The sequence below is a fragment of the Variovorax sp. VRV01 genome, assembly GCF_014852545.1.
Classification (GTDB): Bacteria; Pseudomonadota; Gammaproteobacteria; order Burkholderiales; family Burkholderiaceae_C; genus Variovorax; species Variovorax beijingensis_A.
Window position 1 is genome coordinate 1 of the sequence record NZ_JACVBS010000001.1, and the last position, 56,040, is coordinate 56,040.

The window sequence follows — 56,040 nt, forward strand, 5'->3', positions numbered from 1 at the left end:
GGCGCCGCCAGCGCGCCGGCCGCGCCGGCCAGGCCGAAGGCGCCCGCGGCCGCGCTGCCCAGATGGAAAGGCGCGCCGTGCAGCATCACGGCCAGCGTCGACCAGAAGGCGCTGAATCCCACCGCCAGCAGCGCCTGGGCCAGCGCGGCGCGGCGCAGTGCGCCGTGGCGCGACCACAGCGTGCCCAGCGAGCCCAGCAGCGCGGCATAGGCCAGGTGCGTGGTCGGCCGGAAGCGCGGCAGCCCGCGCCAGGCGGCCGCGCCGATGAGCGCGATGCTGGCCGCGGCCGCGATGAACATCGCGCGCCAGCCGAAGTGCTCGGCCACGAAGCCGCTCACCACGCGCGACAGCAGGATGCCCAGCAGCAGCCCCGTCATCACCGTGCCGACCGTGTTGCCGCGCGTGGCCTCGGGCGCCAGTGTGGCGGCCGCGGGCACGATGTCCTGCGCCATCGTGGCCGCCAGGCCGATGGCCAGGCTGGCCGCGAGCAGCACGCCGATCGACGGCGCGGCGCCGGCCACCAGCAGCGCGGCGCACAGCGCGGCCGCCTTGGCCAGCACGATGCGGCGCCGGTCGAAGCGGTCGCCCAGCGGCGCCAGCAGCAGGATGCCGAGCGCGTAGCCCAGCTGCGTGAGCGTGGGAACGAGTCCCACCGAGCGGGGGGAGGCGCCGATGTCGGCGCCCAGCACGCCGAGCATCGGCTGGGCGTAGTAGAGCGAGGCCGCCGACAGGCCCGCGCCCATGGCCAGCAGCAGGACCAGCGAGGCCGGCAGGCCGCGTCCCTCGGGCGCAGCGCCCGTCGCTGCATGCGTGATCTGAATGGAAGACATGGTGTTAACCCTTGAATATCGAGCGAGGGTTGAAATGTGCATCTGAGAAGCTTGGCTTGGTAGCTCCGCGGATCGCACAATGTACATACGCTACACGCATAAAGAAGGCCATGCCGACTCCCTCCCCCGCCGCCGACCGCATCGAGCTGATGCAGACCTTCGTCCACATCGTCGAGGCCGGCAGCCTCTCGGCCGCCGCGCTCCAGATGGGTGCGACGCAGCCCACCGTGAGCCGCCGCCTTCAGGCACTGGAGCGCTCGCTGGGCGTGCGGCTGCTGCGCCGGTCCACGCACGCCATGAAGCTCACCGAGGACGGCGAGCGCTGCTACGAGCGCGCCCGGGAGCTGCTCGCCGACTGGCACGCCTTCGAGGCCGACCTGCGCGGCGTAGGCGACGAGCCCGAGGGCACGCTGCGCGTGGTGGTGCCGCATGCAATGGGCCAGCTGATGCTGGTCGGGCCGCTGGCCGACTACCTTCGCGCCTATCCGCGGGTGGCCGTCGAATGGCTGCTGAACGACCGCCGGCCCGACTTCATTGCCGAAGGCGTCGACTGCGCCATCCAGGTCGGCGAAGTGACCGACACCATGGCGGTGGCCATCAAGCTGTCCGAAGTGCCGCGCGTGGTGGTCGCCGCGCCCTCGGTGCTGGCCGGACGGGCGCCGCCCGCGCATGCGTCGGAGCTGGCCGAACTGCCGTGGCTCGCACTGCGCACCTTCTATCGCAACGAGGTGCTGCTCACGCACCGGCCGAGCGGCGAGATCGCGCGGGTGCCGATCCGCCCGCGCATGAGCACCGACAGCCTCTATGCGCTGCAAAGCGCGGCCCGCATGGGCCTGGGCGCCTGCGCGGGCTCGGCCTGGCTCCTGAACGAGGACATTGCCGCCGGCCGGCTGGTGCAGCTCGTGCCGCAATGGCATGTGGCGCCGCTGCCGGTGTACCTGATCTATCCGCCGTCGCGCTTCCAGCCTGCGCGGCTGCGCCGCTTCATCGAGAGCATGCGGCTCGCGCTGGCCGACCCGGCGGGCCGCGCCTGGGAAGCGGGCGCGGCCTGAAAAAGGGCCGGGTGCGGCCTCAGCCGGCCCGCCGCGCCGCATGCGCGGCATCGGCGAACCACGACAGGAAGTGCAGCAGCCAGCTCGTCGCTTCGTCCAGGAAGCGCGGCGTGAGCCGCACCTGCGCGCGCCCCGCGTCATGCGCCAGGTGGCCCGCCTCCGTCGCCTCCTTCAGCAGGCCGCGCACGTGCGAGTGCGACAAGCCCAGTCCCTCGGCGAGTTCGCGGGCGCGCAGCGGGAAGGCCGCCGGGGGCGAGCCTGCCACCGGGTTGGCCTTGAAATGGTCGCGCAGCAGCAGCATCGCGACCCGGCCGCCCCCGTCGCGCTCGTCGAACCAGCTCCAGCCGCCGAAGCGGCCGCGGTGCAGCGCCACCTGGTCCAGGATGGTGCCGGCGCGGCTCACGAAGGCCGAGAAAAAGGCGTCGTCGTCCATGAGCCTGCCGGCATGGCCGGCGCCCAGCAGGCCGAGCGCCTCGCAGCAGCGCAGGTGGTGCGCGATCCAGGCGCGCAGGCCGGCAACCAGCCGCTCCTGCGGCACCAGGTAGCGCACGCGGCGGTCGGCGGGATCGGCCTCGGCCGTCACCATGCCCGTGAGCCGCAGCACGGCGACAAAGCTGGCCAGCGTGCGCGTGCCGCGGCTCGCGTGGCGCTGCAGCAGCGCCAGCGTGGGGCGCTCGGCGCCTTCTTCCTTCCAGCGGTAGTGCTGCACCACGATGCGGCCCGCGGCGTGCGACTGCATGGCGCGGCCGAAGATCTTGTTGATGAGCCGTTCGCCCCAGTGCATGCGCACGATCGCATCGCAATAGAGCGCCACGGCGTTGGCGCGGGCCTCGTAGGAGATCGGAATCGCCAGCTCGGGCGGCGGCAGGAAATCCATGCAATGTTTGGACTTTGTTGTTCTCGATACAGAGCGTAACAATTCGTGCGCCTGTGCGAAAGCCCCGGCCTTCCTGCCGGGCGACCGGCGAGCTCAACACCCACCAAGAACGGAGTTCCCCATGTGTGATTGCCTACCTTCCGCCGCGGTGCCGGCAACCTCGCGCCGCCGGCTGCTGGGCGGCGCGGCCGCTTTCGCCGCCCTGGCGTCCGGCGCCGATGCATTCGCGGCCGACACGCCGCTGCCCGACAACCGCATCGGCGGCGATGCCGCGCTCCAGCGGTTGGTGCAGGGCAATCTGCGCTATGCGCAGGGCCGGCAGACGCAGCGCGATTTCAGTGTCGGCCGCGTGGCGCGCACCTCGGGCCAGAAGCCGTTCGCCGCGATCCTCGCCTGCGCGGATTCGCGCGTGGCGCCGGAACTGGCCTTCGACCAGGGCCCGGGCGATCTCTTCGTGGTGCGGCTGGCCGGCAACTTCGTCAACGACGATGCCATCGCCAGCATGGAATACGCGGCCAAGTTCCTCGACGTGCCGCTCATCATGGTGCTCGGCCACAGCAACTGCGGCGCCATCTCGGCCACCATCAAGGTGCTGCAGGAAAACGCCGTGCTGCCGGGGCACCTGCCCGGGCTGGTGGCGTCGATCCGGCCCGCCGTGGAGGCCGCGTCGCGCCGCGAGCCCGCCTCGCTGCTGCAAGCGGCCACCGAGCAGAACGTGCGCCAGAGCGTGGCGCGCCTGGCCACGTCGGCGCCCGTCCTCGGGGGCATGGCCTCCAGCGGCGCGGTCAAGATCGTCGGCGGAATCTACGACCTGGCGACCGGCCGGGTCAGCATGATCTGATGAAGGCCTGCGGCGAGGCCGGGCTGCCGATGCCGCAGCCGGCCAGCACGAAGGCCACGAGCTCGCGCGCAATCGGCTCGCGGTCGATCGGCGCATCGGGCGGCAGGCCGAGCATCACGCGCGTCTGGATCGCGTAGTCGGCGTAGCTCTGGGTCATGGCCCAGATGTGCATCAGCAGCAGGCGCGCATCGAGCGGGCGCATCTGCCCGCGCGCGATCCAGCCGTTGATGATGTCGACCTTTTTCTGCGTCCAGGCCTGCGCGTTGGGCCAGTAGCGGTCGAGGTTGCGGCCGCCGTCGAGCACTTCGCGCGTGAAGATGCGCGAGATCTCGGGATTGTCGAAGGCGTGGTCGAGCTTCTTGCGGATGTAGTCGCCCAGCACGGTGGCCGGGTCGCTGGCGTCCTCGAACGAGAACACCACCTTCCAGGCATGCAGCACCTGCATCAGCAGCTCCTCGTAGAGCTCTTCCTTGCCGGCGATGTAGTAGTGCAGCTGGGGCTTGGTGAGGCCGGCGCGCGCGGCGATGGCCTGGGTGGAGGTGCCCTTCAGGCCATGCAGGCTGAACTCGGCCACGGCCGCGGTGCGGATCGCCGCCATGATGCGCTCGCGCCCCGGCCGCGCGCGCGACAGCGGGCCGTCGGGGGCGGGCATTTCCTGGGCGGTGCTTGGGGACAGGGCGGCGGGATCGGCGTTCATGGGATGGCGGGTTTTGCGGCGGTGCGCCCGGCGATGGTAATCCTTGGCGCATGGCCGCATGCCATGCCGGCATGGAAGCGCAGGGCATGCGGGCACGGTTCATGTATCTTCTCGCCGCTTCCAGAAATTCGCGTTCCAACAAAGGAGTTCCTTCATGTACCTTTCCCCCCGTTTCCGCGCCTTCGCGGCCGGCGCCGCGCTGCTCGCAGCCAGCGCCCTGGCGCAAGCCCAGCAGGCGCTGCCCAATGTGGTGATCCTGGCCACCGGCGGCACCATTGCGGGTGCCGGTGCCTCGGCCGTCAACAGCGCCACCTACGCGGCGGCCAAGGTCGGCGTCGAAAAGCTGATCGCCGGCCTGCCCGAGCTCTCCAAGATCGCCAACGTGCGCGGCGAGCAGGTGTTCCAGGTCGCTTCCGAAAGCCTCACCAACGACAACCTGCTGACGCTCGCCAAGCGCGTCTCGGCGCTGTCGAAGCAGGCGGACGTCGACGGCATCGTCATCACCCACGGCACCGACACGCTGGAAGAAACCGCCTACTTCCTGACGCTCACCGTGCACACCAGCAAGCCGATCGTCGTGGTCGGCTCGATGCGCCCGGGCACGGCCCTGTCGGCCGACGGCGCGCTCAACCTGTACGACGCCGTGAGCGTGGCCGGCAGCAAGGACGCGGCGGGCAAGGGCGTGCTCGTGACGATGAACGACAACATCGACAGCGGCCGCGACGTGAGCAAGAACGTCAACATCAAGACCAGTGCCTTCTCGAGCCAGTGGGGCCCGCTCGGCATGGTGGTCGAGGGCAAGAACTACTGGTTCCGCGCGCCGGTCAAGCGCCACACCATGAACTCGGAGTTCGACATCGACAGCATCAATGCGCTGCCGCCGGTGGAGATTGCGATGGGCTACGAGGGCGTTTCGTCCATCGCCATCGACGCACTGGCCAAGAGCGGCGTGAAGGCGATCATCCATGGCGGCACGGGCAACGGCTCGGTGGCCAACCGGATCGTGCCCAACCTGCAGAAGGCGCGCACCGACGGCGCAATCATCATCCGCAGCTCGCGCGTGCCCGACGGCTTCGTGATCCGCAATGCCGAGCAGCCCGACGACAAGTACGACTGGGTGGTGGCGCACGACCTGCGTCCGCAGAAGGCGCGCATCCTGGCGATGGTGGCCTTGACCAAGACCTCCGACACCAAGGAACTCCAGCGCATCTTCTGGGAGTATTGACGCACCCCCGATGCGGCTCACTTCGTGTAGCCGCCTCCCCCTCGAGGGGGCAACACCGGCGGCCCGGCAAAGCCGGTTCCACGGTGTTCTTGACCCACCCCCGATGCGGCTCACTTCGTGTAGCCGCTTCCCCCTCGAGGGGGCAACACCGGCGGCCCGGCAAAGCCGGTTCCACGGTGTTCCTGGCGAAGACTTCCTCGATCGATGCTTCTCAGGGGCGGACGCGCCGGCGCTTTCGGTGCCGCGCGTATTCGAGGCTGCTCACGCACACGAGCAGCCAGGCGAGGCCGGTCAGCAGGCCGGCCGCCACGTCGCTGGCGAAATGCACCTGCAGGAAGATGCGGCTGCACGCGATGGTGACGATGGCCGCCGCGGCCGCCATCGCCGCCGGCACGTGCCAGCGCGCCGGCAGCAGGCGCAGGGCCAAATACAACAGCATGCCGTAGCTCACAATCGCGCCCGCGCTGTGGCCGCTCGGGAAGCTGTAGCTCGTCTCCAGCGCCAGGCCGTGGTCGTGCAGCGGCCGCGCACGCGCGAAGATGCGTTTGAGAGCCGGGTTCAGCAGCACGATGCCGCCGAGCGCCATGACCCAGCCCAGTGCCAGGCCATGGTGGGCCTTGCGCCACAGCAGCAGGGCCACCACCAGGCACACCGGCGCCAGCAGTTCGGCATCGCCCAGGTGCGTGAGCCAGCTGAAAGCCACCAGCGCCGCCCACGGCAGGTGCTCGCCGATGGCATCGGCCAGCGCCTGGTCGGCCAGGCCCAGCAGGCGCCCGTCGCCGAGCTTCGATGCGAGATATGCCACCAGGCTGGCCGCCCCGAGGATCGACAGGAAGCCGATGGCCAGCCCGGCGGCCAGCCGCGGTTCGTCGGGCTCTTCGCTCGACGACCTTCTGATGCGCCGCCGCTGCAGCACCCGGCAGGTCGTGCCGGCGCCGAGCACCGAGACGGCGAAGGCGCCTGCGAACCAGGCCAGTGAATGCTCGCCCAGCTGGCGGGCGAGAAGAACGAGATCGGGGGCTTCCATCGGCATGCGGCGCACCCTAAGCGGGCGCCCCGGCGCTGGCAAGGGGAAGCTGCAAAACCTTGGCGCACACGAAGGACTTGTCGGCGGCCGAATGGTCCCAGCGCTCGGCCTGGCACGCGCGGCCATCTTCCGGCGCGCCCAGGCGCAGCACGTTCACCGAGTTGGGGTGGCCCGCGCGCACGCGCGACGACACGGCCGTGCCGGCCTGCACCGCCCATGCGGTGCGCGGGCAGCCGGCGTACGCGCCGTGCAGCGAACGCACGAACGGCAGGTGGATGTGGCCGCCCAGGATCAGGTCGGCGCCGGCCGCGCACCAGCGCGCGACGGCGGCTTCGCGCCCGTGCAGCCGGTTCGGCATGTCTTCCTGCCGCGTCACCATCACCGGCTGGTGCGTGACCACCACGCGCAATTGCGAAGGCGAGGCGCCCGCCAGCCGCGCCGCCACCCGCTCGATCTGGGCCGGCGAGACTTCGCCGTCCGCATGCCGCCACCAGCGCGTGGTGTTGACCGCCACCACCAGCCAGTCGGCGGATTCGAACACCGGCTCCAGGTCGGTGCCGAAGGCTTGGGCGTAGCGCGCATAAGGCGAGAACAGGCGCGCCCCCAGCTGGAACAGCGGAATGTCGTGGTTGCCCGGAATGGCCAGCACGGCCGGCGCGGCCAGTCGGTCGACGAAGGCGCGCGCCGCCGCGAACTGCTTGCGCGTGGCGCGCTGCGTGATGTCGCCCGAGAGCACCACCACCTGCGGCGCCAGGGCCCGCGCGAGCCGCTCGAGCGCGGCCATCACCTCGGGCTGCTCGGTGCCGAAATGCGTGTCGGAGATCTGCAGCAGGCAGCTCATTGCTTCGCGGCCTCCAGCTCGGGCGCGACGTCGGGCCGCACCAGCCACAGCGGCTCGGGCGAAACCCGGAACAGCAGCGGCATCTCGGCCCAGGCGATCTCGCCGTCGATGGCCACCTTCACGCGGCGCGGCGGATGCAGGCGGCCGGCCTTCACCGTCATCGACTCGAAGGGGAAGCTCAGCACCTCGTCGGCGCTGCCCAGCCGGCCGAGCGCGCCGCGCACCAGCAGGCCGGGCATGGCCAGCACGCCCACCGGTTTCAGCGCCACGGCGGCCAGCTGGCCGTTCTCGGGTGCATCGGCGTGCTCGATGCCCACCTGCAGCAGCTGCAGTGGGTTGTTGCCCACGAAAAGGGTCGTCGTGCGGATGTCGCGCTCCACCCCGTGCGAGGCGATGCGCAGGTTCCAGTGCCGGTGGCCGCGCATCACGGTGAGCAGGCCGGCGAAGAACGCGACCCAACGGCTGCGGCCATAGCGCACCTTGTAGCTCTCGCGTTCTTCCAGCAGTTCGGCATACAGGCCCATGCTGGCATTCACCAGGAAGATGCGGTCATTGACCAGCCCCACCTGCACCGGCCGCGGCTGCTCGGCCAAAAGCACCTGCAGCGCCTGCGCCGTATCGCGCGGAATGCCGTGGGCGCGGCTGAAATAGTTGAAGGTGCCCTGCGGCAGCACGCCGAAGGCCAGCCCGCTGCCGAGCGTGGCCCGCGCCACCGTGTTGATGGTGCCGTCGCCGCCCGCGGCCACCACCACGCCGTCCACGGCGCGGGCGCGCTCCACCGCCTCGCGCGCCAGCGCCTGCACCGTCGTGCGTTCGTCGACCAGGAAGATGCGCAGCCTGCGGCCCGCCGCGGCGCAGCCCTGCTCGATGATTTCGCGGGTTTCGGCGGCGTCCGCGCTGCCGGAGCCGGCGTTGAGAACGACGAACAAGGGGGAGCTCGGACCGAGGGGAGACGGCTGCATGTCGATGGAAACCGGAAAAAAGGAGGGGAAGAGCCCGGCGGGCTGCGAAAGTTCGGGCGCGGGAGGGTGGGAACGGCTGGGTAAAGCGCGGTGCGCGCCCCCGCCCTGCGGTTGTCGCACGGCCGGCCGGCCCGCGCAGGCGGCCGGCATCCCGGCTTGCTGTGGGAGAGCGGCCCTCCGCCCGTAAAATCGTCTGCTTTCGCGGTGCTTCATCGCGCTACCGTCCAACGCCCGGTCACGCCGGCCTGCTTCATGTTGACCTTCCAGCAAATCATTCTCAAACTGCAGTCGTACTGGGCCGACAAGGGCTGTGCGCTGCTGCAACCCTACGACATGGAAGTGGGGGCGGGCACTTCGCACACCGCCACCTTCCTGCGCGCGCTCGGTCCCGAGCCCTGGAAGGCCGCTTACGTGCAGCCCAGCCGCCGTCCCAAGGACGGCCGCTACGGCGAGAACCCCAACCGCCTGCAGCACTACTACCAGTACCAGGTGGTGCTCAAGCCGGCGCCCAGCAACATCCTGGAGCTCTACCTCGGCAGCCTCGAAGCGCTGGGCTTCGACCTCAAGAAGAACGACATCCGCTTCGTGGAAGACGACTGGGAGAACCCGACGCTCGGCGCCTGGGGACTGGGCTGGGAAGTCTGGCTCAACGGCATGGAGGTGACGCAGTTCACTTACTTCCAGCAGGTCGGCGGCATCGACTGCAAGCCGATCACCGGCGAGATCACCTACGGCCTGGAGCGGTTGGCCATGTACCTGCAGGGCGTGGACAACGTCTACAACCTGACCTGGACCGAGGGCCTGAGCTACGGCGACGTCTACAAGCAGAACGAGGTCGAGCAGTCGACCTACAACTTCGAGCACAGCGACGCCGAGTTCCTGTTCACCGCCTTCGCGGCGCACGAGAAGCAGGCCAGGCACCTCATGACCGAGCAGCTCGCGCTGCCGGCCTACGAGCAGGTGCTCAAGGCCGCGCACAGCTTCAACCTGCTCGACGCGCGCGGCGCCATCAGCGTGACCGAGCGCGCGGCCTACATCGGCCGCATCCGCAACCTCGCGCGCAGCGTGGCGCAGAGTTATTACGAGAGCCGCGAGCGGCTCGGTTTTCCGATGGCGCCTCGCGAGTGGGTTGCACAAATCACGAAGAAGGCGGCCTGAGCGATGACGAGCGTGCAAAAGAACCTGTTGGTCGAACTCTTCGTCGAAGAGCTGCCGCCCAAGGCGCTGAAGAAACTCGGCGACGCCTTCGCCGGCGTGCTGCGCGACCAGCTCGTGGCCCAGGGGCTTGCCGAGCCCGCCTCGGTGCTCACAGCCTATGCGTCGCCGCGCCGCCTGGCTGCGCACCTCACGCACGTGGCCGAGCGCGCCGCCGACAAGGCCGTGTCGCAAAAGCTCATGCCCGTGGCCGTGGGGCTCGACGCCTCGGGCCAGCCCACGCCCGCGCTGCTCAAGCGCCTGGCCGCGCTGGGCGCAGACGCCTCGGCCGTGCCCGGCCTCAAGCGCGCGATGGACGGCAAGGCCGAAGCGCTGTTCTACGAAAGCACCGCCAAGGGCGCAACGCTGGCCGAAGGCCTGCAGAAGGCGTTGGCCGAAGCCATTGCCAAGCTGCCGATTCCCAAGGTGATGAGCTACCAGCTCGAAAGCGGCTGCGAGCTGCCCGGCTGGAGCAGCGTGAGCTTCGTGCGCCCCGCGCATGGCCTGGTGGCGCTGCATGGCGACGCCGTGGTGCCGGTCGAGGCGCTCGGCCTGAAGGCCGGCCGCGAAACCCACGGCCACCGCTTCGAGGCGGCCGTCGATCCGGTCGTGCTGCGCGACGCCAACAGCTATGCGCTGCAGATGCAGGACGAGGGCGCGGTCATCGCGAGCTTCGAAGCGCGCCGCACCGAGATCGCGCGCCAGCTCGCGGCCGCGGCCGTGCAAGTCGGCGGCGCCGTGGTGCCGATCCACGACGACGCGCTGCTCGACGAAGTGACCGCGCTGGTCGAGCGGCCCAACGTGCTGGTCTGCAGCTTCGAGCGCGAATTCCTCGAAGTGCCGCAGGAGTGCCTGATCCTCACGATGAAGGCCAACCAGAAGTACTTTCCGCTGCTCGACGCCTCGAACCGGCTCACCAACAAGTTCCTGGTGGTCAGCAACATCAGCCCGGAAGACGCGAGCGCGGTGGTCGGCGGCAACGAGCGCGTGGTGCGCCCGCGCCTGGCCGACGCCAAGTTCTTCTTCGACCAGGACCGCAAGAAGTCGCTGGCCTCGCGCGTCGAGTCGCTGGGCAAGGTGGTCTACCACAACAAGCTCGGCACCCAGGGCGAGCGCGTCGAGCGCGTGATGCGCATTGCGCGCGGCATCGCCGAAAAGCTCGGCGGCGCCGCGCTCGTCGCGCATGCCGTGCAGGCCGCGCAACTGGCCAAGGCCGACCTCGTGACCGACATGGTCGGCGAGTTCCCGGAGCTGCAGGGCACCATGGGCCGCTACTACGCGCTGCACGACGGCCTCTCTGCCGAAGTGGCCGACGCGATCGAAGACCACTACAAGCCGCGCTTTGCCGGCGACGAGCTGCCGCGCAACAGCGTGGGGCAGGTGGTCGCGCTGGCCGACAAGCTCGAGACGCTGGTCGGCATGTTCGGCATCGGCAACCTGCCCACCGGCGACCGCGACCCCTTCGCGCTGCGCCGCCATGCGCTTGGCGTGATCCGCATGCTGATCGAAAAAGACCTGCCGCTGAAGCTCGACGCGCTGCTGCAGGACGCCGCCGCGCAGTTCAAGGACATCGAGGGCTTCGACACCGGCAAGGCCACGGCCGAGCTGCAGGACTTCATCCTCGACCGCCTGGCCGGCAGCCTGCGCGAGCAGGGCGCCAGCGCCCAGGAAGTCGACGCCGTGCTGGCGCCGCGGCCACAGCGCCTGGGCGAAGTGCCCAAGCTGCTGGCGGCGGTGCGCGCCTTTGCCGCGCTGCCCGCCGCCGCCGCGCTGGCCGCCGCCAACAAGCGCATCGGCAACATCCTCAAGAAGGCGCCCGAAGCCGACGCGCACGTCAGCGAGCTGTTGCTGAAGGAGCCTGCCGAGAAGGCGCTGCATGCCGCCATGGCCGAGGTCGTGCCAGCCGCCAATGCCCAGTTCGACGCCGGCGACTACACCGCTTCGCTGCAGACCCTGGCCGCGCTGCGCGAACCGGTCGATGCCTTCTTCGACGGCGTGATGGTCAATGCCGAACAGGCCGACCTGCGCCTCAACCGGCTCGGACTGCTGATGTCGCTGCACGCCGCGATGAACCGCGTGGCGCAGCTCGAGCGGCTGGCTGCCTGATCCCCCCGGCGACCTCACCATGGGCGGCACTTCCATGAAACTCGTCATCCTCGACCGCAACGGCACGATCAACGTGCACCGCGAAGACTTCGTCAAGAGCGACATCGAGTGGACGCCGCTGCCCGGTGCGCTCGAGGCCGTGGCCCGGCTCAACCATGCGGGCTGGCATGTGGTGATCGCGTCCAACCAGTCGGGCCTGGGCCGGGGCCTGTTCGACATGGCCTCGCTCAACGCCATGCACGCCAAGATGCACAAGATGCTTGCGGCCGTGGGCGGGCGGGTCGATGCGGTCTTCTATTGCCCGCACAGCCCCGACGAGGGTTGCGATTGCCGCAAGCCCGCGCCGGGCCTGTTCCGCCAGATTGCCGACCGCTACGGCATCGACCTGAAGGACGTGCCCACCGCGGGCGACAGCCTGCGCGACCTGCAGGCCGGCGCGGCCGCCGGCTGCGAGCCGCACCTGCTGCTCACCGGCATGGGCGCGGCCTGCCGCGGCGTCGATCCGCTGCCCCCCGAATATCCGGCGAACACCGTGGTTCACGAGAACCTCGCCGCCTTTGTCGACTTCCTGCTTGCGCGCGAAGCGCAGGCCGCACTGCAGGTGGCTGTCTGATGGCATTGATCCGTTCCGTTGTCCATGCCCTGTGGATGCTCGTCACCGTGGTGCCCTGGGGCATCATCATGTGCGTCAGTTCGCTCTGGAAGCGCGGCATCCCGCTCTACTGGATGGCCGTGCAGTGGCTCAACTGGGCCATCGGCGGCGCGCGCGTGCTGCTGGGCATCCAGACGCGCGTGACCGGCATGGAAAACCTGCCCGCCGACAAGCTGGCCGGCGCGGTCCTGCTGGTGAAGCACCAGTCGACCTTCGAGACCTTCCTGATGCCCACGCTGATGCCGCATCCGCTGGCCTTCGTGTTCAAGAAGGAATTGATCTACGTGCCCTTTTTCGGCTGGGCGATGGCGCGGCTCGACATGATCCACATCGACCGCAGCCAGCGCGCGCAAGCCTTCAACAAGGTCGTGAACCAGGGCCGCAAGCTGCTCGCGCAGGGCATCTGGATCATCATGTTTCCCGAAGGCACCCGCATTCCGCGCGGCCAGAAGGGCACCTACAAGAGCGGCGGCACGCGGCTCGCATGCGAGACCGGCGTGCCGGTGATTCCCATTGCCGTCACCTCGGCCAAGGTCTGGCCGCGCAAGGCGTTCATCAAGCGCCCCGGTGTGGTCGACGTGTCGATCGGCCCGGCCATTTCCAGCGTGGGCCGCAAGCCCGACGAGCTGATGCGCGAGGTCGAGGCCTGGATCGAATCCGAGATGCGCCGGCTCGACCCCGAGGCCTACCGCGACAGCCTGCCGCTGCCGCAGGCGCCGCAAGAGGCGTTGAAGTAGAAAAAAAGAAAGAGCCCGAGATGCGGGGACTGCTTCAGTTCACGATGGACCTGTTCGAAGGGCTGGGCAACGAGTTTGCGCCGGCCAAGCCGAGCGAGCCGCGCGGCAAGAAGGTCAGGAAAAAAGCGGCGCCGCCGGCCGTGCCTCAACTCCCGGTGGCCGATGCGCGGCAAGGCTGGGCCGGGGATGCCGGTCCCGCGCAGCCCGCCGTTCCGCTGCGCGACACGCTTGCGCTCGCGAGCTTCGTGCACCCGCAGGCCACGCGCGAAGCGGTGCTGGGATCGGCGCGCGTGGCCTACGAGTTCAAGCGCGGCAAGCGCAAGACCATCGGCTTCGTGGTGGGCGCCGAAGGCCTGTCGGTGCGCGCGCCGCGCTGGGTCACGCTGCGCGACGTCGACGCCGCCATCCAGGAGAAGGCCGGCTGGATCCTGCGCAAGCTGCTGGAGACGCAGCAGCGCCACGCACGCGTCGAGGCCACGCGCATCGACTGGAAGGATGGCGCGGAGTTTCCGTTCATGGGCGAGACGGTCGTGATCCGCCTCGATCCGAAGCACGGCTTTGCAAGCGTGGGCGGCACGCTCGATGCGAGCGATGACGGCGCCGGGCCGCGCACTTTGCGCCTGGCCGTGGCGCAGAACGCCGAGGCCTCGCAGATCCGCGATGCCGCCCAGGCCTGGCTCATGCGGCAGGCGCGCCGGCTCTTCATCGAACGGCTCGACCACTTCGCGCCTCGGCTCGGGGTGCGGTGGCAGAAGCTGTCGCTCTCGAATGCCGCAACGCGCTGGGGGAGCGCGAGCGCGGATGGGTCGATCCGGCTGAACTGGCGCTTGATCCACTTTCGCCTGCCGGTGATCGACTATGTGGTGGCGCACGAACTGGCGCATCTGCGGGTGATGGATCATTCGCAGCGGTTCTGGGATACGGTGGAGAGCGTGGTGCCGGACTATGACTTGCTCAGGCAGCAGCTTAAGGATGAGGCTGTGCCTCGGTGGTCTTGATTGCTTGCTTTCTTTTGTGTTTCGGGGCCGGGTCTCGCCCCGGCGGGCGACTCACTTTCTTTTGCTTCGCCAAAAGAAAGTAAGCAAAGAAAAGGCGACCCCACTGTCTGCGACCCTTCGCTTCGCTACGGGCAACCTGCGGTGCTCGCGTTTCGCGGGGTCTCGCCCAAACTCGCTTCGCTCAAACAAGGGCGAGCCCTGATCCGCGAAACGCTGCGCTCCTCGGCGCAGCCAGAGGGGAGGGCAAACCGACGGGCCTTTGCTTCGCTCGGCCACCAAGCCACCGCGGCGCGCAGCGCCTGCGGTGGTTGGTATTGGCTGTTGGGATCGGACTCGGCCGAGCGAAGCGATGGCCTGTCTTCTCCCCACCCCTTCTGGCTGCGCCGAGGAGCGCAGATGGAGGCGGGATCGGGGCCGCAGCTGTTTGAGCGAAGCGAGTTCTGCGGACCCCCGCCGTAATCGAGCACCGCAGGTTGCCCGCAGCGAAGCGAAGGGACGCAGACAGTAGGGTCGCCTTTTCTTTGGCTACTTTCTTTTGGCGAAGCAAAAGAAAGTAGCTCGCCCGCCGGGGCGAGACCCGGCCCCCGACCTCAAAAAACCCAAAAACTCACCGCGCGTGCGTAACCCCCCCATCCACCACCAACGTAGACCCCATCACATAGTCCCCCGCCCGGGAGGCGAGATAAATGGCCGCCCCCGCCATGTCCTCCGGCACCCCGATGCGCCCCGCGGGAATCCGCTCCTTCACCTCGTCGCCATGGTCGCGCGCCAGCTTGTTCATGTCCGAGGCAAACGCCCCGGGTGCAATCGCGCTCACCACGATCCGCTCCTGCGCGAGCCGCAGCGCCATGCGCCGCGTGAGCTGGATCAGGCCGGCCTTGCTCGCCGCGTAGGAGTACGTCTCCTGCGGATTCACCGAGATGCCGTCGATCGAAGCAATGTTGATCACCTTCGCGAGGTGGTCGGTCGCCGCCTTCTTGAGCATCGGCGTCAGTGCCTTCGTCAAGAAGAACGGCGTCTTCAGGTTCAGGTCCACCACCTTGTCCCAGCCGCTCTCGGGAAACTCGTCGTACGGTGCGCCCCAGGCTGCGCCGGCGTTGTTGACCAGGATGTCGAGCGCGTCTTCATGCTTTGCATAGGCATCGACCAGCGCCTGCGCGCCTTCCAGCGTGGACACGTCGGCCGGCAGCGACACGCAATGGCCGAAGGCCGAAAGCTCCTTGGCGGTCTGGTCGCAGGCCGCGGCCTTGCGCGCCGAGATGTACACGCGCGCGCCCTGGGCCAGGAAGCCCTCGGCAATCATGCGGCCGATGCCGCGCGAGCCGCCGGTGATCAAGGCGCTGCGGCCCTTCAGCGAGAAGAGTTGGGTGGTGTCCATGGTGCAGGTGTCTCCTGAATGAAAGTTCTCAGGAAACGAGCTTAGTGCGCGGCGTGCCCGCGGGGCGTCACCTTGGCGGCAGTGCCAGGCTGCGCGGGCTCGTGAAGCTGCGCAGTTCGCCGCTCACCGGGTCCTGGAAGGCCACCGACTTGGCCAGCAGCTGCAAAGGCTTGTCGAAATCGTCGCTGTCGGGCGGCAGCAGCGTGGGGTAGAACGGATCGTTGACGATCGGCATGCCCAGTGCCATGCAGTGCACCCGCAGCTGGTGCTTGCGGCCGGTCACCGGCGAGAGCCTGAGCAAGGCGTGGCCGCCCGCCGTCTGTTCCACGGCGATGCGCGTTTCGGAATTGGGTTCGCCGGCCTCTTCCTTCACGCGCATGAAGTGGTCGTCGTCCACCAGCCGGCTGCGGTAGGTGCCGGGCACCGACGAAATGCCCGGCTGCCACGGCACCACGGCCTCGTAGTGCTTGTCGATGCGGCGCTCGGGGAACATGGCCTGGTAGGCGCCGCGCGTTTCGGGGCGTACCGAGAACAGCACCAGCCCCGCCGTGCTGCGGTCGATGCGGTGCAGCGGCACCAGGTCGTCGAGCTTCAGCTTGCGCTTGAGCCGCACCAGCAGGCTCTCCTGCAGGTACTTGCCGGTGGGGGTCACGGGCAGGAACGGGGGCTTGTCCGCCACCACGAGCTGGTCGTCCTGGAACAGCACCTGCTCGTCGAAGGGAATGCGCACCTCGGCATCGAGCGTGCGGTAGTAGTACACGCGCAGGGGTGCCTGGTAGCGGCGCTGCGCGGTGACGGGCACGCCGTGCTCGTCGACCACGTCGCGGGCCTCCATGCGGGCCATCCAGGCTTCGCGCGTGATCGCGGGGAAGCGTTCGATCAGGAACTCGGCGATGGTGGGCCATGCGCCTTGCGGAAGGCCGACGCAACTCGGGCCGACGCCGTCGCGCGTGGGCAGGGGCAGGCGCTGGCCCGTCATGGCGAGAGCTCGCGCTCGAGCAGCGCCGCGGCCTCGGCGAACGAGGGCCGCACGTACACATCGGCCTGCATGCAGCGGTCCTTCAGCGCAACCATCGCCTGCGGCGGTGCATCGCTGCAGCGCTCGAGCAATTCTTCCAGCAGGCAGCCGAAGGCGCGCATCTCCAGCCGCTGCAGCGCCCGGGCCTGCGCCGCGTCGAGCGCGCCCGTCATCCAGGCCGCGCCGAAGTCGCCGAGCAGTCCGCCGCCCTGCGCATTCCAGAGGATGTTGTGCGCATAGAGGTCGCCGTGCAGGATGCCGCGCGCATGCAGGTGCTGCATGGCGGACGCGATGTCGCGGGCGATGCGCAACGCCACGCCGGAGGTCCACTGCGCATCGTCCGCATAGACGTCGCGCGTGCAGGATGCGAGGCTTGGCGGGCCGGCGAGCGTGCGGAAGGACGGATCCACCAGCGCCATGACCAGGCCCTGGGTGCCGTCCGGATGTCCGTCGATCCGGCCTTGCGCAGCGATCAGCGTCGGATGCGCGCCGGCCGCGATGCTGGCGGCCATCTCGCTGTGCGGCCAGCCGTCGCTGGTGACCGCGCCCTTGAACAGCTTGATGGCCACCGGCTGCGACGCGGGGCCCAGCACCGCCTCGTGGATGACCCCCGATGCGCCTTCGCCGAGCTTCTGTCCCAGCGCCAGGCCGCGCCAGTCGACGTGCGGCACCGACCGCGCGGCGATGGCCGCTTCCTCGGCCTGCATGTCGAACGGGTTGCCGGCGCCCGCGAGCCACGACAGGCGCGGCAGCGCAAGCAGCCATGGGGGCAGCGCCTCGAAGCGGTTGGCCGAAATGCGCAGCAGTTCGAGCCGGCCGCAGGCCGCCAGCGATTCCGGCAGCGCCCGCAGCCGGTTGCCGGCCAGCATGAGCTTCTGCATGGCGGTGCAACGGCCCAGCGCCTCGGGCATCGTCTCGATCTGGTTGTCGGTCAGGATCAGCCAGCGCAGCGCCGGCAGCTGCAACGCGGCGGCAGGCACGGTGCGGATGCGGTTGGCCTTGAACCCGACCATCTCCAGCGCCCGGCACTGGCCGATGGATTCGGGCAGCTGCGTGAAGCGGTTGTCGGAGCAGAACAGCACGCGCAGGCGATGCAGCCGGCCGAGGTCTGCGGGCAGCGCGTCGAGCGCATTGCCGGAGAGGTTCAGGGTCTCGAGCGAATCGGCCAAGTCGAATATTTCGCGCGGGAACTCGGTGAGTCCGCACGAGAGGTCGAGCCTGGTGGCGCCTGCCAGCCGGCCCGCGCGCAGCTCAGCCAGCGTGTCCATCCGCCGAGTCTAAAGTGCCCGGGCCGTGGCGCTGCGGGGTCCGAAGCGGTAGACGCCGTCCTCGCCCAGCTCGCGCCGGACCTGGCCCTCGAACCACAGCAGGTGCAGGTGGGCCACGGTCTCGCCCATCGCGAAGGTCATCTGGTGCAGGTCGAGTTCGCGCTTGAACAGGATCGGCAGGCCCTCGGCCGCGGTCAGCGGGCGCGCGGTGCAGGCTTCGAGCAGTTCGGCCAGGCGGTCGCGGTGGTGCGCCTGCAGCTGGTCGACGCGGCGGTGAATGCCCGTGAACGGCTTGCCGTGCGAGGGCAGGCCCAGCGTGTCGGCCGGCAGCGCCTTGAACTTGTCGATGCTGTCCAGGAAGAGCCGCAGCGAATTGGCTTCGGGCTCGCCCGCATGCACGCTCACGTTGGTCGAGATGCGCGGCAGCATCATGTCGCCGCCCAGCAGCAGCTTCAGTTCGTCGCAGTACAGCGCGATGTGCTCGGGCGCATGGCCGTAGCCGCTGATGCAGCGCCAGGCATGGCCGTTGATGGCCACGGTGTCGCCATCCATCATGCGCGTGAAGCGGTCGGGCACGGAGGGCACCATGTTGGCGTAGTAGTTGGTGCGCGCGCGGATCTTGGCGATCGCCCCGGGGTCGGTCAGGCCGTGCGAGGCAAAGAAGCGCGCCGCCGCGTCGCCGCCCGCCAGCGTGTCGCCGGCGGTGCTCAGCACGCGCGCCACGTGGTAGTCGGTCGAGCTGATCCACAGCGGCGCGTTCCAGCGCGTGCACAGCCACTCAGCCAGGCCGATGTGGTCGGGGTGCATGTGGGTGACGATCACGCGCAGGATCGGCAGGCCCTGCAGCTGCGTTTCGAACACCTGCTCCCACTGCGCGCGGGCTTCGTCGTGCGCGATGCAGCAGTCGACCACGGTCCAGCCCTCGACGCCGTCGAGGCTGTCGCGCAGCAGCCAGAGGTTGATGTGGTCGAGCGCGAACGGCAGCCGCATGCGGATCCATCGCACGCCGGGCGCGACTTCCAGTGCTTCGCCGGGAGCGGGCAGGGTGTCGCCCAGGGGGTAGTGGAGTTCGCGTTCGAGGAGGTTCATGTAAGATTGACGTTTACGTAAACGTCATGGGTTGAGGGCATCATTGTAGGCAGAGCGGGGCCATCCTGCTGTCGCCACCGCAACGCCCCTCCAGACGGCTTTTCGACAGATCCCAGTCCAATGTCCGCGCAAACCTTCACCATCAGCCAGCTCGCGAAGGAATTCGACCTCACGACGCGCGCCATCCGCTTCTATGAAGACATGGGGCTGCTGACGCCCGAGCGCGCCGGCCTGCAGCGCGTCTACAGCGCGCGCGACCGGGCCCGGCTCACGCTCACGCTGCGTGCCAAGCGCCTGGGCCTGAGCCTGACCGAGGCCAAGGACATTCTCGACATGTACGACAGCCCGCGCGACACCGTGCCGCAGCTGCAGAAGTTCCTTGGCGTGCTGGGCGCGCACCGCGCGCAGCTCGAATCGCAGCTGGCCGAGCTGCAGGCCAACCTGGCGGAAGTGCGCGAGCACGAGAAAAAGGGCCGCGCGGCCCTGGCCAGGGCGCAGAAAGCGGCCAGGACGGCCTGAGATCCCGACCGAACCACGACTCATCGACAATCACACCCATGTCCGACAATCTTGATGACCTGTTTGCCCACAACCGTGCCTGGTCCGCACAGATGGAACGCGACCGGCCCGGCTTCTTCACCAGCCTGGTGAAGCAGCAGACGCCGCGCTACATGTGGATCGGCTGCTCCGACAGCCGCGTGCCCGCCAACCAGATCACCGGCCTGGAGCCGGGCGAGGTGTTCGTGCACCGCAACGTCGCGAACATCGTGGTGCACTCCGACCTCAACGCGCTCTCGGCGATCCAGTTCGCGGTCGAGCACCTGAAGGTCGAGCACATCATGGTGGTGGGCCACTACGGCTGCGCCGGCGTGAAGGCGGCGCTCAGCGGCGCGCGCATCGGCCTGGCCGACAACTGGATCCGCCACATCCAGGACGTGCGCGACCGCCACAGCGTGATGCTCGAGAGCCTGCCCGAAGAAGTGCGCGTCGATGCGCTGTGCGAGCTCAACGTGGCCGAGCAGGTGGTCAACGTGGCCGTCAGCACCGTGATGGTCGATGCCTGGGGCCGCGGCCAGAAGGTGCAGATCCACGGCTGGACCTTCGGCGTGCACGACGGCCTGCTGCAGGACCTGGGCCTGAACGTCGACGGCGCGAAGCCGCTCGATGCGGTCTACAAGGCCGCGGTGCAGCGCATCCGCTACAAATGGAGCAAGCCGGGCGAGGTGATCCAGTCGCTGACGCTGCAGGGCGCGCAGGTGAACCAGTCGGTGCAGGAGGCGCAGGCCATGTCCCCGCAGCCCGAGGCCGACGGCGCGGCCGACCCTGCCGCGGCCTGACCGGCCGTTCAGCATCCGCACTCGCACTGCCATGTTCCCGCAGCGTCTCGATTCACCGCTGGCCTACGACATCGCCAAGGCGATGATCGACGGGTTCAATCGCCACTACACCCTGTTCCGTGCCGAGTCGGCGCGCGCCAAGCACCGCTTCGAAACGGCCGACTGGCACGGCCAGCAGCGCGCGCAGCGCGAGCGCATCGAGTTCTACGACTTGCGCGTGAACGAGGCCGTGGCCCGGCTCGAGAAGGAATTCAAGGCCGGCGACCAGCCGATGGAGGTGTGGCACCAGGTCAAGCTGCACTTCATCGGCCTGCTGGTGGACCACCACCAGCCCGAGCTGGCCGAGAGCTTCTTCAATTCGGTGACCACGAAGATCCTGCACCGGGCCTATTTCCAGAACGACTTCATCTTCGTTCGCCCGGCCATCAGCACCGAATACATCGAGCCGCGCGGTGCGCCCACGTACCGGCCCTACTACCCTTCGCATGCCACGCTGGCCGACACCATCGAGCAGATGCTGGACGACTACGGCCTGCAGGGCAGCTTTGCCAACAAGCGGCGCGACGCCGAGCGCGTGGCGCACGCCATCATGGGGCGCTTCCACCAGGTGAAGCTGCGCGCCAACTTCCAGCTGCAGGTGCTCTCGGGGCTGTTCTACCGCAACAAGGGCGCCTATGTGGTGGGCAAGATCATGAACGGCTTCGTCGAGCTCCCGTTCTCGCTGCCGATCCTGCACGACAGCCAGGGCAAGTTCTACGTGGACGCGGCGCTCTTCGGCGAGGACGACCTGCAGATGCTCTTCAGCTTTGCGCGCGCCTACTTCATGGTCGACATGGAGGTGCCCTCGGCCTGCGTGCAGTTCCTGCGCTCGCTCATGCCGCGCAAGCCGCGCGCCGAAATCTACAACGCGCTGGGCCTCGCCAAGCAGGGCAAGACGCTGTTCTACCGCGACTTCCTCTCGCACCTGAACTACTCGAGCGACCGCTTCCGCATTGCGCCCGGCATCAAGGGCATGGTCATGCTGGTGTTCGACCTGCCGTCGTTCCCGTTCGTGTTCAAGGTCATCAAGGACTTCTATCCGCCGCAGAAGGACACCACGCGCGAGCAGATCAAGGGCAAGTACATGCTCGTGAAGCAGCACGACCGCGTGGGCCGCATGGCCGACACGCTGGAGTACAGCGACGTGGGTTTTCCGCTCGACCGGTTCGAGCCCGAGCTGATCGAGGAAATCCGCAAGTTCGCCCCCAGCCAGCTCGAGATCGGCGACCGCGACGGCAACGGGGAGATGGAGCTCGTGCTCAAGCACGTCTACATCGAGCGCCGCATGATCCCGCTCAACATCTTCCTGCAGGAGGCCTTCGACACGCTGGCCAATCCGGAGAGCCCGGCGCATGCCAGGCGCGCGAAAGAGCAGCTCGAGCACGCGGTGGTCGAGTACGGCAACGCCATCAAGGACATGGTGGCGGCCAACATCTTTCCGGGCGACATGCTGTGGAAGAACTTCGGCGTCACGCGCGGCGGCAAGGTGGTCTTCTACGACTACGACGAGATCGAATACATCACCGACTGCCAGTTCCGCAAGGTGCCCGCGCCGCGCAACGAGGAAGACGAGATGAGCGGCGAAGTCTGGTATTCGGTGGGCCCGAAGGACGTGTTCCCCGAGACCTTCGGGCCTTTCCTGCTCGGCAACGACGCGGTGCGCGAAGCCTTCATGGCGCACCATGCCGACCTGCTCGACGCCGCCTTCTGGCAGCACCACAAGGAACGCATCCGGGCCGGCCAGATGCTGGATGTGTTCCCGTACGAAGAGTCGCAGCGCTTTCCGCACGAAGGCCATGCGACCCATTTCTGATTGAGCCCGCGGTCCGCGGCGACCGCTTTTTCTTCCAACTTTCCGAAGGAGACCACCATGCCTGAATCCATCGTCATCGTCGGCGCCGCCCGCACCCCCATGGGGAGCTTCCAGGGCGACTTCTCTTCCCTCTCGGCGCACGACCTCGGCGGCGCCGCCATCAAGGCCGCCGTGGAGCGCGCCGGCATTGCGCCCGACAGCGTGGGCGAGGTGCTGTTCGGCAACTGCCTGATGGCCGGCCAGGGCCAGGCGCCGGCGCGCCAGGCGGCCTACAAGGGCGGCCTGCCCGACAGCGCGGGCGCGGTCACGCTCAGCAAGATGTGCGGCTCGGCCATGAAGGCCGCAATGCTCGCGCACGACCTGCTCTTGGCCGGCACGCACGAGGTGATGGTGGCGGGCGGCATGGAAAGCATGACCAACGCGCCCTACCTCATGCTCAAGGGCCGCGGCGGCTACCGCATGGGCCACGACCGCATCTTCGACCACATGATGCTCGACGGCCTCGAAGACGCCTACCAGCCGGGCCGCTCCATGGGCACCTTCGGCGAAGACTGCGCCGCCAAGTACAAGTTCACGCGCGAGCAGCAGGACGCCTTCGCCATTGCGAGCGTGCAGCGCGCCAAGGCCGCCACCGAATCCGGCGCGTTCAAGGACGAGATCACGCCCGTCACCATCAAGGGCCGCGGAGGCGACACCGTCATCTCCATCGACGAAGGCCCGGGCAAGGTCAAGCTCGACAAGATCGCCACGCTCAAGCCCGCGTTCAAGAAGGAGAACGGCACCATCACCGCCGCGTCGAGCTCGTCGATCAACGACGGCGCCGCCGCGCTGGTGATGATGACCGAGTCGCACGCGAAGAAGATCGGCGCCAGGCCGATCGCACGCATCGTCGGCCATGCCACGCATGCGCAGCAGCCCGAGTGGTTCTCCACGGCCCCCGTGGGCGCCGTGGCCAAGCTGTTCAAGAAGACCGGCTGGACCGTCAAGGACGTGGACCTGTGGGAGGTGAACGAAGCCTTCGCCGTGGTGCCGATGGCGCTGATGCACGAGCTCGACGTGTCGCACGAGATCGTCAATGTGAACGGCGGCGCCTGCGCGCTGGGCCACCCGATCGGCGCCAGCGGCGCGCGCATCATGGTCACGCTGATCCATGCGCTGAAGGCGCGCGGCAAGAAGCGCGGCGTGGCCACGCTGTGCATCGGCGGGGGTGAAGGCACCGCCGTGGCACTCGAGTTGCTTTAACAAAAAACAACCGCCACAAGCGCCCCTTGCCGGGGCGCTTCGTGGTTTTTCTCTCTACGAATACTGCAGACGCCAGGAGATTCTTCATGCGCCCATTCCCTCAACGCACCCTGCTCGCAGCCCTGCTGGCCGCCGCCTTGCTGGCACCAGCCGCCGGCTGGGCGCAGAAGCGCGACAACGTGCTGTTCCAGGCCGCCACCGACGCGCAGCCCGCGGTGCTCAAGACGCTGGAGCAGCTGGTCAACATCGAAACCGGCACGGGCGATGCCGAGGGCATTGCAGCCGCCGGCAACTACCTCGAGGGCGAACTCAAGAATCTCGGTTTCACCGTCACGCGCAGCAAGTCCGCCGGGCTCGTGGTGGGCGACAACATCGTCGGCAAGCTCAAGGGCCGGGGCGGCAAGAACCTGCTGCTGATGTCCCACATGGACACCGTGTACCTCAAGGGCACGCTCGCCAAGGCGCCGTTCCGCATCGAAGGCAACAAGGCCTACGGCCCCGGCATTGCCGACGACAAGGGCGGCAACGCCGTCATCCTGCACACGCTGAAGCTGCTCAAGGACTACGGCGTGCGCGACTACGGCACCATCACCGTGCTGTTCAACACCGACGAGGAAAAAGGCTCCTTCGGCTCGCGCGACCTGATCCAGGAAGAAGCCAGGCAGGCCGACTACGTGCTCTCGTTCGAACCCACGAGCGCGGGCGACGAGAAGCTTTCGCTCGGCACTTCGGGCATTGCCTACGTGCAGGTCAACATCACCGGCAAGGCCTCGCATGCGGGCGCCGCGCCCGACCTGGGCGTGAATGCGCTGGTCGAGGCGTCCGACCTCGTGCTGCGCACCATGAGCATCGACGACAAGGCCAGGCACCTGCGCTTCAACTGGACCATGGCCAAGGCCGGCAACGTGTCGAACATCATTCCGGCCAGCGCCACGCTGAACGCCGACGTGCGCTACGCGCAGAACGAGGACTTCGAAGCCGCCATGAAGACGCTCGAAGAAAGGGCGCAGCAGAAGAAGCTGCCCGAATCCGATGTCAAGGTGGTGGTCACGCGCGGCCGTCCGGCCTTCAATGCGGGCGAAGGCGGCAGGAAGCTGGTCGACAAGGCCGTGGCCTACTACAAGGAGGCCGGCGGCACGCTGGGCGTGGAAGAGCGCACCGGCGGAGGCACCGACGCGGCCTACGCAGCGCTCTCGGGCAAGCCCGTGATCGAGAGCCTGGGCCTGCCGGGCTTCGGCTACCACAGCGACAAGGCCGAGTACGTCGACATCAGCGCCATTCCACGGCGCCTGTACATGGCGGCACGGCTCATCATGGACCTGGGCGCCGGCAAGTAAGCAGGCCCGCAAGAAAAAAGACAGGAGACAACGCCATGCTGCTCAGTGCCGACCAGGAAGCCATCCGCGACGCGGTGCGCGATTTTTCACAGGCCGAACTCTGGCCCAATGCCCCCCAGTGGGACCGCGAGCACAGCTTCCCGAAGGAGGCGCACCAGGGCCTCGCGGCGCTCGGCGCCTACGGCATCTGCGTGCCCGAGGAACACGGCGGCGCGGGCCTCGACTACCTCACGCTCGCGCTTGTGCTCGAGGAGATCGCGGCCGGCGACGGCGGCACCAGCACCGCCATCAGCGTGACCAACTGCCCGGTCAACGCCATCCTCATGCGCTACGGCAACGCGCAGCAGAAGAAGCAGTGGCTCGAGCCGCTGGCGCAGGGCCGGATGCTCGGCGCCTTCTGCCTCACCGAGCCGCAGGCCGGCAGCGACGCATCGAGCCTGCGCACCACGGCGCGCAAGGACGGCGACGGCTGGGTGATCGACGGCGTGAAGCAGTTCATCACCAGCGGCAAGAACGGCCAGGTCGCCATCGTCATCGCGGTGACCGACAAGGGCGCCGGCAAGCGCGGCATGAGCGCCTTCATCGTGCCCACCGACGCGCCCGGCTACAGCGTGGCGCGGCTCGAGGACAAGCTGGGCCAGCACAGCAGCGACACCGCGCAGATCAACTTCGACGGCTGCCGCATTCCGGCTGAAAACCTCATCGGCGCCGAGGGCGAGGGCTACAAGATCGCGCTGGGCGCGCTCGAGGGCGGCCGCATCGGCATTGCGGCGCAGAGCGTGGGCATGGCGCGCAGCGCCTTCGACGTGGCGCTGGCCTATGCCAAGGAGCGCCAGGCCTTCGGCGGGGCGATCTTCGAGCAGCAGGCCGTCGGTTTCAGGTTGGCCGAATGCGCCACGCAACTCGAAGCCGCCCGCCAGCTGATCTGGCATGCCGCGAGCCTGCGCGATGCGGGGCGGCCGTGCCTGAAGGAAGCCGCCATGGCCAAGCTGTTCGCGAGCGAAATGGCCGAGCGCGTGTGCAGTGCGGCTATCCAGACGCTGGGCGGCTATGGCTATGTGAACGACTTTCCGCTCGAACGCATTTACCGCGACGTGCGGGTGTGCCAGATCTACGAAGGCACCTCGGACATCCAGAAGCTGCTGATCCAGCGCGCGCTGGCCTGAACCGGGCGTTTCGCACGGCCGCCGGCCGGGCCCCGGGCTTGCCCCATCGGCGAAGGGCCCCGGAGGATGTTCCAATAGCGTTCTTCATGAGTGCCACCGATCCCACCACCGGACCTTGCCCCTGCGGCCGCACGGACCGCCGAGACAAGCCCATCGGCTATGCCCTGTGCTGCGGCCGCTACCTCGAGGATTTCGAGGGCACGCCCGCGCCCGACGCCGAATCGCTGATGCGCTCGCGCTATACCGCCTTCGTGCTGGAACGCGGCCCCTACCTGCTGGCCACCTGGCACGCGTCGACGCGTCCGGCGTCGATCGAGTTCGAACCCGGCGTGAAATGGCTCGGGCTCGACATCCGCTCGCGCTCGGTGCTCGACGCCGACCATGCCGAGGTCGAATTCGTCGCCCGCCAGCGCAGCAGCACCGGCGCCGCCACGCGCCTGCACGAGCGCAGCCGCTTCGTGCGCGAGGGGGAGCGCTGGTTCTACCTCGAAGGCGATCTGCAGACCCCCGGTTGACGCACCGGGCTTCGGCCCGCACAATCGATCCCGCTCCGGGGTGCACGCATGTGGCGTGCTGAGATGGCAAAGTGCCGACCCGCGAACTTGATCCGGGTCATACCGGCGTAAGAAGAGCTGCACTCCCCGACTCCGGTCCCGCCACCCACCCACCGTGGCGGCCCAAAGTCCTCAGAGCGATTGCGGAGCACCCTTTCCCTCAACAAGGAGTGCCCCGCATGAATGCCCCCGACAAGTTCACCTCCCTGCTCTCGCTCACGCGCGAGCCCTTTCCCGCATCGCACAAGTGCCTGATCCCGGGCAGCCGGCCCGACCTCAACGTGCCGGTGCGCGACGTGCTGCTGACCAACGGCGAGACCGTGTCGCTCTACGACACCTCGGGCCCCTACACCGATGCCAAGGTCGAGATCGACGTGCGCCGCGGCCTGCCGGGCGTGCGCGGCGCCTGGATCGCCGAGCGCAACGACACCGAAAGCTACGAAGGCCGCTCGCACCAGGCGCTCGACGAGGGCCTGAAGCACGCGCACGACCACGATGCCCAGCGCCTGGCCGAACTGCGCGCCGGCGCCTCGGCGCTGCAGCGCACGCCGCGCCGCGCGAAGGCCGGCGCCAACGTCACGCAGATGCACTACGCGCGCCGCGGCATCGTCACGCCCGAGATGGAATACGTGGCGCTGCGCGAGAACGGCAAGCGCGAGTGGATGGCCGAATACCTCGCCAACGAGGAGCGCGCGAAACGCGTGGCCGGCAACCCGATGGGCGCCAGCATTCCGCGCATCATCACGCCCGAGTTCGTGCGCGACGAAGTGGCGCGCGGCCGCGCCATCATTCCGGCCAACATCAACCACCCCGAAGTCGAGCCGATGGCCATCGGCCGCAACTTCAAGGTCAAGATCAACGCCAACATCGGCAACTCGGCCGTCACCTCGAGCATCGAGGAGGAAGTGGAAAAGCTCGTGTGGGCGATCCGCTGGGGCGCCGACAACGTGATGGATCTTTCCACCGGCAAGAACATCCACACCACGCGCGACTGGATCGTGCGCAACTCGCCGGTGCCCATCGGCACCGTGCCGATCTACCAGGCGCTCGAGAAGGTGGGCGGCGTGGCCGAGGACCTCACGTGGGAGATCTTCCGCGACACGCTGATCGAGCAGGCCGAGCAGGGCATCGACTACTTCACCATTCATGCCGGCGTGCGCCTGCCGTTCATCCACCTGACGGCCGACCGCATGACGGGCATCGTCTCGCGCGGCGGCTCGATCATGGCCAAGTGGTGCATCGCGCACCACAAGGAGAGCTTCCTGTACGAGCGCTTCGAGGACATCTGCGACATCATGAAGGCCTACGACGTGAGCTTCTCGCTCGGCGACGGCCTGCGCCCGGGCTCGGGTGCCGACGCGAATGACGAAGCCCAGTTCGCCGAGCTGCGCACCCTGGGCGAGCTCACGCAGATCGCGTGGAAGCACGACGTGCAGACCATGATCGAAGGGCCGGGCCACGTGCCGATGCACATGATCCAGGCCAACATGGACGAGCAGCTCAAGCACTGCCACGAGGCGCCGTTCTACACGCTCGGCCCGCTGACCATCGACATCGCGCCGGGCTACGACCACATCTCCAGCGCCATCGGCGCCGCGATGATCGGCTGGGCCGGCACCGCGATGCTCTGCTACGTGACGCCCAAGGAGCACCTGGGCCTGCCCGACCGCGACGACGTGAAGCAGGGGATCATTGCCTACAAGATCGCCGCGCACGCGGCCGACGTGGCCAAGGGGCACCCCGGAGCGCGCTCGCGCGACGATGCGCTCAGCAAGGCGCGCTTCGAGTTCCGCTGGCAGGACCAGTTCAACCTGGGCCTGGACCCCGACACGGCGCGCGAATTCCATGACGAGACGCTGCCCAAGGATTCGAGCAAGGTGGCGCACTTCTGCTCGATGTGCGGACCGAAGTTCTGCTCGATGAAGATCACGCAGGAAGTGCGCGAGTACGCGGCGAAGAAGGGCGTGGCCGAGGCGGAAGCCATGGCCGAAGGAATGGCCCAGAAGTCCAGGGAGTTCATGGCGGGCGGCGGCGAGATCTACATCCCGATCCAGCCCGCGTCCTGAGCCCGGCCCGGGGTCATTGCTACCATGGGGGAATTCCCCGAACCCCTGCAGCGCAATGACCCCATTCCCCTTCGACGCCGTACTCTTCGACTGCGACGGCGTCCTCGTCGATTCCGAACCCATCACCAACCGCGTGCTCGCCGAGATGCTCGGCGAACTCGGCTGGCACCTCACCACCGAAGAGTCGATGAACACCTTCACCGGCAAGGCCGTGAAGGACGAAGCCGCGCTCATCGAATCGAAGACCGGCGTCAGGATCACCGAAGACTGGCTCAAGGCCTTCAGGGCCCGCCGCAACGAAGCCCTCGAGCGCGACCTCGTGGCCATTGCGCACGCCCCCGCGGCCATCCGCGACATCCATGCGCGGCTCCGGGGCCGCATCGCCTGCGCCTCGGGTGCCGACCGCCATAAGGTCGAGCTGCAGCTGGCCAAGGTCGGCCTGCTCGATTGCTTCGAGGGCCGCATCTTCAGCGGCCACGAGATGCCGCGCTCCAAGCCCTATCCCGACGTATACCTTGCCGCCGCCGAGGCGCTGGGTGTCGATCCGAAGCGCTGCGCAGTGGTCGAGGACACTGTCACGGGCGCAATGGCCGGCGTGGCCGCGGGGGCCACGGTTTTCGGCTACAGCACCGGCGAATCGGGCCACAGCGGGCCCGAGGCGCTGCGCAGCGTCGGCGCGCTGCAGGTGTTCAGCGACATGCGGGAACTGCCTGCGCTGCTCGCTTCGCACGGCCTGCAGCCGGCCTGAAGACCAAGCCCCTGCCGCGAGCAAGCCCGCAGGGTTTCTGCTGCAATGGCATCAAGCAAGCCAGTCCACAAGGAGCCGGATCCCATGACTTCCGAATACAAGACCGAGCAGCCCGACCGCGCCGAGATCGATGCCCTGAAGGGCCCGGCCGTGGTCGAGTTCGGCACCAACTGGTGCGGCATCTGCAAGGCCGCGCAACCGAACATCGCCGAAGCCTTTGCCAAGTACCCGGACATCCCGCGCATCAAGGTCGAGGACGGCAGCGGGAGGCCGCTGGGCCGCTCGTTCAACGTGCGGCTGTGGCCCACGCTGGTGTTCATGCGCGACGGCCAGCAGGTTGCGAAGCTGGTGCGGCCCGAAGACAGCCAGTCGATCGCCGATGCGCTGGCGTTGATTGCGCAGCCGGGCTGAGCCTCGCGTTGGTGCCTTGTTCGGGGCGCCGCTGTTCAGTTCAGGGCGCTGCTGTCCGGGGCGCGATCACGCCGACGGGGTACCTTGCTCCGCGAATGTCCTCCGGCCTGCGGCCTCCCCCTTTATTTCGCTGCGCAAGGCACCCCATCAGCGTGATCGTTGTTCAGCGCGGCTGTTGATCAGCGGTTCACCAGCGGCGTGCCCGGTGCACAGGGCATCGGGTGCTCCCCGCAGCGAAATCAAGGAGGAGGCCGCAGGCCGGGGGACATTCGCGGAGGGGAGTACCCGGTGGCCTGTGCACGCGCCCTGAACAACAGCGCCCCGAACCGCTACAACCCCCGCAGCCGAAAGTCCCGCGGCGCATGCCCGGTCCACTGCAGGAACGCACGCGAAAAGCTCTTCTCGTTGCGAAAGCCCACCGCCAGTGCCACCTGCTTGATCGGCCGGTTGGTGCGGCGCAGCTGCTCCACCGCCATCTCGTGGCGCACTTCGTTCTTCAGCGCCTGCAGCGAGGTGCCTTCCTCGTGCAGCTGCCGGTGCAGCGTGCGGCCTGACACATTGAGCAGCGTGGCCAGCGCCTCCGCCGTCGTGGCCTCGGCGGCGCGCGAACGCAGCAGCTCGCGCACGCGCTGGCCCAGCAGGCGGTCGCGCCGGTACTGCAGCACCGTGAGCGGCAGCGCCCGCTTGAGCATGGTGCGCAGCGCACGCTCGTCGCGCTGCAGCGGCAGCGCGAGATAGCGCTCGTCGAAGCTGATGCTCGCCTCGGGCGCATCGAAGCGCACCTCGGGCGTGAACATCAGCGGATAGGCATCGCGGTGCGGCGGCGCGGCAAAGGGAAAGGTCGCGTCCCGCAGCGAGATGCGCGAATCGATGGCCCAGCAGACGTACCCGTGCAAAAAGCGCAGGCTCGTCACCAGGCAGAACTCGCGGAACGCCTCGTCCAGCGGGCGGTGCTCGGTGATGCGCAGCGTGGCGACGCCGCCCGACACCTCCAGCGCCAGCGTGATGTCCTCGGTCAGCAGGCGGTGATGGCGGCACCAGCGCTTGATGGCCACGCCCAGGTCGGGCGAGGTCAGCGAGGCGCGGCACAGCATGCCGTAGCTGCCCCAAGGCAGCCGCCGCGAGAACCAGCCGAGCGCCTCGTCGTCGAGCTCCTGCATCGCATGGCCCGACAGCGCCTCGAACTGCGCAGCCGTCACCCGCGCGCCCGGCCGGGCCAGCTCGCGCGGCGTGATCTGTGCCGCTTGCAGCGCCGCGGACGGATCGATGCCATAGCGCTCGTAGCCCTGCACGATGGCTCTCACGAAGGCCATCGGCGTGACGGCGCGGGCGGGTCGGAGGAAGGACGGGGACGACATGGTCAGGTGGTTCCAGCGTGGCGCAATTTGCAACCATTGTGGCGCCAATTGCGGCGCGGCGAGGCGTAAGCTGCATTCTTCCAAGCGCCCATCCGCGTGGGACAGCCTGCCTGCGCGCCGACCCTTCAGAGGAGACAACACACATGCACGATCCCGGCCTGAACTTCGACCTGGGCGACACCATCGACTCGCTGCGCAGCGCGATCCAGGACTTTGCCGCGAACGAGATCGCCCCGCGCGCCGCCGACATCGACCGCGACAACCTGTTCCCGCACGACCTGTGGCGCAAGCTCGGCGAGCTCGGCCTGCACGGCATGACGGTGAAGGAAGAATTCGGCGGCACCGAGCTGGGCTACCTGGCGCACATCGTGGCCATGGAAGAGGTGTCGCGCGCCTCGGCCTCGGTCGGCCTCTCGTACGGCGCGCACTCCAACCTGTGCGTGAACCAGATCCACCGCAACGGCAGCGATGCGCAGAAGAAGAAATACCTGCCCAGGCTCGTGAGCGGCGAGCATGTGGGCGCGCTGGCCATGAGCGAGCCCAACGCCGGCTCCGACGTGGTGAGCATGAAGCTCAAGGCCGAGAAGAAGAACGGCTACTACGTGCTCAACGGCGGCAAGATGTGGATCACCAACGGCGGCGACGCCGATACCCTGGTGATCTACGCCAAGACCGAACCCGAGATGGGTGCGCGCGGCATGACGGCCTTCATCGTCGAAAAGGGCTTCAAGGGCTTCTCGGCCGGCACCAAGCTCGACAAGCTCGGCATGCGCGGCTCCAACACCTATCCGCTGTTCTTCGACAACTGCGAAGTGCCCGAAGAGAACGTGCTCGGCGGTGAAGGCATGGGCGCCAAGGTGCTGATGAGCGGCCTCGACTATGAGCGCGCGGTGCTCTCGGGCGGGCCGCTGGGCATCATGGCCGCCTGCATGGACGCGGTGCTGCCCTTCATCCACGAGCGCAAGCAGTTCGGCCAGAGCATCGGCGAGTTCCAGCTGATGCAGGGCAAGCTCGCGGACATGTACTCGACCTGGCAAGCCACGCGCGCTTACGTGTACGCCGTGGGCAAGGCCTGCGACCGCAACGACCATGCGCGCACCTTCCGCAAGGACGCGGCCGGCGCCATTCTCTATTCGGCCGAGAAGGCCACGTGGATGGCCGGCGAGGCGATCCAGGCGCTGGGCGGCGTGGGCTACACGAAAGACTTTCCGGTCGAGCGGCTGTGGCGCGATGCCAAGCTGTACGAGATCGGGGCCGGCACCAGCGAGATCCGACGCATGCTGATCGGGCGCGAGCTGTTTTCGGAAACGGCCTAGATTGTTTTTCTCCCTCCCCTTCCGGGGGAGGGCAGGGGTGGGGGCAAGCGGCGTTCGATGAAGCAGGTCGCCGAACAAGCGCCGTCCGTCCCCATCCCAACCTTCCCCCGGAAGGGGAAGGAGCCAGACAAGGAGACAAGGAACATGAACATGACTGCTTCGTTGACTGAAAGCTACAGCAAGGGCGCCACCAACGTCCCCCTCATCGAGCAAACCATCGGCGATTTCTTCGACGGCATGGCCGCAAAGCAGCCCGACCGCGAGGCGCTCGTCAGCCGCCACGAAGGCAAGCGCTTCACCTACCGCGAGCTCCAGGCCGAGTCCAACAAGCTGGCCAGCGCATTGCTCAAGCTGGGGCTCGCACCCGGCGACCGCGTGGGCATCTGGTCGCACAACAACGCGCCCTGGGTGCTGATGCAGATCGCGACCGCCAAGGCCGGGCTGATCCTCGTCAACATCAACCCGGCCTACCGCACCTCCGAACTCGAATACGCGCTCAACAAGGTCGGCTGCAAGGCGCTGGTGACGATGGCGAAGTTCAAGACCAGCGACTACCTGGGCATGCTGCGCGAACTCGGGCCGAAGCGCCTGCCGCAGCTGCGCCACACCTTCTGGATCGACGGCAAGGCCGCGGCTGATGTGCAGGAGCCCGGCATGCAGCGCTTCAGCGAGCTGCTCGCGAGCGGCGACGCGGCCGACCCGCGCGTGGCACAGGTGCAGAAGACGCTCAAGGCCACCGACCCGATCAACATCCAGTTCACGAGCGGCACCACGGGCTTTCCGAAGGGCGCGACGCTCACGCACCGCAACATCCTCAACAACGGCTTCTTCATCGGCGAATGCATGAAGCTCACGCCGGCCGACAGGCTGTGCATCCCGGTGCCGCTCTACCACTGCTTCGGCATGGTGCTCGGCAACCTGGCCTGCCTCACGCACGGCTCGGCCATCGTGTATCCGAACGACGGCTTCGATCCGCTCACGGTGCTCGAGACCGTGCAGGCCGAGAAGTGCACGGGCCTGCACGGCGTGCCCACGATGTTCATCGCCGAGCTCGACCATCCGCGCTTCAAGGAGTTCGACCTGTCCACGCTGCGCACCGGCATCATGGCCGGTTCGCCGTGCCCGACCGAGGTGATGAAGCGCGTGGTGAATGAAATGCATCTCAGCGAAATCACCATCGCCTACGGCATGACCGAGACGAGCCCCGTGAGCTGCCAGAGCAGCACCGACACGCCGCTCGACAAGCGCGTGTCCACCGTGGGCACGGTGCAGCCGCACCTGGAGATCAAGATCATCGACCCCGAGACCGGCGCCATCGTGCCGCGCGGCAGCTCCGGCGAGTTCTGCACGCGCGGCTACTCGGTGATGCACGGCTACTGGGAAGACGAGCCGAAGACCCGCGAGGCGATCGATGCCGAGCACTGGATGCACACCGGCGACCTGGCCACCATGGACGCCGAGGGCTACGTCAACATCGTCGGCCGCATCAAGGACCTCGTGATCCGCGGCGGCGAGAACATCTACCCGCGCGAGATCGAGGAATTCTTGTACCGCCACCCCAAGGTGCAGGACGTGCAGGTGGTCGGCCTGCCCGACAGGAAGTACGGCGAGGAGCTCTGCGCCTGGATCATCGTCAAGCCCGGCCAGGCCGCGACCGAGGACGAGATCCGCGATTTCTGCAAGGGCCAGATTGCGCACTACAAGGTGCCGAAGTACATCCGCTTCGTCGCCGAGTTCCCGATGACGGTGACCGGCAAGATCCAGAAATTCAAGATCCGCGAAGCGATGGCCGAGCAGCTCGGCCTCGAACAAGAAAAGACAGCATGAGCAAGATCGAAACCAAACTCAACGCGCGTTCCGCAGACTTCCAGGCCAATGCCGCAGCGATGCGCGCGCTGGTCGACGACCTGCACAAGCAGTTCGCGAAAGTGGAGCAGGGCGGCGGCGAGGCCGCGCGCGCCAAGCACACGGCGCGCGGCAAGCTGCTGCCGCGCGACCGCGTGGCCGAGCTGCTCGACCCGGGCACGCCCTTCCTCGAGATCGCGCCGCTCGCTGCGCATGCGATGTACCTCGATGCCAAGGGTGCGGAGTCCGCACCCGGCGCGGGCCTCATCGCGGGCATCGGCCGCGTGAACGGCGTCGACTGCATGATCGTGTGCAACGACGCAACCGTGAAGGGCGGCACCTACTACCCGATGACGGTCAAGAAGCACCTGCGCGCGCAGGAGATCGCCGAGCAGAACCGCCTGCCCTGCATCTACCTGGTCGACTCGGGCGGCGCCAACCTGCCGAACCAGGACGAGGTGTTCCCCGACCGCGACCATTTCGGCCGCATCTTCTACAACCAGGCCAACATGAGCGCCCAGGGTATTGCGCAGATCGCGGTGGTCATGGGCTCGTGCACGGCGGGCGGCGCCTACGTGCCGGCGATGAGCGACGAGTCGATCATCGTGAAGAACCAGGGCACCATCTTCCTGGGTGGTCCGCCGCTCGTGAAGGCCGCGACGGGCGAGGTCGTCACGGCCGAGGACCTGGGCGGCGGCGACGTGCACACGCGGCTCTCGGGCGTGGTCGACCACCTGGCGCAGAACGACCTGCATGCGCTCGCGCTCGCACGGTCGGCGGTGGCCAACCTCAACGCCAGGGCGGCCGATGCCCCGGCGAAGGCCGAGGTGCGCGAGCCCGCGTTCCCGCGCGAGGAGCTCTATGGCGTGATTCCCACCGACACGCGCAAGCCCTTCGACGTGCGCGAGATCATCGCGCGCATCGTCGACGGAAGCGAGTTCCACGAGTTCAAGGCCCGCTTCGGCGCCACCCTGGTCTGCGGCTTTGCCGAGATCGAGGGCATGCCGGTCGGCATCATCGCCAACAACGGCATCCTGTTCAGCGAATCGGCGCAGAAGGGTGCGCACTTCATCGAGCTGTGCTGCCATCGCAAGACGCCGCTGGTGTTCCTGCAGAACATCACGGGCTTCATGGTGGGCCGCAAGTACGAGAACGAAGGCATCGCGCGCCACGGCGCCAAGATGGTGACGGCCGTGGCCACGGCCAACGTGCCCAAGTTCACGATCATCATCGGCGGCAGCTTCGGCGCCGGCAACTACGGCATGTGCGGCCGCGCGTACAGCCCGCGCTTCCTTTGGATGTGGCCCAACGCGCGCATCAGCGTGATGGGCGGCGAGCAGGCCGCGAGCGTGCTGGCCACGGTGAAGCGCGACGGCATCGAATTGAAGGGCGGCAGCTGGAGCAAGGAAGAGGAAGAGGCCTTCAAGGCGCCGATCCGCCAGCAGTACGAAGACCAGGGCCACCCGTACTACGCGACCGCGCGGTTGTGGGATGACGGGATCATCGACCCGGCGGACACGCGGCGGGTGCTGGCGCTCGGCCTTGCTGCTGCGCGCAACGCGCCCATTCCAGAGCCGAAGTTCGGCATCTTCCGCATGTGATATGGCCCGCCCCCAGTCTTCGCGCACTTCGTGTCGCTTCGCCAACCCCCTACCGGGGGCAACACCAGCGGCCCGGCAAAGCCGGTTCCGCGGTGTTCCTGGAAAAAGACAACAGAGCACCTCATACAAAGTGGATCTGACATGACCTTCACCAAGCTGAACCTCGCCATCGACGGCGCGGTGGCGCGCATCTGGCTCGACCAGCCCGACGCGCGCAATGCCTTCGACGACGTGGTCATCGCCGAGCTCACGCAGGCCTTCGCCGAAGCCGGCGCCGCGCCGCAGGTGAAGGCCATCGTGCTCGGCGCGAACGGCCCGGCCTTCTGTGCAGGCGCCAACCTCAACTGGATGCGCCGCATGGCCGACTACACGCGCAGCGAGAACATCGCCGACGCGGGCAAGCTGGCCGCCATGCTGCGCACCATTGCCGAATGCCCCAAGCCCACCATCGCACGCGTGCAGGGCGATGTGTATGCGGGCGGCATGGGGCTGGTCGCGGCCTGCGACATGGCGGTGAGCGTCGATACGGCGTGGTATTGCCTGAGCGAGGTCAAGATCGGCCTCGTGCCCGCGACCATCAGCCCCTATGTGCTGCGTGCCATGGGCACGCGCGCCTCGCAGCGCTACTTCCTCACGGCCGAGCGCTTCACGGCCGCCGAGGCGCACCGTATCGGCTTCGTGCATGAAGTGGTGGCGGCCGATGCGCTCGACGCCAAGGTCGACGAACTCCTGAAGGCGCTCGCCAGCGCCAGCCCGGCCGCGGTGCGCGCCTGCAAGCAGTTGATCGCCGACGTGGACGGACGCGAGATCGACGACGCGCTGATTGCCAAGACCGTCGAGGGCATCGCCGACATCCGCGCGAGCGACGAAGGCCGCGAAGGCGTGCAGGCCTTTCTGCAGAAGCGCAAGCCTTCCTGGCTGAACCGCTGAGCGCCAGGCGATGACTGCGCTCGACATGCCCCAGCTGCTCGCACTGGCCGCGGCCATCGGCTGGGCCAGCGGGGTGCGGCTGTACCTGGTCGTGCTGCTGACGGGGCTGGCCGGCTATTTCGGCTGGGTACCGCTGCCCAGCGGCTTGCAGCTGCTCGCGCATCCGGTGGTCATCGCGGCCAGCGGCTTCATGGTGTTCATCGAGTTCTTCGCCGACAAGATTCCGGGCCTCGACTCGCTGTGGGACGTGGTGCACACGGCCATCCGCATTCCGGCCGGCGCGGCGCTCGCGGCCAGCGTGTTCGGTGCCGACCATGGTGCGATGGCCGTCGTGGCCGCGCTCGTGGGCGGCGGTTTCGCGGCCACCGCGCATGCGGCCAAGGCCACGACGCGCGCGGCCATCAACACATCGCCCGAGCCGTTTTCGAACGTGGGCGCCTCGCTGGTCGAGGACAGCATGGTGCCCGCGGGCTTGTGGCTTGCCGTTGCGCACCCGCTGGTCTTCCTGCTGCTGTTCGTCTTCGTGCTGGTGCTCAGCGTCTGGCTCATCCGCAAGAGCTGGCGCTTTCTCAAGGCGCTGTTCGTCCGCGTGGCCCGCATCTTCAGCGGCCGGCCCGATCCGGGCGTCGCGCCTGCATTCCAACTGAAAAAGAATCCTCCGGGAGACACTCCGAATGTTTAAGAAGATCCTCATTGCCAACCGAGGCGAGATCGCTTGCCGTGTCGCGGCCACTGCTCGTCGCATGGCGATCCGCACCGTCGCCGTGTACTCCGATGCCGACGCGCATGCCAACCACGTGCGTGCCTGCGACGAGTCGGTGCACCTCGGCGGCAGCGCGCCCAAGGACAGCTACCTGCGCTGGGAAAAGATCCTCGAAGCCGCCAAGGCCACGGGCGCCGAAGCGGTGCACCCGGGCTACGGCTTCCTGAGCGAGAACGAGGAGTTCGCGCAGGCCTGCGCCGACGCGGGCCTGGTCTTCATCGGCCCGCCGCCATCGGCCATCAAGGCGATGGGCCTGAAGGCCGAATCGAAGCAGCTGATGGAGAAGGCCGGCGTGCCGCTGGTGCCGGGCTACCACGGCCACGACCAGAACCCGCAGCTGCTGCAGCGCGAGGCCGACCGTATCGGCTACCCGGTGCTCATCAAGGCCAGCGCGGGCGGCGGCGGCAAGGGCATGCGCGCGGTCGACCGGGCCGAAGACTTTGCCGCGGCGCTCGCTTCATGCCAGCGCGAGGCGATCAACAGCTTCGGCGACGACGCGGTGCTGATCGAGAAATACGTGCAGCGCCCGCGCCACATCGAGATCCAGGTGTTCGGCGACACGCACGGCAACTACGTCTACCTGTTCGAGCGCGACTGCTCGGTGCAGCGGCGCCACCAGAAGGTGCTCGAGGAAGCGCCCGCGCCCGGCATGACCGACGCGATGCGCAAGCAAATGGGCGAGGCGGCGGTGGCTGCGGCGCGCGCGGTGAACTACGTCGGTGCCGGCACGGTCGAGTTCATCGTCGAGCAGCGCGAAGGCGGAGAGATGAATTTTTTCTTCATGGAGATGAACACGCGTCTCCAGGTGGAGCATCCCGTGACCGAAGCCATCACGGGCCTCGATCTCGTCGAATGGCAGTTGCGCGTGGCCTCGGGCGAGACGCTGCCTGCGAAGCAGCAGGAGCTGCAGATCCACGGCCACGCGATCGAGGCGCGCATCTGTGCCGAGAATCCCGACAACAACTTCCTGCCTGCGACGGGCAGCTTGCGCGTCTACCGCAAGCCGCAGGCAACGGCGTTCCAGCGCAGCCGCGTGCGCATCGACGACGGCGTGCGCGAGGGCGGCGAGATCTCTCCGTTCTACGATTCGATGATCGCCAAGCTGATCGTGCACGGCAGCACGCGCGCCGAGGCGCTGGCGCGGCTCGATGCGGCGCTGGCGCAGGTGCAGATCGTGGGCGTGTCGACCAACGTGCAGTTCCTGCGCGGCATCCTTGCGACCGAATCGTTCTCGAAAGCGAACCTCGACACCGCGCTGATCGAGCGCGAGCGCGCCGTGCTATTCGATCGCGAAGCGCTGGGCCTGCCGCTGGCCGCGGCCGCCGCCATCACGCGCACGCTCATCACCGAGCGGCCGGCCGGTGCACCCGACCCGTTCGAGCGGCGCGACGGCTGGCGCTCGCACGGCGAATACCGGCGCCACTTCGACTTCGAGTTCCGCGGCACGGAGCATGCGGCTGTGCTCGCCTACAAACGCGACGGCAGCCTCTGGCTCGAAGCCGGCGGCGTGCAGGGCCCGCTGGTCGTGGGCCAGTTCCCGTCGGGCGAGTTCGAGGTCGAGTTCGCCGGCACGCGGCAGACCGTGGACGTGCATCTGGACGGCGCCACGGCCCATGTGTTCGCGTCGAAGGGCGCGACGAAGATCATGGCGATCGACCGCCTGGCCCATGCCGGCGACACCCATGCCGAAGCCGGCCGGCTTACCGCGCCGATGCCCGGCAAGGTCGTGTCCTTCGCGGTCAAGGCCGGCGACAAGGTCAGCCGCGGCCAGCCGCTCGCAGTGATGGAGGCCATGAAGATGGAGCACACCATCGCGGCGCCGGCCGACGGCACGGTGGAAGAACTGATGTTCGCGCCCGGCGAGCAGGTGGCCGAGGGCGACGAACTGTTGCGAATGGTTGCGGCGGCGGCCTAACCCCGTTTCGGGCGCTCGCCCGTATCAGCTGCGGTAGCCATTTCTTCAAGGGACTTTTATGACCTGCCGCAAGCACCTGCGTTCGCATTTTTCTTCTTCTACTTTCGCTCACCGCCCGGGCGTTTTGCTGCTGGTTCTGGCCGCCGCCCTGTCGCTCGGGGGCTGCAAGAGAAGCGACAACGAGACCTTGGCCGCCGCCGAGCCTGCAATGGCCTACGGTGGATCGATGGGGATGAAGAGCGCGCGGCTTGAAGCTGCGGCCCCGCCGGCGCCGGCGCCGGTGGCCGCTACCGCTTCCGATCGGGCCCCGGACGCGCCGCTGCAGCGCTTTCTCGCGGTGCGGCAGGACCTGAACGTCGAAGTCCCGCCCGAGCATCTGGCCGATGCCTGGGGCAAGGTGCGCGACCTGTGCGGCACGCTGCAGTGCGAACTGCTGTCGTCCACGCTGCAGCGCGAGACCCCGCAGCAGCCCGGCAGCGCGATGCTCGAAATGCGCGTGGCGCCGGCCGATGTCGACAGGCTGCTGGGCGGCCTGGCCGGCGTGGCCAGGGTGGTGTCGCAAAACACCACCAGCGAAGACAAGACCGCCGAGGTGATCGACGTCGAGGCGCGCATCAGGAACCGCGTCGAGTTCCGCGACAGCCTGCGCCTGATGCTGCGCGACACGGCCACCAAGCGCACCATGGCCGACCTGCTCGCCATCCAGCGCACGCTGTCCGACACGCAGGCCGAGCTCGATGCCATTGCCACCCAGCGCAAGGTGCTGGAGCAGCAGACCAGCAAGCAGCACGTCCAGATCCAGTTCACGCCGGCGCGCGTGCTGGTGCAGGGCGGGCGCAGCTACAACCCCATGATGCGCGCGCTGCGCGAGGCGGGCTCGGTGCTGGCCGAGAGCGTGGGCACGCTCATCACCTTCCTGGCGGCGGTGCTCCCTTGGCTGCTGCTCGTTGGCTTGCCGCTGGCGTGGCTGCTGCGGCTGCTGTGGCGCCGTCGCCGGATCAAGGCGGCTTGAGCAGTCGGGCGGTCAGCCCACCACCACTTCGCTGATCTGCATCACCGGCGCGATGTCGGTGTAGTTCTTGATGTCGCCCAGGATCTCCTTGGCATGCGGGCCGAAGGCCGCCTGGAAGGCCTCGGCCGAATCGCAGAACACGTGGCACATGCCGACATAGGCCGGCGGTGCGCCGGGTGCGCCGCCCGCCAGTCCCTTGTCGATGGTGTACGACCTGCAGGCATCGCCCATGCGCGCCTTCAACAGCGGCATGTGCTTGTCGCGGTAGTAGGCGTGGTCGAACCGTGCGCCTTCGGTGTAGGGGTACATCACGCTGACTTTGATCATGCTGGGGTCTCCGGGTGTGTCGATGTTCTGGATGGTCGCGCACGAGCATAGAAGAAGGCACCTGGCGGGACAAGCCGCCGATCGGATCGATGGGCCGGGGCCTCTAAGATCCGGCGCATGAAAATCATCGTTTCCCTGACCGACAACCGCCCCGAACCGTGGATCGAAGGCCTCCGGGCCGAACTGCCCGATGCGCAGATCGAGGCCTGGAAGCCGGGCGTCGCCCAGGCCGACCATGCGGTGGTGTGGGCGCCGCCCCAGCAACTGCTCGACGAGCAGCCCGGGCTGCGCGGCCTGTTCAACATCGGCGCGGGCGTCGATGCGCTGCTCAAGCTGCGCGTGCCGGCGCACACGCGCATCGTGCGGCTCGACGATGCCGGCATGTCGGTGCAGATGGCCGAATACGTGTGCCACACGCTGATCCGGCACTTCCGCGAGTTCGACGTGTACGAAGCCGATGCGCGCGAAGGCCGCTGGAGCTACCGCAAGCCGAAGCTGCGGCGCGACTTTCCGGTCGGCATCATGGGGCTGGGCGTGCTTGGCGAGCGGGTCGCGAAAGCCGTGGCGCAGTTCGAGTTTCCGGTGCTGGGCTGGAGCCGTTCGCCCAAGGCGATCGACGGCGTGAAGGTGTTCAGCGGCGAAGCGCAGTTCGACGAGTTCCTGTCGTCCACGCGCGTGCTGGTCAACCTGCTGCCGCTGACCGAGGCCACGCGCGGCATCCTCAACCGCCACACCCTCGGCAGGCTGCGGCCGGGCGGCTATCTCATCAGCATCGCGCGCGGCGCGCACCTGGTGGAAGACGACCTGATCCCGATGCTCGATGCCGGCCAGCTGGCCGGCGCCACGCTCGACGTGTTCCAGGTCGAGCCGCTGCCCGCCGACCACGCCTTCTGGCGGCACCCGAAGATCACCGTCACGCCGCACGGCTCGGCGCGCACGCTGCGCGAGGAGTCCATCGCCCAGATCGCCGGAAAGATCCGCGCGATGGAACAGGGCCTGCCGGTCAGCGGCGTGGTCGATCCGGTCCGGGGCTACTGACGACGGCATGCGTTACCGGCGATGACGCTGAAAGGAGGCGCAGCCAGGGGCAAACCCTGAGGCTTTTGTTTTTCACATACGCGAAAATTTCTTCATGGTTGTGAAAACTGCTTTTCGCGTGATCGAGATCGTCGAGCTCTTTGCCCGGGAGAAGCAGCCGCTGGCGCTGTCCGAAATGGCGCGGCTGCTCGAGATGCCGGTGTCCAGCTGCCTCGGGCTGATCCGCACGCTGGAAGAGCAGGGCTACATGTATGAGACCGGCCGCCGCCAGGGCTACTACCCGACCGGCCGGCTGCTCGCGATGGCGCAGGTCATCGCGGCCCACGACCCGGTGCTCGACCGCGCGCGGCCCGCGCTCGAAGAGCTGCGCGACGGTGCGCGCGAAACCGTGCTGTTCGGCAAGTTCCGCGACCCGAGCACGGTCGTCTATCTGGAAGTGCTGAGTGCGCCGCAGAGCATTCGCTATTCCGCCGAGTCGGGCGAAACCCGCCCGGCCTATGCCAATTCTATGGGCCGCGCGCTGCTCTCCACGCTTGCGCCCGAGGCGCGCCGCAAGCTGCTGGCAGCCACTCCGTTGGCAGCGCTGACCGACGCCACGCTGACCACACCCGATGCCATCGAGCAGGAGCTCGAACGCTCGCCCGCGCGCGGCTGGTACGGCAACCTGGGCGAGAGCATCCCCGATCTCGTCGGCCTCGCATGGCCGCTGCGCATCGGGGGCGAGGCCTACGCGATCTCGGTGGCGGGCCCGCGCTACCGGCTGGAGCCGCGCATCGACGAGGTGGCCGCCATGCTGCGCTCCGCCTGCCTGGCCATCGAACACAAAGGCTGAATGAAAACAATGACTGCACCACGCTACTTCGTCCGCGAGAGCGAGATCGCCGGCTACCACCCGGCCAACCACACCGGCACCCTGAACAAGCGCCTGATCGGCCCCGAGACCGTGGGCGCGAAGCAGCTGGAGGTGCTGGTCGGCCACATCCAGAAGGGCAAGGGCGCGCTGCCGCATGCGCACCCGGGCATCGAGCAGGTCTGCTACATGCTCGAAGGCCGCGCGGTCGCCGAGGTGGGCGGCCAGCGGCAGGAGCTGCACCCCGGTGACAGCTGCTTTTTCCCGGCCGACGCGATGCACACCTTCACGGTGGTGAGCGACGAGCCGGTGCGCGTGCTGGTCATCTACAGCCCGCCGTACGAGGAATCGCCGGAGCGCGTGATCCGGCCCTGAACGACAACCACCCGGAGACAAGAACCATGCAGACGAAGAACGCGACAACCACGGTCGCGGTGGCAAGCCGCCGCCGTTTCATTTCCATCGGCGCCGCCGCAGGCCTGGCCGGCGCGGCGCCCTGGGCCTTTGCGCAGGAGGGCTACCCGAAGCAGCCGATCAAGCTGATCGTGCCTTTCGCGGCCGGCAGCGGCACCGACGCGGTGGCGCGCATCACGGCGCAGATGCTGGGCGAGGCGCTGAAGGCCTCGGTCATCGTGGACAACCGCGCGGGCGCCAACGGCGTGATCGCCGCCGAGTTCGTGGCCAAGGCGCCGCCCGACGGCTACACGCTCTTCATGACCACCAACACCACGCATTCGGCCAACCCGAGCCTGATGAAGTCGCTGCCCTACGACCCGGTGAAGGACTTCGCGCCCGTGAGTCGCATGGGCAACCTGCCGTTCATGCTGGTGGTCAACAACGAGCTGCCCGTGAAGAGCGTGGCCGAGCTGCTGGCCTGGGGCCGCGCGCATCCGGGCAAGCTGACCTATGCGAGCGGCAACAGCACCGGCATCGTGAGTGGTGCCACGCTCTCGCGCATGAGCGGCGTGCCGATGCTGCACGTGCCCTACAAGAGCACGCCGCCCGCGATTGCCGACCTGATCGGCGGGCAGGTGTCGATGATGGTGGTCGACCTCGCCGCGGGGCTCGCCACGGTGAAGGCCGGCAAGATGCGCGCGATCGCGGTCACCACGCAGGAGCGCACCAAGCTGTTTCCGGAACTGCCGCCGCTGGCCGATACGCCAGAGCTCAAGGGCTTCGACATCACCTCGTGGAACGGCGTGTTCGCGCCGGCCGGCACGCCGCGCGACGTGGTGCTGAAGCTCAACAAGGTGCTGTCGGAAATGGCGAACGGCGCGGCCTTCCGCGAGCGGGTGGCGAAGCTGGGCTTCGATGCCTTCGGCAGCACGCCGGAGGAGCTGGGGGCGTTCACGGTGGCGGAGCTGGCGAAGTGGAAGAAGCTGATCCAGGCGGCCGGCATTCAACCGGAATGAGCATGCAGTCGAGTCTGAATTTCTCCCTCCCCTTCCGGGGGAGGGCAGGGGTGGGGGCTCGCAGCGCCGCCATCGCGCGCCCTGCCTGCCCCCATCCCAGCCTTCCCCCGGAAGGGGAAGGAGCAGAGACATGAGCACCGCTGGACCACTCCAGGGCATCCGCATCCTCGACCTCACGGCCGTGGTGATGGGCCCCTACGCCACGCAGACGCTCGGCGACCTCGGCGCCGATATCGTCAAGGTCGAGCCGCCCACGGGCGACAACCTGCGTGCCGTCGGCCCGATGCGCCACGCCGGCATGGGCGCGATGGCGATGCACCTGAACCGCAACAAGCGCTCCATCGTGCTCGACCTCAAGCAGCCCGAAGGCCGGGAGGCCTGCCTGCGGCTCGCGGCGGACTGCGATGCACTGATCTACAACACGCGCCCGCAGGCGATGGCACGGCTCGGGCTCGGCTACGAAGCCGTGGCCGCGGCCAATCCGAAGATCGTCTATCTCGGCGCCTTCGGCTACGGCGAGGAAGGCCCCTATGCCGGCAAGCCCGCCTACGACGACCTGATCCAGGGGGCGGCCGGCGTGGCCTCGTTGTTCGCGCAGCAAAGCGGCGGCGCACCGCGCTACGCGCCCGTCACGCTGGCCGACCGCGCCGTGGGGCTGCAGGCCGCCATCGCGCTGCTCGCCGCCGTGCTGCACGCGCAGCGCACGGGCCGCGGCCAGGCGGTCGAGGTGCCGATGTTCGAGGCGCTCTCGCAGTTCGTGATGGGCGACCACCTCGGCGGCCACAGCTTCGAGCCGCCGCTCGGCCCCACCGGCTATGCGCGCCTGCTCGCGCCGCACCGCAAGCCCTACGCCACGGCCGACGGCTACCTGAGCGTGCTGATCTACAACGACAAGCACTGGCAGGCCTTCTTCGACCTGATCGGCCGGCCCGAGCTGCGCGCTTCGCCGATGTTCGGCACGCACACGGCGCGCGCTGCGAACATCGGCGCGGTCTATGCGTTCGTGGCCGAAGTGATGGCCACGCGCAGCAGCGATGACTGGATGGCCGCATTGGAAGCGGCCGACATCCCGGTCGCGCGGCTGCACAGCACCGAGAGCCTGCTCGGCGACCCGCACCTGCGCGCGGTCGATTTCTTTCCCGAGTTCGACCATCCGAGCGAAGGCCGCATCCGCACGCTGGCGCCGGTCGGCCGCTACAGCGCCACGCCCGCGGCCATCCGCCGCATGGCACCGCGCATCGGCGAGCACAGCGTCGAGCTGCTGCGTGAAGCGGGCTATGGCGATGAAGCCATCGACCGCCTGCTCGCGCGCGGCATCACGCTGCAGCCGGCTCCACCCAAGGACAACGACGAATGAACTTCTCCCTCAACGAAGACCAGCGCTCGCTGGTGGCCGCCATCGAGCGGCTGTGCGAAGACTTCCCCGTCGACTACTGGCGCGACCACGACGACCGCGCCGCGTTCCCGCACGAGTTCCACCGCGCCGTGGCCGGCAGCGGCTGGCTCGGCATCGCGATGCCCGAGGCGCAGGGCGGCGCGGGCCTGGGCATCACCGAGGCGGCGCTGATGATGCGCGCCATCAGCGCATCGGGCGCGGGCATGTCGGGCGCATCGTCGGTGCACATGAACATCTTCGGGCTCAACCCGGTGGTGGTGTTCGGCAGCGAGGCACAGCGCCAGCGCTTCCTGCCGCCGCTGATCGCCGGCACCGAGAAGGCCTGCTTCGCGGTGACTGAGCCCGACGCGGGGCTCGACACGACGAGCCTCAAGACGCAGGCGGTGCGCCAGCCGAACGGCAGCTACCTGCTGCACGGCCGCAAGATCTGGATCTCGACCGCGCAGGTGGCCGACCGCATGCTGATCCTCACGCGCACCACGGCGCTCGGCCAGGTGAAGAAGCCCACGCAGGGCCTCACGCTGTTCTACACGCCGCTGGACCGCACCAAGGTCGAAGTGCGCGAGATCCACAAGCTGGGCCGCGCGGCGGTCGACTCGAACATGCTCTTCATCGACGGCCTCGAAGTGCCGGAGGAAGACCGCATCGGCGAGGAAGGACGCGGCTTCGAATACATCCTGCACGGGCTCAACCCCGAGCGCATATTGATTGCGGCCGAGGCCATCGGCATCGGCCGCGCCGCGCTGCGCATCGCCTCGCAGTACGCGCAGGAGCGCGTCGTGTTCGGCCGGCCGATCGGCCAGAACCAGGGCGTGGCGCACCCGCTCGCACGCGCCTGGGCCAACCTCGAGGCGGCCGACCTGATGGTGTTCAAGGCCGCCACGCTGTACGACGCGGGCGAGCCCTGCGGCATCGAGGCCAACGCCGCCAAGTACCTGGCGGCCGAGGCGGCGCACGACGCCTGCCAGAACGCGGTTCTCACGCTGGGCGGTATGGGCTATGCGAAGGAATACCATGTCGAGCGGCTGCTGCGCGAGAGCTACATTCCGCGCATTGCGCCGGTCAGTCCGCAGATGATCCTGAACTTCATCGCGGAAAAGGCGCTCGGCCTGCCCAAGTCGTACTGATGCTGCCCATGCCATGAATCCATCCGCCGTCACCCGCCATCTCGTCGTCCGCGGCCTGGTGCAGGGCGTGGGCTATCGCTGGTCGATGGTGCAGGCCGCGCGGCGCCTGGGCGTGCGCGGCTGGGTGCGCAACCGCCGCGACGGCAGCGTGGAGGCGCTGGCCTGCGGCCCGGCCGCTGCGGTCGATGCGCTGGTCGCGTGGGCCCGCAGCGGGCCGGACGGCGCGCGGGTGGATGCGCTGGAAGCGGTGGAGGCGCCCGCGCCCGCCGAGCCGCCATCGGATTTCGTGCAGCGCGAAACGGCGTGAACCGCGGCGCTGGCACGATCTGCAACGCCGCTGGCAGGCATTGCAACCCCTGCGGCAGGCACCGCCGAGCACGCCGGAGCCAGACGGCCGACAATTGACGGACGCTTTTTCCTTTCCCCAGCGAACCCAGAGACATCCCATGAAACTCCCCGCCAAGGTCCAGATCGTCGACGTCGGTCCGCGCGACGGACTGCAGAACGAGAAGCAACCGGTCTCCGCCGAAATCAAGATCGGCCTCGTGCACCGCCTGCAGGACGCCGGCCTGAAGGAGATCGAGGTCACCAGCTTCGTGAGCCCCAAGTGGGTGCCGCAGATGGCCGACGCTGCCTCCGTGATGCACGGCATAAAGCGCAAGCCCGGCGTGCGCTATTCGGTGCTCACGCCCAACATGAAGGGCTTCGAGGCCGCCATTGCCGCGCCGCGCGAGGAATGGCCCGACGAGATCGTGGTCTTCGGCGCCGCGAGCGAGGCCTTCAGCCAGAAGAACATCAACTGCTCCATTGCCGAGAGCATCGAGCGCTTCGCACCCGTGGTGGCCGCGGCGCGCGACAAGGGCATCGCGGTGCGCGGCGCCATGTCGTGCACCGTGGGCTGCCCGTACGAAGGCGAGATCGCGCCCGAGCGCGTGGGCATGCTGGCGAAGCTGATGAAGGACATCGGCGTGCAGCGCGTGGACGTGGCCGACACCATCGGCGTGGGCACGCCGCGCAAGGTGAAGGCCGCCATCGAGGCCACGCTGGCGCACTTCGACGTGGACCACGTCTCGGGCCACTTCCACGACACCTACGGCCAGGCGCTGGTCAACACGCTGGCCTCGCTGGAGCTGGGGGTCTGGAATTTCCAGTCGTCCTCCGCCGGGCTGGGCGGCTGCCCCTACGCCAAGGGCGCGACCGGCAACGTCGCCACCGAAGACGTGGTCTACATGCTGCACGGCATGGGCATCGAGACCGGCATCGACCTGGACAGGCTGATCGACGCGGGCATCTACATCAGCGAGGCGCTGGGGCGCGAGCCGAATTCGCGCGCCTCCAAGGCGATCCGTACCAAGAGGGCGGGATGATGAGCGTCGACACAAAGCGGGAGGCATCTGATGTGCGGCGCTGAACTTCATTCACTGCCCGAAGGCGTGCAGCGCGTTTCCCGTGTGCTGCAGGACGCGGGCCACCCCCATTCGCCGCGCATGCTCGACGACGCCTGCCGCACCGCGCAGCAGGCGGCCGACGCGCTCGGCATCGGGGTCGGGCAGATCGCCAAGAGCATCGTCTTCCGGCGCAAGAGCGACGACGCGGCAGTGCTGGTCATCACCTCGGGCGACAAGCGCGTCGACGAGAAGAAGGTCGATGTGCTGGTCGGCAAGACCGGCCGCGCCGATGCGGAGTTCGTGAAGGCGCGCACCGGCTTCACGATCGGCGGCGTGTCGCCCGTGGCGCATGCCACGCCGCCGGTGGTGCTGATCGACCGCGAGCTGTTCCGCTTCGAGGAGATCTGGGCCGCGGCGGGCCATCCGCATGCGGTGTTCCAACTGCGCCCGCAAGACCTCGAGAAGCTCACCGGCGCGCCGGTGGCCGACGTGGTGTGATGTGAATTTCGACACCGCGCAAACGCTGGCCGAACGCGCCGCCGCCGTGCAGCGCTCGGCCGAAGATGCGCCGTCGCCCTGCACCTCGGTCTGCCGCATGGACCGCCTGAGCGGCTTCTGCGAAGGGTGCCTGCGCACCATCCCCGAGATCGCCGGCTGGAGCAAGATGGATGACGACGCGCGGCGCAGCGTATGGCGCGCGATAGAGTTGCGGGCACGGGCCGGCATCTGGCGCATCCCGGAGCCATCAGGAGACAACCACGCATGAAGCACATCGACTTCTACCTCGACTTCATCTCGCCCTACGCGCACCTTGCGTTCGAGCACCTGCCCCAGGCGCTCGAGGGCCTGAGCTGCAGCGTGGCCTACAAGCCGGTGCTGCTGGGCGCGATCCTCAAGCACCACGGCCAGCTCGGCCCGGCCGAGATTCCCGCCAAGCGCAGCTGGACCTACCGTCACGTGCTCTGGCTCGGCCATGCGAACGGCATCCCGATCGAGATGCCGGCCTCGCATCCGTACAACCCGCTGCCGCACCTGCGGCTCGCGCTGTCGACCTCGGACGACGGCAGCATCAGCCGCCTCGTGGCCGAAACCATCTTGCGCAACGTGTGGCGCGGCGGCGAGGAAGCCGGCGATGCCACGCGGCTGGCCGCGCTGGCAGCACAGCTGGAACCGAAGCGCGACGTGAACGGCGACGAGAACAAGGCGCTGCTCAAGCGCAACACCGACGAGGCCCTGCAGGCCGGCGTGTTCGGCACGCCGAGCTGCGTGGTCGACGGCCGCCTGTTCTGGGGCTTCGACGGCCTCGCGATGCTGCGCGCCTACCTGGCCGGCGACGCCTGGTTCGACGGCCCGCAATGGGCGGCGGCCGACCAGCGGCCCTCCTTGCTGCGAAGCAGCAAAAGCTGAGCAGAAGGCCGATTTCTTACAAGCTGAAACGGACCCCGCGGGTTTCACCTTAATCCGTAAGCGTCGGTTCAGTTTCGCGAAAGGCTCGGGTCAGTCGCGCCTCCAAGAATGCTTCACGGTCCCGAATGCCGGGGCCGACCGAACGCATACACAGGAGACGACGCAAATGGCAGCAACACTGGATTCAAGGGGGGTGCCGCATCCGGCCCCCCGGCCCATGTCCTCGGAGGAAAAGAAGGTCATCTTCGCTTCCTCCCTTGGCACGGTGTTCGAGTGGTACGACTTCTACCTCTACGGCTCGCTCGCCGCGATCATCGCGAAGCAGTTCTTCAGCGGCCTCGATGCGGGCGCGGCCTTCATCTTCGCGCTGCTGGCGTTTGCCGCGGGCTTCCTGGTGCGGCCGTTCGGCGCCATCGTGTTCGGCCGGCTCGGCGACATGATCGGGCGCAAGTACACCTTCCTGGTCACGATCCTGATCATGGGCCTGTCGACCTTCATCGTCGGCCTCTTGCCCAGCTACGCCACCATCGGCGTCGCGGCACCGGTGATCCTGATTGCGCTGCGCATGCTGCAGGGCCTCGCGCTCGGCGGCGAGTACGGCGGTGCCGCCACCTACGTGGCCGAGCACTCGCCGCACGGCAAGCGCGGCGCCTACACCTCGTGGATCCAGACCACCGCCACGCTCGGGCTGTTCCTGAGCCTGCTGGTGATCCTGGGCGTGCGCGAATGGCTCGGCGAAGCGGTGTTCAATGACTGGGGCTGGCGCATTCCATTCCTGGTGTCGATCCTGCTGCTCGGCATCTCGGTGTGGATCCGGCTGTCGCTGTCCGAGTCGCCGGCCTTCCAGAAGATGAAGGCCGAGGGCAAGACCTCGAAGGCGCCGCTGTCCGAATCCTTCGGCCAGTGGAAGAACCTCAAGATCGTGATCCTGGCGCTGGTCGGCCTTACGGCAGGCCAGGCGGTGGTCTGGTATTCGGGCCAGTTCTACGCGCTCTTCTTCCTGACGGCGCAGCTCAAGGTCGATGCGACCACGGCCAACCTGATGATCGCGGCCGCGCTTTTGATCGGCACGCCGTTCTTCGTGGTCTTCGGCACGCTGTCGGACAAGATCGGCCGCAAGCCGATCATCATGGCCGGCTGCCTGTTGGCCGTGGTCACCTACTTCCCGGTCTTCAAGATGCTGACCGAGGCCGCCAACCCCGACCTTGCCAGGGCGCAGGCCACCGCCGGCGTCACCGTCACGGCCGACCCCGCGACCTGCTCGTTCCAGGGCAATCCTGTGGCGCGCGAGATCGACTTCCGCAGCTCCTGCGACATCGCCAAGCGCTACCTCGTGCAGAACTCGGTGAGCTATGAGAACGTGGCCGGCGCGCCGGGTTCGAAGGCCATCGTGAAGATCGGCGACAAGACGGTCGAGGCGCCCGTGGGCAACGTCGTGAACCTCAAGTTCGACGAGACCTCCGCCAAGGAAATCGCCGCCTTCAAGAAGGGCGTGGCCGAAGACCTGAAGGTCGCGGGCTATCCGGCCAAGGCCGACCCCGCCAAGATCAACAAGCCGCTGACGGTTGCGCTGCTGTTCTGGCTGGTGCTGCTGGTGACCATGGTCTACGGCCCGATCGCCGCCATGCTGGTGGAACTGTTCCCCACCCGCATCCGCTACACCTCGATGAGCCTGCCCTACCACATCGGCAACGGCTGGTTCGGCGGCCTGCTGCCGACCACCGCCTTCGCCATCGTGGCGTCCACCGGCAACATGTACAACGGCCTGTGGTACCCGATCATCATCGCGGGCGTCACGCTGGTGGTGGGCACGCTGTTCATCCGCGAAACCAAGAACGTCGACATCTACGCGAACGACTGACGCACGTTCGGCACAGGAGGGCGGCGGGAGCCGGCCCTCCGTTCAACAAAAGGGCTTCATGCCGTCGGCATGAGGCCCTTTTCTTGAACCAATCAGGAGACAGAACCCATGTGGAAACTCGTTGTCGGCTTCGTCGTCTTTGCCGCCATTGCCCTGTACGTGATCTCGAAAGCCGGCGACAAGATCGACATGTCGGGCGAGAAGCACGGCGGCGACACGACGCACGAGCCTGCGCCCGCTGCCGCACCCAAGTAGGGCACCGACCGGCGGCGATCAGCGCTTGAAGCGGCCTTCGCTGACGATCGACAGGTCGACGTAGTCGATGCCCGTGTGATCGGTCGGCGAGTAGCTCACGTCGATGTTGCCGCCCAGGTCGTACTGGAAGCTGTTGAGCGTGGCGATCAGCCGGGCGCGCGTGGGCTTGGGGCCGGTGCGGCGCAGCGCCTCCACCATCACCTTGGTGGCGACGAAGCCTTCCAGCAAGGCCGGCGACAGCTCGGTCTGTCCCTTGGCCTTGGCGAGCGCCAACGCTTCCTTGATCAGCGGATGGCCGAACGATCGCTCGTAGGGCAGCACCTGCGTGACGATCACGCCGGCGCTGGCCGAGCCCAGCTCCTTGATGAAGCCCGAAGCGGCATTGTTCGACAGCGTGATGATCTGTGCCGCCGAGCCCGCGGCGCGCAGCGCCTTCACGCCTTCGGTCACCGCAGTGCCCGAGCCGATCCACAGCACGGCCTGCGCATTGGCCTTGACCAGCTGCGGCACGATCGCCGAATAGTCGGGCTTGCTGCGGTCGGCCAGCGCGAGCACGGCCGGCGTGATCCCGGCCTTCTCGAAGCCCTTGCTCGCGCCTTCCATCGCGTCCTTGCCGAACGAGTCGTCGGCCTGCACCACGGCAATGCGCTGGATGCCCGTGGTGTGCAGGTGCTGCACCGCCTTTTCGGCCTCGCGCTGGTAGGTCGAGCGCACGTTGAAGATGTTCTTCTGCACCGGCTTGTGCAGCGCCATCGCGCCAGTGGAAGGGCCCACCAGGGCCACGCCGTATTTGTCGAGCAGCGGGATGACGGCCAGGGTATTGGGCGTGCCGCGGTTGAGCAGCAGCGCCAGCACCTTCTTGTCCTCGATCAGGATGCGCGTGTTCTCGACCGAGCGCTTCGCGTCCAGGCCGTCGTCCAGCCGGATCACCTCGACCTGCTCGCCGTTGATGCCGCCCTGGGCGTTGACCTGATCGATGACCAGCTGCGAGCCCATGATGGTCTCCTTCACGCTGGCGGCCACCGGGCCCGACAGGTCGGCCGACTGGCCGATCACGATCTGCGCCGACGCGCCGAGCGCGGACAGGGCGAAGAGCAGCGCAACAGCGCGGGACGTGGACAACATCTTCATCATCGAACAGGCCTTTGGGCGAAGCGGATGCTTCTGTCAGAAGATGTGTAATGTGTTGCCGCAAGTGACATTCACTCGCTCGTGGAAACCCTGTCAAACCATAGTTGACAGTGCCCTGGCGCTGCCGCCGGCGCCGTGCTCAGCGCTTGAAGCGGCCGTCGCTGATGATCGCGAGGTCGGCGAAATCGATGCCCGAATGGTCCTGCGGCGAGTAGCTGATCTCGAGCCCGCCGAGGTCGTAGCCGCGCAGGCTGTCGAGCGCCGCCAGCACCTTGGCCCGCGTCGGCTTGGGGCCGGCGCGGCGCAGCGCCTCGAGCAGCACCTTGGCCGAGGCAAAGCCCTCGAGCGCGGCCGGCGAGAGCTCGGCCTGGCCCTTGGCGCGCGCCAGTGCCAGCGCTTCCTTGACCATGGGGTAGCTGATGGAGCGCTCGTTCGGGAACACCTGGGTCACGATCACCCCCTTGCTCGCATCGCCCAGCTGCTTGATGAAGCCCGAGGAGGCGTTGTTCGACAGGGTGACCACCTGCGCGGCCGAGCCGGAGGCGCGCAGCGCCTTGATGCCCTCGACCACGGCAACGCCCGAGCCGATCCACAGCACCGCCTGCGCATTGGCGTCCCTGATGGCCGGCACGATGGCCTTGTAGTCGGGCTTTTCGCGGTCGGCCGGCACCGTCACGACGGGCTTGGCCTGCGCCTTGGCGAAGCCGGTCATGGCGCCCTCGAGCGCGTCCTGCCCGAAGGAATCGGTCACGTGGACCACGGCGATGCGCGCGATGCCGGTGGTGAGCAGGTGCTGGATCGCCTTCTCGGCTTCGCGCTGGTAGGTGGCGCGCACGTTGAACACGTGCTTCTGCACCGGCTTGTGCAGCACCATGGCGCCGGTCGAAGGGCCGATCAGGGCCACGTCGTGCTTGTCGAGCCAGGGGATGATGGCCTGCGAATGTGGCGTGCCGCGGCTCATGAAGAGCGCCGCCACCTTTTTCTCCTCGATCAGCACGCGGGCGTTCTCGCTGGCGCGCTTGACGTCGAAGCCGTCGTCCATGCGCAGCACCTCGATCTTCTCGCCGTGGATGCCGCCCTGGGCGTTGGCCGCGTCGATCAGCAGCTGGGCGCCGCCGATGGTTTCATTCACGCTGGCGGCCACCGAGCCGGTCATGCCCGCCGTCTGGCCGATCAGGATCTGGGCCGGCGCGGACGTCGCGGCCACGGCGAGCAGGGCGGCGCAAAGAACGTGCAGCTTGTTCATGGAATAACTTTCAAGTGCGGATGTGAACGTAAACGAAGGTGCTATTTGTTACACGAAGTGACAATGACTCCATCAGTACAAACCCCTGCGCGGCCGCGGACCATGTGACGGAGTGCACGAATACGTCACCGGCCGCTCCCTAGAATGTTTGCCCCACCCCCCAAGGCACTCATGACACAGGGCTCCATCCGGATTCGCGGCGCGCGCCAGCACAACCTCCAGAACCTCGACCTCGACATCCGCACCGGCGAGATGACCGTGGTCACCGGGCCCAGCGGCTCGGGCAAATCGAGCCTCGTGTTCGACACCCTCTATGCCGAGGGCCAGCGGCGCTATGTGGAGACCTTTTCCGCCTATGCGCGCCAGTTCCTGGACCGCATGGACAAGCCGGCCGTCGACAAGGTGGAGGGCGTACCGCCCGCCATCGCCATCGACCAGACCAACCCGGTGCGCTCCTCGCGCTCCACGGTCGGCACCATGACCGAGCTCAACGACCACCTGAAGCTGCTCTACGCGCGGGCGGCCCAGCTGTTCGACCGCGAAACCGCGCTGCCGGTGCGCCACGATTCGCCCGACAGCATCTATGCGCAGATCGCCGAGCGGGCGGCTGCGGCCGGCGATCCGCGGCTGGTGGTCACGTTTCCGGTCGAGCTGCCGGCGGGCACCTCGCCGGACGAAGTCACGCAGTGGCTGTCGGCCAGCGGCTTCACGCGCGTGCAGGCCGAGCGCGAGGTGGCCACGCCCACCGGCCCGCGCAAGATGCTCGACGTGGTGGCCGACCGCTTCCGCATTTCGAGCGCCGAGCGCTCGCGCGTGGTCGAGGCCATCGAGGTGGCGCTCAAGCGCGGCAGCGGGCGGGTCACCGTGCATGCGACGGGGGCCGAGGAGAACGCTGTGGCCGACGTCTGGAAGTTCTCCACCGGGCTGCACTGCCCCGAGAGCGACATCCGCTACGCCGACCCGATCCCGTCGATGTTCTCGTTCAATTCGGCCGTCGGCGCCTGCGACACCTGCCGCGGCTTCGGCCGCGTGATCGGCGTCGACCTGGGCCTCGTGATCCCCAACGACAAGCTCACGCTGCGCGCCGGCGCGATCAAGACCATCCAGACGCCCGCCTGGAAGGAAGCGCAGGACGACCTCATGCGCCACGCCGAGGCGGCCGGCATTCCGCGCGACACGCCCTGGAACAAGCTCACCGACGAGCAGAAGCACTGGGTGATCGAGGGCACGCCCAACTACAAGGAGGGCAACTGGAACAAGCAGTGGTACGGCGTGCGCCGCTTCTTCGGCTACCTGGAGAGCAAGGCCTACAAGATGCACATCCGTGTGCTCCTGTCCAAGTACCGCAGCTACACGCCGTGTCCCACCTGCAGCGGCGCGCGCCTGAAGCTCGACAGCCTGATCTGGCGCATCGGCAGCAAGGAAGATGCGGATGCGGTGCTGGAGCCTGCCAAGCGCTTCATGCCGGCCGGCGTGAAGTGGACGCGCGCGCAGCTCGAGGCGCTGCCCGGGCTGTGCCTGCACGACTTGATGCTGCTGCCGATCGAGCGGCTGCGGCAATTCTTCGACCGCATGGGCTTGGCTCCCTCCCCCGCCGGGGGAGGGCAGGGGTGGGGGCACGCGGCCTCGGCAAAAGCCGTGGTGATGGGGGAGGCCGCGAGCCCCCATCCCGGCCTTCCCCCGGCGGGGGAAGGAGCAAGGCAGGGCGAAACCCAGGCGCTCAAGCTGCTGTTCGAAGAAATCACCACCCGCCTGCGCTACCTGCACGACGTCGGCATCGGCTACCTCACGCTCGACCGCCAGAGCCGCACGCTGAGCGGCGGCGAGGTGCAGCGCATCAACCTCACGACCGCGCTCGGCACCTCGCTGGTCAACACGCTGTTCGTGCTCGACGAGCCCAGCATCGGCCTGCATCCGCGCGACATGAACCGCATCACCGAGGCCATGCTGCGCCTGCGCGACGCCGGCAACACGCTGGTGGTGGTCGAGCACGACCCGGCCGTGATGCTCGCGGCCGACCGCGTGATCGACATGGGCCCGGGCCCCGGCATCCGCGGCGGGCAGATCGTGTTCGACGGCAGCACCGACCAACTGCGCGACGCCGACACGCTCACCGGCCAGTACCTGGGCGGGCGCAAGAAGATCGGCATGGGCTTCAAGCGGCTCGTGAGCGAGAACACGCACCGGCTCATCCTCGAAGGCGTGCGCGAGCACAACCTGAAGAGCGTCACGGTCGAGTTCCCGCTCGCGCGGCTGGTGTGCGTCACCGGCGTCAGCGGCTCGGGCAAGTCGACGCTGATCCAGGACGTGCTGGCACCCGCGCTCATGCGCCATTTCGGCAAGGCCACCGAAACGCC

53 protein-coding genes and 1 riboswitch (1 of these 54 only partly in view) are annotated in these 56,040 nt (G+C 68.2%); of the genes, 39 read left to right on the top strand and 14 right to left on the bottom strand.

Going from position 1 to position 56,040, the window contains the following annotated elements:
- On the bottom strand, nt 1–830 hold an 830-nt coding region (locus tag IB278_RS00005; RefSeq protein ID WP_192322333.1), incomplete at its 3' end, for an MFS transporter.
- A gap of 110 nt (nt 831–940) precedes the next feature.
- Between IB278_RS00005 and IB278_RS00010 the strand changes: the two genes are divergently transcribed.
- Entirely contained in the window at nt 941–1,882 is a 942-nt protein-coding gene (locus tag IB278_RS00010; protein ID WP_145739895.1) for a LysR family transcriptional regulator, read from the top strand.
- A 19-nt stretch (nt 1,883–1,901) separates the two neighbouring features.
- On the opposite strand, the gene IB278_RS00015 is transcribed toward IB278_RS00010, so the two are convergent.
- A complete protein-coding gene (locus tag IB278_RS00015; protein WP_145739896.1) occupies nt 1,902–2,759 on the bottom strand; it encodes a hypothetical protein in 858 nt (285 codons plus the stop codon).
- Nucleotides 2,760–2,880: 121 nt separating this feature from the next.
- Here IB278_RS00015 and IB278_RS00020 point away from each other — a divergent pair, with 121 nt between their 5' ends.
- Nucleotides 2,881–3,600: a carbonic anhydrase gene (locus IB278_RS00020; RefSeq protein WP_145739898.1), complete on the top strand. Its 720-nt coding sequence runs from the start codon at nt 2,881–2,883 to the stop codon at nt 3,598–3,600.
- Here the strand turns inward: IB278_RS00020 and IB278_RS00025 are convergent.
- Nucleotides 3,587–4,297, bottom strand: a complete 711-nt coding sequence (locus IB278_RS00025; RefSeq protein ID WP_186454105.1) for a TetR family transcriptional regulator C-terminal domain-containing protein — start codon at nt 4,295–4,297, stop codon at nt 3,587–3,589. The two genes, IB278_RS00020 and IB278_RS00025, sit on opposite strands and share 14 nt — an antisense overlap.
- 154 nt (nt 4,298–4,451) lie before the next feature.
- Here IB278_RS00025 and IB278_RS00030 point away from each other — a divergent pair, with 154 nt between their 5' ends.
- Nucleotides 4,452–5,522 (top strand): asparaginase, encoded by a 1,071-nt coding sequence (locus IB278_RS00030; protein ID WP_145739900.1) that lies wholly within the window; start codon nt 4,452–4,454, stop codon nt 5,520–5,522.
- Nucleotides 5,523–5,733: 211 nt separating this feature from the next.
- Here IB278_RS00030 and IB278_RS00035 read toward each other — a convergent pair whose 3' ends face one another.
- Genes IB278_RS00035 through IB278_RS00045 form a run of 3 tightly spaced genes read right to left on the bottom strand, consistent with a single transcriptional unit; the run spans nt 5,734 to nt 8,352 of the window.
- Nucleotides 5,734–6,555, bottom strand: a complete 822-nt coding sequence (locus IB278_RS00035) for a phosphatase PAP2 family protein (protein ID WP_192322334.1) — start codon at nt 6,553–6,555, stop codon at nt 5,734–5,736.
- A gap of 10 nt (nt 6,556–6,565) precedes the next feature.
- The gene (locus tag IB278_RS00040; protein WP_145739904.1) at nt 6,566–7,390 is read right to left on the bottom strand and encodes a metallophosphoesterase family protein; all 825 of its coding nucleotides are present in this window, start codon (nt 7,388–7,390) and stop codon (nt 6,566–6,568) included.
- The gene (locus IB278_RS00045) at nt 7,387–8,352 is read right to left on the bottom strand and encodes a diacylglycerol/lipid kinase family protein (RefSeq protein ID WP_145739905.1); all 966 of its coding nucleotides are present in this window, start codon (nt 8,350–8,352) and stop codon (nt 7,387–7,389) included. Before IB278_RS00045 ends, IB278_RS00040 begins: the two co-directional genes overlap by 4 nt.
- Nucleotides 8,353–8,604: 252 nt before the next feature.
- Between IB278_RS00045 and glyQ the strand changes: the two genes are divergently transcribed.
- The 5 genes from glyQ to IB278_RS00070 are packed head-to-tail and all read left to right on the top strand — an operon-like array spanning nt 8,605 to nt 14,039.
- Entirely contained in the window at nt 8,605–9,510 is a 906-nt protein-coding gene (gene glyQ / locus IB278_RS00050) for a glycine--tRNA ligase subunit alpha (protein WP_021012613.1), read from the top strand.
- A gap of 3 nt (nt 9,511–9,513) precedes the next feature.
- Nucleotides 9,514–11,652 carry a glycine--tRNA ligase subunit beta gene (glyS, locus tag IB278_RS00055; protein ID WP_145739907.1) on the top strand — a complete coding sequence of 713 codons (2,139 nt, stop codon included), beginning with the start codon at nt 9,514–9,516 and terminating at the stop codon, nt 11,650–11,652.
- Nucleotides 11,653–11,671: 19 nt separating this feature from the next.
- Complete coding sequence (gene gmhB / locus IB278_RS00060; RefSeq protein ID WP_192322335.1) at nt 11,672–12,265, top strand: D-glycero-beta-D-manno-heptose 1,7-bisphosphate 7-phosphatase; 594 nt, start codon at nt 11,672–11,674, stop codon at nt 12,263–12,265.
- Nucleotides 12,265–13,041: a lysophospholipid acyltransferase family protein gene (locus IB278_RS00065; protein ID WP_145739911.1), complete on the top strand. Its 777-nt coding sequence runs from the start codon at nt 12,265–12,267 to the stop codon at nt 13,039–13,041. The genes gmhB and IB278_RS00065 overlap by 1 nt, the downstream gene beginning before the upstream one ends.
- A 44-nt stretch (nt 13,042–13,085) precedes the next feature.
- Nucleotides 13,086–14,039, top strand: a complete 954-nt coding sequence (locus IB278_RS00070) for a M48 family metallopeptidase (RefSeq protein WP_192322629.1) — start codon at nt 13,086–13,088, stop codon at nt 14,037–14,039.
- A 607-nt stretch (nt 14,040–14,646) separates the two neighbouring features.
- On the opposite strand, the gene IB278_RS00075 is transcribed toward IB278_RS00070, so the two are convergent.
- From IB278_RS00075 to IB278_RS00090, 4 genes are all read right to left on the bottom strand, one after another.
- Nucleotides 14,647–15,417, bottom strand: coding sequence for an SDR family oxidoreductase (locus IB278_RS00075; protein ID WP_192322336.1), 771 nt, complete (start codon nt 15,415–15,417; stop codon nt 14,647–14,649).
- A gap of 67 nt (nt 15,418–15,484) precedes the next feature.
- A complete protein-coding gene (locus tag IB278_RS00080; RefSeq protein ID WP_192322337.1) occupies nt 15,485–16,396 on the bottom strand; it encodes a pseudouridine synthase in 912 nt (303 codons plus the stop codon).
- A complete protein-coding gene (locus tag IB278_RS00085) occupies nt 16,393–17,703 on the bottom strand; it encodes a leucine-rich repeat-containing protein kinase family protein (protein ID WP_192322338.1) in 1,311 nt (436 codons plus the stop codon). The genes IB278_RS00080 and IB278_RS00085 overlap by 4 nt, the downstream gene beginning before the upstream one ends.
- A 9-nt stretch (nt 17,704–17,712) precedes the next feature.
- Nucleotides 17,713–18,792 (bottom strand): MBL fold metallo-hydrolase, encoded by a 1,080-nt coding sequence (locus tag IB278_RS00090; protein WP_192322339.1) that lies wholly within the window; start codon nt 18,790–18,792, stop codon nt 17,713–17,715.
- A gap of 120 nt (nt 18,793–18,912) precedes the next feature.
- On the opposite strand from IB278_RS00090, the gene IB278_RS00095 reads away from it, so the two are divergent.
- The 10 genes from IB278_RS00095 (at nt 18,913) to IB278_RS00140 (ending at nt 29,505) form a co-directional block, all read left to right on the top strand.
- Nucleotides 18,913–19,311 (top strand): MerR family transcriptional regulator, encoded by a 399-nt coding sequence (locus tag IB278_RS00095; protein WP_145739920.1) that lies wholly within the window; start codon nt 18,913–18,915, stop codon nt 19,309–19,311.
- A 38-nt stretch (nt 19,312–19,349) separates the two neighbouring features.
- Nucleotides 19,350–20,129, top strand: a complete 780-nt coding sequence (can, locus tag IB278_RS00100) for a carbonate dehydratase (RefSeq protein WP_145739922.1) — start codon at nt 19,350–19,352, stop codon at nt 20,127–20,129.
- Nucleotides 20,130–20,160: 31 nt separating this feature from the next.
- Nucleotides 20,161–21,981 carry a bifunctional isocitrate dehydrogenase kinase/phosphatase gene (gene aceK / locus IB278_RS00105; RefSeq protein WP_192322340.1) on the top strand — a complete coding sequence of 607 codons (1,821 nt, stop codon included), beginning with the start codon at nt 20,161–20,163 and terminating at the stop codon, nt 21,979–21,981.
- A 57-nt stretch (nt 21,982–22,038) separates the two neighbouring features.
- Nucleotides 22,039–23,223, top strand: coding sequence for an acetyl-CoA C-acyltransferase (locus tag IB278_RS00110; RefSeq protein ID WP_145739926.1), 1,185 nt, complete (start codon nt 22,039–22,041; stop codon nt 23,221–23,223).
- Nucleotides 23,224–23,309: 86 nt separating this feature from the next.
- Entirely contained in the window at nt 23,310–24,560 is a 1,251-nt protein-coding gene (locus tag IB278_RS00115) for a glutamate carboxypeptidase (protein ID WP_145739928.1), read from the top strand.
- A gap of 35 nt (nt 24,561–24,595) precedes the next feature.
- A complete protein-coding gene (locus tag IB278_RS00120) occupies nt 24,596–25,726 on the top strand; it encodes an acyl-CoA dehydrogenase family protein (protein ID WP_145739930.1) in 1,131 nt (376 codons plus the stop codon).
- An 86-nt stretch (nt 25,727–25,812) separates the two neighbouring features.
- Nucleotides 25,813–26,241, top strand: coding sequence for a YchJ family protein (locus IB278_RS00125; RefSeq protein ID WP_145739932.1), 429 nt, complete (start codon nt 25,813–25,815; stop codon nt 26,239–26,241).
- A 26-nt stretch (nt 26,242–26,267) separates the two neighbouring features.
- A riboswitch (TPP riboswitch) is annotated at nt 26,268–26,372 on the top strand.
- 87 nt (nt 26,373–26,459) lie between these two features.
- The gene (thiC, locus tag IB278_RS00130) at nt 26,460–28,346 is read left to right on the top strand and encodes a phosphomethylpyrimidine synthase ThiC (RefSeq protein WP_145739935.1); all 1,887 of its coding nucleotides are present in this window, start codon (nt 26,460–26,462) and stop codon (nt 28,344–28,346) included.
- 55 nt (nt 28,347–28,401) lie between these two features.
- The gene (locus IB278_RS00135; protein ID WP_192322341.1) at nt 28,402–29,094 is read left to right on the top strand and encodes an HAD family hydrolase; all 693 of its coding nucleotides are present in this window, start codon (nt 28,402–28,404) and stop codon (nt 29,092–29,094) included.
- A gap of 84 nt (nt 29,095–29,178) precedes the next feature.
- Nucleotides 29,179–29,505, top strand: coding sequence for a thioredoxin family protein (locus tag IB278_RS00140; protein WP_027730156.1), 327 nt, complete (start codon nt 29,179–29,181; stop codon nt 29,503–29,505).
- A gap of 329 nt (nt 29,506–29,834) precedes the next feature.
- On the opposite strand, the gene IB278_RS00145 is transcribed toward IB278_RS00140, so the two are convergent.
- The gene (locus IB278_RS00145) at nt 29,835–30,863 is read right to left on the bottom strand and encodes an AraC family transcriptional regulator (protein WP_192322342.1); all 1,029 of its coding nucleotides are present in this window, start codon (nt 30,861–30,863) and stop codon (nt 29,835–29,837) included.
- 143 nt (nt 30,864–31,006) lie between these two features.
- Between IB278_RS00145 and IB278_RS00150 the strand changes: the two genes are divergently transcribed.
- The 7 genes from IB278_RS00150 (at nt 31,007) to IB278_RS00180 (ending at nt 40,245) form a co-directional block, all read left to right on the top strand.
- Complete coding sequence (locus IB278_RS00150; RefSeq protein ID WP_145739941.1) at nt 31,007–32,179, top strand: isovaleryl-CoA dehydrogenase; 1,173 nt, start codon at nt 31,007–31,009, stop codon at nt 32,177–32,179.
- A 144-nt stretch (nt 32,180–32,323) separates the two neighbouring features.
- Nucleotides 32,324–34,006, top strand: a complete 1,683-nt coding sequence (locus IB278_RS00155; RefSeq protein ID WP_145739942.1) for an AMP-binding protein — start codon at nt 32,324–32,326, stop codon at nt 34,004–34,006.
- Nucleotides 34,003–35,625, top strand: coding sequence for a carboxyl transferase domain-containing protein (locus tag IB278_RS00160; RefSeq protein WP_145739944.1), 1,623 nt, complete (start codon nt 34,003–34,005; stop codon nt 35,623–35,625). The genes IB278_RS00155 and IB278_RS00160 overlap by 4 nt, the downstream gene beginning before the upstream one ends.
- Before the next feature lie 141 nt (nt 35,626–35,766).
- A complete protein-coding gene (locus IB278_RS00165; protein WP_192322344.1) occupies nt 35,767–36,555 on the top strand; it encodes an enoyl-CoA hydratase/isomerase family protein in 789 nt (262 codons plus the stop codon).
- Between the two features lie 10 nt (nt 36,556–36,565).
- Complete coding sequence (locus IB278_RS00170) at nt 36,566–37,237, top strand: DUF4126 domain-containing protein (RefSeq protein ID WP_145739947.1); 672 nt, start codon at nt 36,566–36,568, stop codon at nt 37,235–37,237.
- Complete coding sequence (locus IB278_RS00175; protein WP_192322345.1) at nt 37,230–39,233, top strand: acetyl/propionyl/methylcrotonyl-CoA carboxylase subunit alpha; 2,004 nt, start codon at nt 37,230–37,232, stop codon at nt 39,231–39,233. Before IB278_RS00170 ends, IB278_RS00175 begins: the two co-directional genes overlap by 8 nt.
- Nucleotides 39,234–39,291: 58 nt before the next feature.
- Nucleotides 39,292–40,245, top strand: coding sequence for a DUF4349 domain-containing protein (locus tag IB278_RS00180; RefSeq protein ID WP_192322346.1), 954 nt, complete (start codon nt 39,292–39,294; stop codon nt 40,243–40,245).
- Nucleotides 40,246–40,257: 12 nt separating this feature from the next.
- Here IB278_RS00180 and IB278_RS00185 read toward each other — a convergent pair whose 3' ends face one another.
- Nucleotides 40,258–40,572, bottom strand: a complete 315-nt coding sequence (locus IB278_RS00185; protein WP_145739952.1) for an EthD family reductase — start codon at nt 40,570–40,572, stop codon at nt 40,258–40,260.
- Between the two features lie 117 nt (nt 40,573–40,689).
- Between IB278_RS00185 and IB278_RS00190 the strand changes: the two genes are divergently transcribed.
- The 13 genes from IB278_RS00190 (at nt 40,690) to IB278_RS00250 (ending at nt 51,306) form a co-directional block, all read left to right on the top strand.
- Entirely contained in the window at nt 40,690–41,610 is a 921-nt protein-coding gene (locus tag IB278_RS00190; protein ID WP_192322347.1) for a 2-hydroxyacid dehydrogenase, read from the top strand.
- A 94-nt stretch (nt 41,611–41,704) separates the two neighbouring features.
- A complete protein-coding gene (locus IB278_RS00195; RefSeq protein ID WP_192322348.1) occupies nt 41,705–42,442 on the top strand; it encodes an IclR family transcriptional regulator in 738 nt (245 codons plus the stop codon).
- Nucleotides 42,443–42,451: 9 nt separating this feature from the next.
- Nucleotides 42,452–42,835, top strand: coding sequence for a cupin domain-containing protein (locus IB278_RS00200; RefSeq protein ID WP_192322349.1), 384 nt, complete (start codon nt 42,452–42,454; stop codon nt 42,833–42,835).
- A 26-nt stretch (nt 42,836–42,861) separates the two neighbouring features.
- Nucleotides 42,862–43,872, top strand: a complete 1,011-nt coding sequence (locus IB278_RS00205; RefSeq protein ID WP_192322350.1) for a Bug family tripartite tricarboxylate transporter substrate binding protein — start codon at nt 42,862–42,864, stop codon at nt 43,870–43,872.
- Between the two features lie 130 nt (nt 43,873–44,002).
- Complete coding sequence (locus IB278_RS00210) at nt 44,003–45,229, top strand: CaiB/BaiF CoA transferase family protein (RefSeq protein ID WP_192322351.1); 1,227 nt, start codon at nt 44,003–44,005, stop codon at nt 45,227–45,229.
- Complete coding sequence (locus tag IB278_RS00215; protein WP_145739961.1) at nt 45,226–46,395, top strand: acyl-CoA dehydrogenase family protein; 1,170 nt, start codon at nt 45,226–45,228, stop codon at nt 46,393–46,395. The genes IB278_RS00210 and IB278_RS00215 overlap by 4 nt, the downstream gene beginning before the upstream one ends.
- Before the next feature lie 13 nt (nt 46,396–46,408).
- Nucleotides 46,409–46,702 (top strand): acylphosphatase, encoded by a 294-nt coding sequence (locus IB278_RS00220; RefSeq protein WP_145739963.1) that lies wholly within the window; start codon nt 46,409–46,411, stop codon nt 46,700–46,702.
- Between the two features lie 139 nt (nt 46,703–46,841).
- Complete coding sequence (locus IB278_RS00225) at nt 46,842–47,762, top strand: hydroxymethylglutaryl-CoA lyase (protein ID WP_192322352.1); 921 nt, start codon at nt 46,842–46,844, stop codon at nt 47,760–47,762.
- Nucleotides 47,763–47,792: 30 nt separating this feature from the next.
- Entirely contained in the window at nt 47,793–48,281 is a 489-nt protein-coding gene (locus IB278_RS00230) for a YbaK/EbsC family protein (RefSeq protein WP_145739966.1), read from the top strand.
- 1 nt (nt 48,282) lies between these two features.
- Complete coding sequence (locus IB278_RS00235) at nt 48,283–48,549, top strand: DUF1289 domain-containing protein (RefSeq protein WP_145739968.1); 267 nt, start codon at nt 48,283–48,285, stop codon at nt 48,547–48,549.
- Complete coding sequence (locus tag IB278_RS00240) at nt 48,546–49,190, top strand: 2-hydroxychromene-2-carboxylate isomerase (protein WP_145739970.1); 645 nt, start codon at nt 48,546–48,548, stop codon at nt 49,188–49,190. Before IB278_RS00235 ends, IB278_RS00240 begins: the two co-directional genes overlap by 4 nt.
- Before the next feature lie 166 nt (nt 49,191–49,356).
- Nucleotides 49,357–51,051, top strand: a complete 1,695-nt coding sequence (locus tag IB278_RS00245; RefSeq protein WP_145739972.1) for an MFS transporter — start codon at nt 49,357–49,359, stop codon at nt 51,049–51,051.
- A 108-nt stretch (nt 51,052–51,159) separates the two neighbouring features.
- Nucleotides 51,160–51,306 carry a hypothetical protein gene (locus IB278_RS00250; protein ID WP_186454106.1) on the top strand — a complete coding sequence of 49 codons (147 nt, stop codon included), beginning with the start codon at nt 51,160–51,162 and terminating at the stop codon, nt 51,304–51,306.
- Between the two features lie 18 nt (nt 51,307–51,324).
- Here IB278_RS00250 and IB278_RS00255 read toward each other — a convergent pair whose 3' ends face one another.
- The gene (locus IB278_RS00255; RefSeq protein ID WP_145739973.1) at nt 51,325–52,440 is read right to left on the bottom strand and encodes an ABC transporter substrate-binding protein; all 1,116 of its coding nucleotides are present in this window, start codon (nt 52,438–52,440) and stop codon (nt 51,325–51,327) included.
- Nucleotides 52,441–52,576: 136 nt separating this feature from the next.
- Nucleotides 52,577–53,683, bottom strand: a complete 1,107-nt coding sequence (locus IB278_RS00260) for an ABC transporter substrate-binding protein (protein ID WP_145739975.1) — start codon at nt 53,681–53,683, stop codon at nt 52,577–52,579.
- 171 nt (nt 53,684–53,854) lie between these two features.
- Here IB278_RS00260 and uvrA point away from each other — a divergent pair, with 171 nt between their 5' ends.
- On the top strand, nt 53,855–56,040 hold the start of the coding sequence (uvrA, locus tag IB278_RS00265; RefSeq protein ID WP_192322353.1) for an excinuclease ABC subunit UvrA. It continues 3,664 nt past the right edge of the window; the window shows 2,186 of its 5,850 coding nt (coding positions 1–2,186); its start codon is at nt 53,855–53,857; the stop codon falls past the right edge of the window.

Excerpts from the sequence above, each read along its gene's own strand:
- IB278_RS00010 (WP_145739895.1), top strand. The coding sequence starts at position 941 with ATGCCGACTCCCTCCCCCGCCGCCGACCGCATCGAGCTGATGCAGACC.
- IB278_RS00015 (WP_145739896.1), bottom strand. The coding sequence starts at position 2,759 with ATGGATTTCCTGCCGCCGCCCGAGCTGGCGATTCCGATCTCCTACGAG.
- IB278_RS00020 (WP_145739898.1), top strand. The coding sequence starts at position 2,881 with ATGTGTGATTGCCTACCTTCCGCCGCGGTGCCGGCAACCTCGCGCCGC.
- IB278_RS00025 (WP_186454105.1), bottom strand. The coding sequence starts at position 4,297 with ATGAACGCCGATCCCGCCGCCCTGTCCCCAAGCACCGCCCAGGAAATG.
- IB278_RS00030 (WP_145739900.1), top strand. The coding sequence starts at position 4,452 with ATGTACCTTTCCCCCCGTTTCCGCGCCTTCGCGGCCGGCGCCGCGCTG.
- IB278_RS00035 (WP_192322334.1), bottom strand. The coding sequence starts at position 6,555 with ATGCCGATGGAAGCCCCCGATCTCGTTCTTCTCGCCCGCCAGCTGGGC.
- IB278_RS00040 (WP_145739904.1), bottom strand. The coding sequence starts at position 7,390 with ATGAGCTGCCTGCTGCAGATCTCCGACACGCATTTCGGCACCGAGCAG.
- IB278_RS00045 (WP_145739905.1), bottom strand. The coding sequence starts at position 8,352 with ATGCAGCCGTCTCCCCTCGGTCCGAGCTCCCCCTTGTTCGTCGTTCTC.
- glyQ (WP_021012613.1), top strand. The coding sequence starts at position 8,605 with ATGTTGACCTTCCAGCAAATCATTCTCAAACTGCAGTCGTACTGGGCC.
- glyS (WP_145739907.1), top strand. The coding sequence starts at position 9,514 with ATGACGAGCGTGCAAAAGAACCTGTTGGTCGAACTCTTCGTCGAAGAG.
- gmhB (WP_192322335.1), top strand. The coding sequence starts at position 11,672 with ATGGGCGGCACTTCCATGAAACTCGTCATCCTCGACCGCAACGGCACG.
- IB278_RS00065 (WP_145739911.1), top strand. The coding sequence starts at position 12,265 with ATGGCATTGATCCGTTCCGTTGTCCATGCCCTGTGGATGCTCGTCACC.
- IB278_RS00070 (WP_192322629.1), top strand. The coding sequence starts at position 13,086 with ATGGACCTGTTCGAAGGGCTGGGCAACGAGTTTGCGCCGGCCAAGCCG.
- IB278_RS00075 (WP_192322336.1), bottom strand. The coding sequence starts at position 15,417 with ATGGACACCACCCAACTCTTCTCGCTGAAGGGCCGCAGCGCCTTGATC.
- IB278_RS00080 (WP_192322337.1), bottom strand. The coding sequence starts at position 16,396 with ATGACGGGCCAGCGCCTGCCCCTGCCCACGCGCGACGGCGTCGGCCCG.
- IB278_RS00085 (WP_192322338.1), bottom strand. The coding sequence starts at position 17,703 with ATGGACACGCTGGCTGAGCTGCGCGCGGGCCGGCTGGCAGGCGCCACC.
- IB278_RS00090 (WP_192322339.1), bottom strand. The coding sequence starts at position 18,792 with ATGAACCTCCTCGAACGCGAACTCCACTACCCCCTGGGCGACACCCTG.
- IB278_RS00095 (WP_145739920.1), top strand. The coding sequence starts at position 18,913 with ATGTCCGCGCAAACCTTCACCATCAGCCAGCTCGCGAAGGAATTCGAC.
- can (WP_145739922.1), top strand. The coding sequence starts at position 19,350 with ATGTCCGACAATCTTGATGACCTGTTTGCCCACAACCGTGCCTGGTCC.
- aceK (WP_192322340.1), top strand. The coding sequence starts at position 20,161 with ATGTTCCCGCAGCGTCTCGATTCACCGCTGGCCTACGACATCGCCAAG.
- IB278_RS00110 (WP_145739926.1), top strand. The coding sequence starts at position 22,039 with ATGCCTGAATCCATCGTCATCGTCGGCGCCGCCCGCACCCCCATGGGG.
- IB278_RS00115 (WP_145739928.1), top strand. The coding sequence starts at position 23,310 with ATGCGCCCATTCCCTCAACGCACCCTGCTCGCAGCCCTGCTGGCCGCC.
- IB278_RS00120 (WP_145739930.1), top strand. The coding sequence starts at position 24,596 with ATGCTGCTCAGTGCCGACCAGGAAGCCATCCGCGACGCGGTGCGCGAT.
- IB278_RS00125 (WP_145739932.1), top strand. The coding sequence starts at position 25,813 with ATGAGTGCCACCGATCCCACCACCGGACCTTGCCCCTGCGGCCGCACG.
- thiC (WP_145739935.1), top strand. The coding sequence starts at position 26,460 with ATGAATGCCCCCGACAAGTTCACCTCCCTGCTCTCGCTCACGCGCGAG.
- IB278_RS00135 (WP_192322341.1), top strand. The coding sequence starts at position 28,402 with ATGACCCCATTCCCCTTCGACGCCGTACTCTTCGACTGCGACGGCGTC.
- IB278_RS00140 (WP_027730156.1), top strand. The coding sequence starts at position 29,179 with ATGACTTCCGAATACAAGACCGAGCAGCCCGACCGCGCCGAGATCGAT.
- IB278_RS00145 (WP_192322342.1), bottom strand. The coding sequence starts at position 30,863 with ATGTCGTCCCCGTCCTTCCTCCGACCCGCCCGCGCCGTCACGCCGATG.
- IB278_RS00150 (WP_145739941.1), top strand. The coding sequence starts at position 31,007 with ATGCACGATCCCGGCCTGAACTTCGACCTGGGCGACACCATCGACTCG.
- IB278_RS00155 (WP_145739942.1), top strand. The coding sequence starts at position 32,324 with ATGAACATGACTGCTTCGTTGACTGAAAGCTACAGCAAGGGCGCCACC.
- IB278_RS00160 (WP_145739944.1), top strand. The coding sequence starts at position 34,003 with ATGAGCAAGATCGAAACCAAACTCAACGCGCGTTCCGCAGACTTCCAG.
- IB278_RS00165 (WP_192322344.1), top strand. The coding sequence starts at position 35,767 with ATGACCTTCACCAAGCTGAACCTCGCCATCGACGGCGCGGTGGCGCGC.
- IB278_RS00170 (WP_145739947.1), top strand. The coding sequence starts at position 36,566 with ATGACTGCGCTCGACATGCCCCAGCTGCTCGCACTGGCCGCGGCCATC.
- IB278_RS00175 (WP_192322345.1), top strand. The coding sequence starts at position 37,230 with ATGTTTAAGAAGATCCTCATTGCCAACCGAGGCGAGATCGCTTGCCGT.
- IB278_RS00180 (WP_192322346.1), top strand. The coding sequence starts at position 39,292 with ATGACCTGCCGCAAGCACCTGCGTTCGCATTTTTCTTCTTCTACTTTC.
- IB278_RS00185 (WP_145739952.1), bottom strand. The coding sequence starts at position 40,572 with ATGATCAAAGTCAGCGTGATGTACCCCTACACCGAAGGCGCACGGTTC.
- IB278_RS00190 (WP_192322347.1), top strand. The coding sequence starts at position 40,690 with ATGAAAATCATCGTTTCCCTGACCGACAACCGCCCCGAACCGTGGATC.
- IB278_RS00195 (WP_192322348.1), top strand. The coding sequence starts at position 41,705 with ATGGTTGTGAAAACTGCTTTTCGCGTGATCGAGATCGTCGAGCTCTTT.
- IB278_RS00200 (WP_192322349.1), top strand. The coding sequence starts at position 42,452 with ATGACTGCACCACGCTACTTCGTCCGCGAGAGCGAGATCGCCGGCTAC.
- IB278_RS00205 (WP_192322350.1), top strand. The coding sequence starts at position 42,862 with ATGCAGACGAAGAACGCGACAACCACGGTCGCGGTGGCAAGCCGCCGC.
- IB278_RS00210 (WP_192322351.1), top strand. The coding sequence starts at position 44,003 with ATGAGCACCGCTGGACCACTCCAGGGCATCCGCATCCTCGACCTCACG.
- IB278_RS00215 (WP_145739961.1), top strand. The coding sequence starts at position 45,226 with ATGAACTTCTCCCTCAACGAAGACCAGCGCTCGCTGGTGGCCGCCATC.
- IB278_RS00220 (WP_145739963.1), top strand. The coding sequence starts at position 46,409 with ATGAATCCATCCGCCGTCACCCGCCATCTCGTCGTCCGCGGCCTGGTG.
- IB278_RS00225 (WP_192322352.1), top strand. The coding sequence starts at position 46,842 with ATGAAACTCCCCGCCAAGGTCCAGATCGTCGACGTCGGTCCGCGCGAC.
- IB278_RS00230 (WP_145739966.1), top strand. The coding sequence starts at position 47,793 with ATGTGCGGCGCTGAACTTCATTCACTGCCCGAAGGCGTGCAGCGCGTT.
- IB278_RS00240 (WP_145739970.1), top strand. The coding sequence starts at position 48,546 with ATGAAGCACATCGACTTCTACCTCGACTTCATCTCGCCCTACGCGCAC.
- IB278_RS00245 (WP_145739972.1), top strand. The coding sequence starts at position 49,357 with ATGGCAGCAACACTGGATTCAAGGGGGGTGCCGCATCCGGCCCCCCGG.
- IB278_RS00250 (WP_186454106.1), top strand. The coding sequence starts at position 51,160 with ATGTGGAAACTCGTTGTCGGCTTCGTCGTCTTTGCCGCCATTGCCCTG.
- IB278_RS00255 (WP_145739973.1), bottom strand. The coding sequence starts at position 52,440 with ATGATGAAGATGTTGTCCACGTCCCGCGCTGTTGCGCTGCTCTTCGCC.
- IB278_RS00260 (WP_145739975.1), bottom strand. The coding sequence starts at position 53,683 with ATGAACAAGCTGCACGTTCTTTGCGCCGCCCTGCTCGCCGTGGCCGCG.